The following is a 57,671-nucleotide window of genomic DNA, read 5'->3' as shown; positions in this document are numbered from 1 at the left end:
ACGGACGGGGCGGGCGGGGCGGCCCCCGGCCCGCGCGGCGGGGTGCCGGCGCGCGCCCGGGAGCCTTCGTGATCTGTGCCACGCGAGGCTTCCAGGGCCACGGCCCGGTGCCGCTCGGCCGTACGCTGACCCGAGGAGTCCCAGGGGCCGGCGGCGGTCGCCACTCCCGCGGCCAGCGCCAGACCGGCGGTGGCGGCGGTCGCGGTGTACCACCCGGTTCCGGGCCGCGCGACCCGTGGGGCCTGCGGCGATCCCGGCCGGCGCCCTCTGGTGAACCACGGCCCGGTGGCCGCGGCGACCCGCGCCAGACGCGGTCGTACGGCGTCCGCGATCCGCACGACGTGCGGTACCGCGGCCCGCCAAGGCCTCAGCTCTGGCACGACCACCAGCCCCTTTCGCGATCACACACCTGCGTGAGGGACACTTAACCACCAGAACGATGTGCTGATCATGGAGGAGCGTCCGGTGGAGTTCGACGTCACGATCGAGATCCCGAAGGGTTCGCGGAACAAGTACGAGGTGGACCACGAGACGGGTCGGATCCGCCTGGACCGTCGGCTCTTCACCTCGACCGCCTACCCGACCGACTACGGCTTCGTCGAGAACACCCTCGGCGAGGACGGCGACCCGCTGGACGCGCTGGTCATCCTGGACGAGCCGACGTTCCCGGGCTGCCTGATCCGCTGCCGCGCCATCGGCATGTTCCGCATGACCGACGAGGCCGGCGGCGACGACAAGCTGCTGTGCGTCCCGTCGACGGACCCGCGCGTGGAGCACCTGCGCGACATCCACCACGTGTCGGAGTTCGACCGGCTGGAGATCCAGCACTTCTTCGAGGTCTACAAGGACCTGGAGCCGGGCAAGTCGGTCGAGGGCGCCAACTGGGTCGGCCGGGTCGACGCCGAGGCCGAGATCGAGCGGTCCTACAAGCGGTTCAAGGAGCAGGGCGGCCACTGAGCCCCCTCGCCCCGAGAGGTGACGACGGGCCGCACGCCCAGGCGTGCGGCCCGTCGTCGTGCTGTGCGCCGTTCGCCGTGTGCGCATATCGGCGCGACAACGGGCACACTGAGGGACGGTGTCGTCAGCAGGGAGAGAAAGGCACGTGACGGACGCGGAGGACCGCAAGCCGCAGTCGGACGAGGCGAGGAGCGCCTTCGTACCCCCTTCGCATCTCGCGGCGCAGACCGACAGCGAGTCGTCGACGACCTCCGAGTTCGCGGTGCCCGACGGGCTGGCCGTGCCGAAGCCGGGGGCGTCGGAGTCCGAGACCACCTCGGAGTTCTCCCTTCCGGACGGTCTGGACGTCGCGCCGCCCCCGCCGCACGAGCCGGAGGGCTCGGCGTTCAGCACGCCGAGGACGTACAGCGCCAAGCAGGCCGCCGCCTTCACCCCGCCGACCGGCGTCCCGCTGGTCCGGCTGACCAAGGACGTGCCCTGGCAGGACCGGATGCGCACGATGCTGCGCATGCCGGTGACCGAGCGGCCCGCCCCGGAGCCGGTGCAGCGGCACGACGAGGCCGGCCCGGCCGTGCCGCGCGTGCTGGACCTGAGCCTGCGTATCGGTGAGCTGCTGCTGGCGGGCGGTGAGGGCGCCGAGGACGTGGAGGCGGCGATGTTCGCCGTGTGCCGCTCCTACGGCCTGGACCGGTGCGAGCCCAACGTCACCTTCACCCTGCTCGCCGTCTCCTACCAGCCGTCCCTGGTCGACGACCCGGTGACCGCCTCCCGCACGGTGCGCCGCCGCTCCCCCGACTACACCCGGCTGGCGGCCGTCTACCAGCTGGTGGACGACCTCAGCGACGCCGAGACCCAGGTGACCCTGGAGGAGGCGTACCGGCGGCTGGCGGAGATCCGCCGTAACCGGCACCCCTACCCGGGCTGGGCGCTGACGGCGGCGAGCGGGCTGCTGGCCGGCTCCGCCTCGGTGCTGGTCGGTGGCCAGCTGCTGGTGTTCGTCGCGGCTGCGGTCGGGGCCATGCTCGGCGACCGGCTGGCCTGGCTGTGCGCCGGGCGCGGGCTGCCGGAGTTCTACCAGTTCACGGTGGCCGCGACGCCGCCGGCCGCGATCGGGGTGGCGCTGACCCTGGCGCACGCGGACGTGAAGGCCTCCGCGGTGATCACCGGTGGGCTGTTCGCGCTGCTGCCCGGACGGGCGCTGGTGGCGGGCGTGCAGGACGGTCTCACCGGCTTCTACATCACGGCGTCCGCGCGTCTGCTGGAGGTGCTGTACTTCTTCGTCGGCATCGTGATCGGCGTGCTGACGGTGCTGTACTTCGGCGTGCAGCTGGGCGCCAACCTGGTTCCGGACGCCGCGCTCGGCGGGTCGGACCCGCAGCCGGTGCTGCAGATCGCCGCGTCCCTGGGGCTGTCGCTGGCGTTCGCGGTGCTGCTCCAGCAGGAGCGGGCCACGGTGCTGATGGTGACGCTGAACGGCGGGGTCGCCTGGGTGGTGTACGGGGCGATGCACGACACGGGCGACATCTCGCCGGTGGCGTCGACGGCGGTGGCCGCCGGTGTGGTGGGCCTGTTCGGGCAGCTGCTGGCCCGCTACCGGTTCGCGTCCGCGCTGCCGTACACCACGGCCGCGATCGGGCCGCTGCTGCCCGGTTCGGCCACGTACTTCGGTCTGCTGGGCATCGCACAGAACGAGGTCGACTCGGGTCTGACGTCGCTGACCAAGGCGGTGGCGCTGGCGATGGCCATCGCGATCGGCGTGAACCTCGGTTCGGAGATCTCCCGGCTGTTCCTGCGGATCGGCTCCGCGGAGAAGCGTCGGGCGGCGAAGCGGACGCGAGGCTTCTAGCCCACCGCCGGTCCGCCCGCCGCCCGCCGGGGTGCTCAGTAACCGCCGCCGTTGTACGGCTGGCGCGGGTCGTACTGCTGGTCGTACCGCTGCTGGTCGTACTGCCGCTGGTCGTAGCCCTGGTCGTTCCCGTACGGCTGCCGGTCCGGCTGCTGCTGCGGGTAGCCGTTGCCGCCGCCGTACGGCTGCTGCTGCTGCGGGTAGCCGCCCTGGTCGCCGTGGTGCTGCGGGCGGGGCTGCTGGGGCGCGGCGGCCGGGGGGATGCGGCGCAGCTGGGTGGTGGCGTCGTCCATGACCGGCGGCTGCGCGTGCGGCGCGGCGGCCGGGGCCTCGGCGGCGGCGCGCTTCTTCTTCCCGCGCTCGCGCAGGTACTCGATCAGGATCGGCACCACGGAGACGAAGACGATCAGGACGAGGATCGCCTCGACGTTGTTCTTGATGAGCGAGATCTGGCCCAGCCAGTAGCCGGCGAGGGTGACGCCCGTGCCCCAGGCGACACCGCCGATGACGTTGTACGTGAGGAACGTGCGGTACTTCATCCGGCCGGCGCCGGCCACGATGGGCGCGAAGGTCCGCACGATGGGCACGAAGCGGGCCAGGACGATCGCCTTCGGCCCGTACTTCTCCATGAACTCGTGGGCCTTCTCCAGGTTCTCCTGCTTGAACAGCTTGGAGTTGGGCCGGCTGAACAGCCGGGGCCCGAAGAACTTGCCGATCATGTAGCCGACCTGGTCGCCGATCACGGCGGCGAGCACGATCAGCGTGCACACCAGCCACAGGGGCTGGCTGATGTAGGTGCCCTCGGCCACGAAAAGGCCCGCCGTGAACAGCAGGGAGTCGCCGGGCAGGAACGCGAAGAGTCCGGATTCCGCGAAGACGATCAGCAGGATGCCGGGGAGGCTGAAGGTCTCGATGAGGTAGTCCGGGCTCAGCCACTCGGGGCCGAGCGCAAGGGTGGTCACGGGGATGTGGCTCCTGCAGCTGGGGGTCAAGGGCGGGGCTGGCTGCCCAAATTATGAACGCAGCCGTAGAAGCCCAGGTTCCGCGGGGGTACCCAGGATGCACTGTGCCCCGCCCCGGCGGAAGCCGCGAGCCGGCGCCGTGGGGGAATCACCGCTGGTCGTGGCCCACAGCGCCCGGGCCGCGACCGCTCAGGCGGTGTGCCGTACGGCGTTGGCGAGGATCGCGTCCCGCATGTACGCGGCCAGCCCCTCCTTCGCCTGGTCGATGTTGCGCGTGAAGCGCTCGTCGTTGACGTACATCTCCCCCAGGCAGGTGTGCATCTCGTAGCCGCAGTCGTAGTGGTTGCGGGTGATGCCCTGGCGGTGGTCCTCGGCGACGTCCATCGCCGCCTCCGAGTCCGCCGGCTCGCCCGCGTCCATCAGGGCGACGAAGCGCCGGGTGAGCTCGTCGGACTCGCGCTGGATCCGCTGCCAGTCCTCCTTGGTGTAGGAGGCCGTCCTCTGCTGCGACTGACGGTAGGCGTCGGTGTCGCCCCAGCGCTCCTGGACCTCCTCCTGGTACTGGTCGGGGTCGAAGTCGCCGAAGACCTCGAACTTCTCCTCGGGTGTCAGGTTGATCCCCATCGTGCGTGCCTCCATGGCCTGTTCCACGGCCGCCGCCATCTTCTGGAGCCGTTCGATCCGGGCGGTCAGCAGCTCGTGCTGGCGGCGCAGATGCGCGCGCGGGTCCGCGGCCGGGTCGTCGAGCAGCGCGGCGACCTCCTCGAGCGGAAAGCCGAGCTCGCGGTAGAACAGGATCTGCTGAAGCCGGTCGAGGTCGGCGTCGCTGTAGCGCCGGTGCCCCGCGTGGCTGCGCGCGCTCGGCACGAGCAGGCCGATGGCGTCGTAGTGGTGCAGGGTGCGCACCGTGACCCCGGCGAAACCGGCCACCTGTCCTACGGAGTAGCTCACTTCCGCTCCCTTCCGTTCCGCGCTCCAGGCTGGGTCCTCACGCCACGTGAGGTGCAAGCGGGTTCCCGATTAATCCCTTTCGCCCCCTTATCGTGTGCGCGTGACCCAGGACAGCACGCAGTCGGCGACCGGTACCGCCCCGGCGGTCTCGGCCCGCGCCCTCCTGCCGACCATCGTGCCCGCGCTGCTGGTCGGCGTGGTGACGAGCCTGGTCCTGCTGGGGGTGAGCGCGGCCGCCGAGGAGCTCCAGCACGCGCTCTGGCGGGACCTGCCGGACGCGCTCGGCGTCGGCCGTTACTCCGTGGCGTGGATGTTCGCGGTGCTGGTGGCCACCGGTGTCGCGGTGGGGCTGGTGGTGTGGAAGGTGCCCGGGCACGCGGGCCCCGACCCGGCGACCACGGGGCTCGAGGCGCCGGTGCTGCCGCTCGCGGTGCTGCCCGGGCTGCTGCTGGTGACCGCGCTGGTGCTGGCCGGCGGGCCGAGCCTGGGACCGGAGAACCCGATCATCGCCGTGAACGTCTCGCTGGCGGTGTGGTTCGGCGCCCGCGCGTTCCCGGCGACGGCCGAACGCGGGTGGGTGGCCCTCGCCGAGGCGGGGACCATCGGCGCGCTGTTCGGCACGCCGGTCGCCGCGGCGCTGGTGATCTCCGAGGCGCTGGCCGGGCAGCGCGTCAAGGGACAGCTGTGGGACAGCCTGTTCGCGCCGCTGGCCGCCGCCGGGGCGGGCGCCCTGACCACCACGCTGGTGTCGAGGCCGAGCTTCGACCTGCACCTGCCGCCGTTCGGGCAGCCCGGCTGGGGCGATCTGCTGGCGTCGCTCGTGGTGGCCTCGGCGGGCGCGCTGCTCGGCCTGTGCGCGGTGTACGCCTTCCCGTACACGCACGGGGCGTTCGCGCGGCTGCGCCACCCGATGCTGATGCTCCCGGCCGGCGGCGTGGTCCTGGGCGCGCTCGCGGCGCTGGGCGGGCACCTCACCCTGTTCAAGGGGCTCGACGAGATCGCCGAGCTGGCCGCCGACCCCGACGGCTGGACGGCCGGCGAGTTCGCCGTGATGACGGTGGTGAAACTGGCCGCGCTGCTGGTCGCCGCGTCCTGCGGCTTCCGCGGCGGGCGGATCTTCCCGTCGGTGTTCGTGGGGACCGCGCTCGGCCTGTGCGCGCACGCGCTGGTGCCCGAGGTGCATCCGGCCGTCGGGGTGTCGGCGGGCGTCCTGGGCCTGCTGCTGGCTGTCACCCGGCAGGGCTGGGTGAGCCTGTTCGTCGCGGCCGTCCTGGTCGCCTCCCCCGGCATGCTCGCCCTGCTGTGCCTGGCCTCCCTCCCCGCCTGGCTGCTCGTCACCGGCCGCCCGCACATGCAGCTGCGGCCGGACGGGACGGCCGTCAGCTGACCCCCGCTCCCCCCGGCGGCCCGGCCCGGGCCGCCCGACCCCTTACGGAGGACCCATGCCGCTGCACCCCGGCCGGCCGGCCGGTGAGCGCCCGATGTCCGTCAACCCCTTCCTGGGGCCCGCGAACCCGGTCGGGGACATGACCTCGGCGCCGCCCAAGCACCGGCTGGCGGACGGCCCCATGGCCCCGTCGACGGCGTACCAGCTGGTGCACGACGAGCTGATGCTGGACGGCAACGCGCGGCTGAACCTGGCCACCTTCGTCACCACCTGGATGGAGCCGCAGGCCGGGCTGCTGATGGCGGAGTGCCGCGACAAGAACATGATCGACAAGGACGAGTACCCGCGCACCGCCGAACTGGAGCGCCGCTGCGTGGCGATGCTCGCCGACCTGTGGAACGCGCCCGACCCGGCGAAGGCCGTGGGCTGTTCGACCACCGGGTCCAGCGAGGCGTGCATGCTGGCGGGCCTGGCCCTGAAGCGGCGCTGGTCGCTGCGCAACGCCGGCCGCTACCCCTCGCGGGAGGCCCGCCCCAACCTGGTGATGGGCGTCAACGTCCAGGTCTGCTGGGAGAAGTTCTGCACCTTCTGGGAGGTGGAGCCCCGTCAGGTGCCCATGGAGGGCGACCGGTTCCACCTCGACCCGGCGGCCGCGGTCGAGCTGTGCGACGAGAACACCATCGGGGTCGTCGGCATCCTCGGCTCCACCTTCGACGGGTCCTACGAGCCGGTCGCCGAGCTGTGCGAGGCCCTGGACGGCCTTCAGGAGCGCACCGGCCTGGACATCCCGGTGCACGTCGACGGGGCGTCGGGGGCGATGATCGCGCCGTTCCTCGACGAGGACCTGGTGTGGGACTTCCGCCTGCCGCGCGTGGCGTCGGTCAACACCTCGGGGCACAAGTACGGGCTGGTGTACCCGGGGGTGGGCTGGGTGCTGTGGCGGGACGCGGCGGCGCTGCCCGAGGAGCTGGTCTTCCGGGTGAACTACCTGGGCGGCGACATGCCGACCTTCGCCCTGAACTTCTCCCGGCCCGGCGCCCAGGTCGTGGCGCAGTACTACTCCTTCCTGCGGCTGGGCCGGGACGGCTACCGCGCGGTGCAGCAGGCGGCGCGGGACGTGGCCACGGGACTGTCCGCGCGGATCGAGGCGCTCGGCGACTTCCGGCTGCTCACCCGGGGCGACGAGCTGCCCGTGTTCGCCTTCACCACCGCGCCGGACGTGACGGCGTTCGACGTGTTCGACGTGGCGCGGCGGCTGCGGGAGACCGGCTGGCTGGTGCCGGCGTACACCTTCCCGGCGAACCGTCAGGACCTCGCGGTCCTCAGGGTGGTGTGCCGCAACGGCTTCTCGGAGGACCTCGCCGGCCTCTTCGCGGAGGACCTGACCCGGCTGCTGCCCGAGCTGAGGAGCCAGTCGCACCCGCTCACCCGGGACCGGAACGCGGCGACCGGGTTCCATCACTGAGCACGTGGTCCGGCTCCCGTCCGGACCGCGGACGGGAGCCGGACCGCCCTGTCTCAGCGGCTCAGCCGCGCGAAACGGCGTACCGCCAGCGGGAAGAACACCGCGAGCAGGGCGGGGGGCCAGAGGACCGCGGCCCAGGCGTGGCCCGGTTCGGCGCCGGGGCGCCGAACAGGTCCCGTACGGCCGAGGCCGTGTGGGAGATCGGGTTCCACTCCACGACCGTGGCCAGCCAGCCGGGCATGGACTCGGGAACGGCGAACGCGTTGGGCAGGAAGCCGAACGGCCAGACCGCACGGTATTACCCGCCCCCCTCACTCGTCACACTTGATTACTCGGAGTCTTCCCGGCGCCGGTCCGTCTCCCCCGTCGCGAACGGGTTCTCCTCGCCCTCGGCCAGCACGCCGACGAACGGCTCGCCCTCCCCGGCGAACGTGTACGCGCCGCCCCGGATCCGCGCGATGAGGTCCCGCGTCCACGCGGCCCCGCTGTCGGCCGAGTGGACCCAGAAGTCCATGATCTCGCCGATGTGCCCGAGCCGACCGGGCCCGTCCTCGGGGATGTAGTACTCCGTGACCGCCCTGCGCCACTCCTCGATCGACGCGAGTCGCCGCTCCAGCAGGACCAGGGCCTCCGCGCGCTCCAGGTCGACCATCAGGCCGAGCCCGGCCGAGAGCACGTCCGGCTTTTGGTCGTAGGAGGTCAGCGCCTCGCGCAGCAGCCGGAAGTACTCCTCGGTGCCCTGCTCGGTGACCTCGTACTCGGTGCGCGGCGGGCCGCCGGCCGTGGAGGGGGCGGTCCCGTGCGCGACCAGCAGCCCCTGCTTGGCCATCTGCTTCAGCGCGTGGTAGATCGAGCCGGGCTTGGCGTTGGACCACTCGTGCGCGCCCCAGTACTCCAGGTCGTTGCGCACCTGGTAGCCGTGGGCCCGCCCGTGCTGGCGCACCGCGCCGAGCACGAGGAGACGGATCACTGACATGCCGCCCAGCGTAGGCCGCGCCCGGACGGCGCCGGGAGCGGCCTGCGGGAAGGCGCCGTACGGGTCAGAACGGGAAGCGGCTGCGGCCGTGCTGCACCGAGATCCACTTGGTGGTGGTGAAGGCGTCCAGCCAGGTGTCGCCGTTCAGCCGGCCCACACCCGAGTGCTTCTCACCGCCGAAGGGGACGATCGGCTCGTCGTGCACGGTGCCGTCGTTGACGTGGAACATCCCGGTGTCGATCCGCCGGGCGAACCGCACGCCCCGCTCGACGTCCCCGGTGTGCACGGCGCCGCTGAGCCCGTAGGGGGTGTCGTTCACCAGGCGCACCGCCTCCTCCTCGCCGTCGAACGGGACGAGGAAGGCGACGGGGCCGAAGACCTCCTGGCGCAGCAGGGCGGAGCCGGCCGGCAGCCCGGTGACGACGGACGGCTCGACCAGGTTGCCGGTGCGCGCGCCGTGCACCAGGGCGGTGGCGCCCTCGGCGAGGGCCTGCTCGACGACGCCCGCGAGGTGGTCCGCCTGCCGGGAGTTGATCACCGGGCCGATGACGGTCTCCGGGTCGCGCGGGTCGCCGGCCCTGAGCGTGCGCACCTTGGCGACGAACTTCGCGGTGAACTCGTCGGCCACCGCCCGGTCGACCAGGATGCGGTTGGCGGCCATGCAGACCTGGCCCTGGTGCACGTACCGGCTGAACACGGCCGCGTCCACGGCATAGTCCACGTCGGCGTCGTCCAGCACCACCAGCGCGCTGTTGCCGCCCAGCTCCAGCACCGCGCGCTTGAAGAGGGAGGCGCAGACGGTCGCCACGTGCCGGCCGACCTCGTCGGAGCCGGTGAACGAGACGACCTTCGGCACCGGGTGCTCGATGAAGGCGTCGCCTATCTCCGCGATGTCGGTGATCACGACGTTGAGCACCCCGGGGGGCAGCCCCGCGTCCTCGAAGATCTTGGCGATCAGGGTGCCGCCGACCACCGGCGTGTCCTGGTGCGGCTTGAGGACCACGCCGTTGCCCAGCGCGAGCGCGGGGGCGACGGACTTCAGCGCCAGGAAGAAGGGGAAGTTGAACGGGCCGATCACGCCGACCACGCCGGCCGGCTCGCGGTGGACGCGGTTCTCCTTGCCGTCCACGGGCGAGGGAAGGATGTGCCCCTCGGGGGCCAGTGCCAGGTGCGCCGACTCGCGCAGGAACTCCTTCGCCAGGTGCAGCTCGAAGCCGGCCTTCAGCCGGGTGCCGCCCAGCTCGGCGACGATCGCCTCGGCGATGTGCTCCTCGCGCTCCTCGAGCAGCCGGAGCGCCTTGTCGAGCACCGCGCGGCGGGCGTACCGGTTGACCGCCGCCCATTCCTTCTGCGCGCGGGCGGCCGCCCGGTACGCCTGGTCGACCTCACCGGCCGTGGCGATGGTGACCGACGCGAGCTTCTCGTCGTCGTACGGGTTGAAGTCGATGACGTCCCAGGCGCCGGTGCCCGGACGCCACTCGCCGTCGATGTACTGCTGAGCCAGGTCGGTGAAGTACGACGACATGCGATCCCTCGATCCCTTGCTGCGTCAGCAGAAAACCGGTCGGCACACCGCGGTGTGATGTCACGTCATCGTACGTGTGACGAAAGGGAGTTGAAGGGGGCCTCTGAGCCGGTCCGGGGCGTACTCAGGACAGCTGGAGGAGTCCGCGGAGCAGGTCCCGGCTCTCGGCGGGGCCCGGGCTGTCGTGCTGGAGCTCCTTGAGCGCCTTCTCGTACTGGGCCACGTCCTCGGGCTTGTCCAGGTAGAGCGCGCTGGTGAGCTGCTCCAGGTACACCACGTCCGAGAGGTCGGCGTCGGGGAAGCTGAGGATGGTGAAGGCGCCGGACTCCCCGGAGTGGCCGCCCATGCTGAACGGCACCACCTGGAGCCGGACGTTGGGCCGCTCGGAAACCTCGATCAGATGCTGGAGCTGGCCGCGCATCACCGCGCGGTCCCCGTACGGCCGGCGCAGCGCCGCCTCGTCGAGCACCACGTGGAACTCGGGGGCGTTCTCCGCGACCAGGTACTTCTGCCGCTCCAGGCGCAGCGCCACCCGGCGCTCCACGTCGGCGTCGCTCGCGCTCTTCATGCCGCGCCGGACCACCGCGCGGGCGTACTCCTCGGTCTGGAGCAGACCGTGCACGAACTGCACCTCGTAGGCGCGCAGCAGGGAGGCCGCGCCCTCCAGGCCGACATAGGTGGGGAACCAGCTGGGCAGGACGTCCGAGTAACTGTGCCACCAGCCCGCCACGTTGGCCTCCTTGGCGAGGGAGACCAGCGAGGCCCGCTCCTGCTCGTCCGTGATGCCGTACAGCGTCAGCAGGTCCTCCACGTCCCTGGTCTTGAAGCTCACCCGGCCCAGCTCCATCCGGCTGATCTTCGACTCGGAGGCGCGGATCGCGTACCCCGCGGCCTCGCGCGTGATCCCCCGCGCCTCACGCAGTCGCCTGAGTTGTGATCCGAGCAGCATGCGCCGCACCACCGATCCCGGCTCTCCCGCGCTCACGTTCGACAGCCTCCCCAACGTCTTCAGGGCCCGCAGTCTGCCACTAAAACACTCCGAGCAGTACTCGCCCGGTTACGCAAACGGAATCAGGCCGCTCGATCCGGTCAGGAAGCGGCACGGAAGGGGCACCGTGACGCAACGAGGGGGCAAGAGAACAGCCAGGGAGAAGACACGAGGATGACGGAAAAATTGCCCAACAAACCAGAACGGCAGGGCGGATTTCGGTCAGCTGCACGTGCATCTGCCCTTGCATCCGCTGTGCGCATCCGAAACCATGGTCCCCGCACCACCGCCGCCTCGCCACCACCGCGAATTCCGGGAGTGCCTCGCATGGGGACGAATGGATCGACCATGCTCGAGCCGTTACGGCAGGGCCTTCCGCCGCTGAACCTCGCGGCCGCCTCCGACGCCGCCTTCTGCGCCCTGCACGCCCGCTACGAAGCGGTGCGCGAGGCACGGCAGTTCACCCGCCGCACCCTCGACCAGTGGCATCTCGGCGACCGGTTCGACGACGTCTGCCTGGTCGTCTCCGAACTCGTCACCAACGCCCTGCGCCACGGACTCCCGGCGAACGCCCCGCGCCTGGCCGCCGAGCAGCCCCCGGTGCGGCTGCACCTCCTGCGGTGGACCGAGCGGCTGGTGTGCGCGGTGCGCGACCCCAGCGACGAGAGCCCGGTCACCCGGGACCCGCGGGACCTGCCGGACGACTGCTCCGCCGAGTCGGGGCGCGGGCTGTTGCTGGTGGACTCCTTCAGCGACGGCTGGGGATGGCAGCCGCTGTCGGGCGCGCTCGGCGGCAAGGTGGTGTGGGCGCTCTTCCGGCTCCCGCAACCCTGATCGCGGCGCGGTGTGCGCCCGTGTGGGGTGTCTACGCGCGTTGAGTTCGGGCGCCGCGCCCGTACGCGGTGACGGGGAGCGGGGACCAAGGGAGGGCCAGGGCACCTGCGGATCCCGGGGTCCAGCCGGGTCAGCCGGCGACCAGGTGGTCGAACTCGCCGTCCTTCACGCCCAGCAGCATGGCCTCGATCTCCGCGCGCGTGTAGACGAGCGCGGGGCCGTCGGGGAAGCGGGAGTTGCGCACCGCGACCTCCCCGCCCGGCAGCCGGGCGAACTCCACGCAGGACCCCTGCGAGTTGCTGTGCCTGCTCTTCTGCCAGGCCACACCGTCCAGCCGGGTGGCCGCCATGCCGTTGTACACGCCGGACGCGCCGGCACCGTCGTGCCCGTCACCGTCGTACACGTCGTGGTCCACAGGTCGCTCCCCGCTGGTGCACTGGCTGGTGTGACCATCGATGTAGTGGTCAACTGACCCGGATCATAGCTTCGTTCATGTGCACATGCATGGGCGCATGCACGTGCACGACGGGTGTCGGCGCGATTACAGCCTCACCGGCCGCACGGTGCCCGCTTTGACGGACGCTTTACCGGGCCCCGCTGCCTTAGAGACGCACGCGCGCGCGTTTGTGTTCCCTCCTGTGCCCTTCCGGTGGGCGGGCGGTGAGGTGTTCCGGGCGGCCCGGCGGCGATGGTGCGAGGTCCGTCACCCGCCCCTGGCCGGACGCGGGGCGGTTCCTGTTAGCTGGCAGCGGTCGTCCGGCCGCCCGGGCCGGCGTCAGGGAGGGGACCAGCGGTGACTACGGAGGCTGCGGTGGAGCACTTCGGTCCGGCACGCGCGCGTGGGGGACGTTCCCGGCGGGCCCGGTGGGCGGTCGCGGCCGTGGGGCTGGCCGGCGCGCTGACGCTGACGGCGTGCGGCGGCGACGGCGGCTCGGACGACTCCGCGGGCACACCCACCCCGTCCGTCACGCGGACCGCGGACTCCGGCGGCGGCACCGGGGGGACGGGGGACACGGGCGGCTCCGACGGCGCGCCGGCGGGTGATCTCCAGGGCAGCTGGCTCACCACCGCGGACGGCAAGGCGGTGGTGTTGATGGTCAACGGCGAGGAGGCGGCCCTCTTCGCCACCGGCGGCACGGTGTGCAGCGGCACGGCGAAGGGCGACTCCGAGCCGACGATCACCCTGAAGTGCCCGACCGGCGACGGCGACCGCACGAAGGGAACGGTGACGTCGGTCGACGGAAAGTCCCTCACGGTCACCTGGGACGGCGCGGCGGGCGAGGAAACGTACACGAAGGCGGAGGGCGGCAGCCTGCCCCCGGGCCTGCCGACGGAGGGCCTGGGTTCGTAGGGACGGCCACGGGTGGGCGCGGACGGCGCCCGCAGTCGGCGACGGGCCCGCACCCCGACGTCAGCGGCGCCGCCCCAACCGCCTCCGGGTGGCGGCAACCGCCTCCTCGGCCGCCCGGCTCCCTTCCTCCCACCCCGCCACATCACCGACCCCGCGCAACCGCGTAGTCGTCGTGGACGGGAACAACCGCTCCACCCGCTCCCCCACAGCGACCTCCCGCGACGCCAGCACGGGCAACAGATCGCCCTCCACCGGCACCTCGGCCGCAGCCGCCGCCAACCGCTCCCCCACCCTGTGGGCGTACGCGGCGAGGAAAGCCTGCCGAAACGTCTTCGTCCGCTTCCGCCCGCCCGCCCGCTGCGCCGCCTCCGCCTTGGTCATCGCGGTGGTCGCCTGCACCAGCAGCGAGGTGAACAGCAGCTCGACCGCCTCCAGGTCGGGCGCGAATCCCACGACCGTCGAGAATCCGAACGCCTCGTTCCACACCGCCCGGCAGTGGTTCGCCGAGGCCACCGCGTCCAGCAGCACCGCCTTGGCCTGCTCGTAGGGCGGCTCCACCCCGATCCGCACGGCGTCCGGACCCTCCGCGGCGGGCGTCCGCGCGGCGAGCAGCGCCTCGTCGACGCTGTGCCGCGCCATCAGCTCCTGCGCCTTGGCGCTCAGCGCCTCCGCCTCCTCCGGGAACCCGGTCGCCTCCGCCTTGGCCAGCAGCGCCCGGATGCGCCCGAGCATCCGCGACTCCGGTTTCCGCTCCCGCCCGCCGGACGGCGAGGCCCCCGCCGCCTCGTCGAGGGGCTCCAGCGCGGGCAGCCGCAGCAGCAGCCGGTACAGCTCCAGGACGGCGGTGGCGTACGAGAACCGGTCACCGCGCGGGGCGGGCTCCTCGGCCCGCAGCTCGGCGAGCTGCGCCTCCCACCGCGCCCCGCGCGTCCGCCCGTCCCGTCGCGCCTGGGCCAGGATCAGCGCGCCGGCCAGACGGACATGCGTCTCCTCCAGCTCTCGCCGCACCACCCGCACGACGTCGGCCGGCTGCCACCCCCGCTGCCAGGCGGCCGCGACGAAGTCCTCGCCACGCCGGGCGAGTTCGGCGTCCGCCGTGGGGTCCGCGGCGAGCAGGGAGGCGCCCGTGTCGAGGGTGTCGTCGCCCGTGTCGTAGAGGGCGGAACGGAAGGCGCGGTCGACGACGGAGGACGTACTCACAGGGCCGATCGTGCCACGCCGCGACCCGCCACCCGAAAGTGTCAACCACGGGTTGACACCCTCGCACTGTCAACTTACGGTTGACACATGACCACGAACCCCGCCATCAAGTCATCCGTCCGTCTCGACGACCTCATCGCGGCCATCAAGAAGGTCCACGAAGAACCGCTCGAACAGCTCCAGGACGCGGTGCTCGCCGGTGAGCACCTCGGCGACGTCGCCGACCACCTGATCGGTCACTTCGTCGACCAGGCCCGGCGCTCCGGCGCCTCCTGGACCGACATCGGCCGGAGCATGGGCGTCACCCGGCAGGCCGCCCAGAAGCGCTTCGTCCCCCAGGGCGGCAACGACCTCGACCCGAGCCAGGGCTTCAACCGCTACACGCCCCGCGCCCGCAACACGGTCATGGCCGCGCACAACGAGGCGAAGGCCGCCCGCAACGCCGAAGGGCTCCCCGAGCACCTGGTCCTCGGCCTGCTCGCCGAGCCGCAGGGCCTCGCCGTCAAGGCGATCACCGACCAGGGCGTCACCGTCGACGCGGTCCGCGAGGCCGCGCGCGCGGCGCTGCCGGCCGCCGTCGAGGACGCCCCCGAGCTGGTGCCGTACGGCCCGGCGGCCAAGAAGGTGCTGGAACTGACCTTCCGCGAGGCGCTGCGCCTCGGCCACAACTACATCGGCACCGAGCACATCCTGCTCGCCCTCCTCGAACACGAGAACGGCACCGGCGTGCTCAGCTCCCTCGGCGTCACCAAGGCCGCCGCCGAGGAGTACCTGACGAAGATGCTCGCGCAGTACGTGGAGACGTCCTCCGAGGAGGAACCGACGCGGGAGGGCTGATCCACGGCCCGGCCCGGCACCCCTCCCACCAGGCCGTTGTCACACCCTCCTGCGACACTCGCGTACATGGCCGGCCGGTGGGCGCTCGCTCCGGCCGAGGACGGTGGCGTGGACGTCGCCCCCCTCGGCCCCGACGGGCTGCCCTCCGGCCCGGTGCGGCGCGAGGCGGACCCCGCCGAGGCCGTGCGGAGCCGCCCGGGCGTCGCCCGGTGGGTGTGGCGGTCCACCGCCGAGGTCTACCCGCGCCTGCTCGCCACGGGGGTGCGAGTGGAGCGGGCGTACGACGTGGAGGCCGCCGAGACCCTGCTCCTCGGCCACGAGGGGCGGTACGGGGAGCCACGTTCGGCCGCGGCGGCGCTGGCCCGGCTGCGCGGCGGCCCCGTACCGCCCGACCCGCCCCAGCGGCAGGCGGACCCGGGCGCCCAGTCGTCGCTGTTCGACCCGCAGGCGGCCCCGCTGCCGCTGACCGACCTGCTCGCGGTCTACGCCGAGCAGCAGCGGCGCACCGACGCCACCGCGCACCCGGACCGGATGCGGCTGCTGGTCACCGCCGAGTCGGCGGGCATGCTGATCGCCGCCGAGATGAACCGCGCCGGGCTGCCCTGGCGCGCGGACGTGCACCGCGCGCTGCTGCACGACCTGCTGGGCGAGCGGTACGCGGGCGGGGGCGAGCCGCGCCGGCTGGCCGAGCTGGCCGACGAGGTGTCCGCCGCCTTCGGCCGCCGCGTCCGGCCCGACCTGCCGGCCGACGTGGTCAAGGCGTTCGCGCAGGCCGGGGTCAAGGTGACCTCCACCCGCCGCTGGGAGCTGCGGTCGGTGGACCACCCGGCGGTGAAGCCGCTCCTGGAGTACAAGAAGCTGTACCGGATCTGGGTGGCGCACGGCTGGTCCTGGCTCCAGGACTGGGTGCGCGACGGCCGCTTCCGCCCCGAGTTCCTCGCGGGCGGCACGGTGACAGGGCGCTGGGTCACCCACGGCGGGGGCGCCCTCCAGATCCCCAAGGTGATCCGCCGCGCGGCCGTCGCCGACCCCGGCTGGCGGCTCGTCGTCGCCGACGCCGACCAGATGGAGCCGCGGGTGCTGGCGGCCATCTCCCGCGACCCCGCGCTGATGGAGGTCGCGGGCCGGGAGAGCGACCTCTACCAGGCGGTGTCCGAGCGCGCCTTCTCCGGGGACCGCGACCGCGCCAAGATCGCCGTCCTCGGCGCGGTGTACGGGCAGACCTCGGGCGACGGCCTGAAGAACCTCGCCGCGCTGCGCCGCCGCTTCCCGCGGGCCGTGGCGTACGTCGACGAGGCGGCTCGCGCGGGCGAGGAGGGCCGGCTGGTCCGCACCTGGCTGGGCCGCACCTGCCCGCCCGCCGCGCGGACGACGGACGACGCGGCGGAGGAGGCGGGCATCCCGGTGGCGCAGGACGAGCCGGACCCCGACACGGCCCGCCCATGGACCCCCGGCTACGCCTCGACCGACGCCCGCGCCCGGGGCCGCTTCGCCCGCAACTTCGTGGTGCAGGGCAGCGCGGCCGACTGGGCGCTGCTGCTGCTCGCGGGGCTCCGGCAGGCGCTGACCGGCATGGCGGCGGAGCTGGTGTTCTTCCAGCACGACGAGGTGATCGTGCACTGCCCCGAGGAGGAGACGGCGGCGGTGACGGCGGCGATCCGTGAGGCCGCCGAGCAGGCGGGGCGGATCGCGTTCGGCCAGACACCGGTGCGGTTCCCGTTCACCACGGCGGTGGTGAAGTGCTACGCGGACGCGAAGTGACACCCCGACGGGGCGTCCGCACAGGGCTCGGCCGCCCGTTCCCGGGCGAAGTCCCGCACGAGGTCGTACGGCACGAAGCGCCCGTACGCGGTCTCCTCCAGCAGCGCCACCTCGGCCAGCCGCTCCAGCGCCGCCTCGGCCCGGGCCTCGTCGACGCCGGTGAGCCGGGCCAGCGACGGGACGTCGTAGGAGGGCAGGTCGAGGGCGCCGATGTGGCGCAGGGCGAGGGCCGCGTCGCGGTCGCCGCGGCGTTCGGAGGCGGTGAGCGCGTTGAAGGCGGCGTCCAGTGAGCGGCGGACGCCGAGGTCGTCGTAGTCGAGAAGGTCCAGTCTGCTGTCGGCGGCGGCGAGCTGCGTGGCGAGGGCGTCCGTGGTGAGGGCCCGGCGCGCGGCGAGCCGGGCCGCGACCACGCGCAGCGCCAGCGGGAGCCGCCCGGTGAGGGCGACCAGCGGATGCCCGGCGGTGATCCCGTCCCGCCCGGACGCGGCCCGCAGCAGCGCGGCGCTCTCCTCGTCGCTCAACGGCGCGAGCGGGAAGCGGGCGGCGCCGTCGAGGGCGGTGAGGGGCGACCGGCTGGTGACGACGACACCGCACCCGGGCCCGACGGGCAGCAGCGGCCGCACCTGGGCGGCGCTCACGGCGTCGTCCAGCACGAGCAGGGTGCGGGTGGGGGCGAGCAGGGACCGCAGCAACGCGGAGGCGGCGTCGGGGTGTTCGGGGACGGCCCCGGAGGGGACGCCGAGGTCGCGGAGGAGAGCGGCGAGGGCCTGCCCGGCGGTCAGGGGCGCCGCCGAACCGGGGTCGGCGCCGCGCAGGTTGAGGTACAGCCGGCCATTGCTGAAACGTTCCTCCAGAGTGTGCGCGACATGCAGTGCGAGGGCGCTCTTGCCGACGCCGACGGTGCCGCTGAGGACGACGAGCGGGGTCGTCGTGCCGTCCGTGGTGGAGAGTGCGTGTGCGATGGCCTGACGGGTGTCGGCGCGGCCGACGAAGTGGGCGGGGACAGGGGGGAGTTGGCCGGGTGGCACATGACCGGGCAGTGCCTGGGCGAACGGCGTCCGGGCGATCGGCGTCCGGGCGGGCCGGACCCACTGGGACGCGCCGTCCCATGTCCCGCTCCCCGGCGTCCCGCTCCCCGGCGTCCCGCTCCCCCGCAGCACCTCCACATGGGCGTCGCGCACGGAGGGCCCCGGCTCCACGCCGAGTTCGTCGGCGAGGCGGGCGCGCAGGTCGCGGTGGACGACGAGGGCCTCGGCCTGGCGGCCGGTGCGGTGGAGGGCGAGCATGAGCTGGCGGTGGTAGGCCTCCCGCAGCGGATGCTCCTCGGCGAGGGCGGCCAACTCGGGCACGAGGTCGGCCAGGCGGTCGTCGCCGAGGGCGAGTTCGGCGTCGTACCGCCACTCGTGGAACAGCAGCCGCGCTTCTTGGAGGCGGCGCACGAGGGCGTACCCGCCCACTTCGGGGGCGAGGCCGCCCAGCGGAGTACCCCGCCACAGCCCGAGCGCGGCCCGGCACTCCCCGCGCACCCGCTCCCAGTCCCCGTCGGCGCGGGCGGCACGGGCGGCGGCGACGTGACTGTCGAAGACCTGGACGTCCAGTTCGCCGTCGTCGGCGCGGAGGACGTACCCCGTGGGCACGGTGAGGAGGCGGCCGGGCTCGTCGAGGAGGCGGCGCAGCCGGGCGACGTGGTTGTGCAGCGAGGGCAGCGCGGAGACGGGCGGCGCCCCGCCCCACAGCGCGTCCTTCAGCACCTCGACGGAGACGACCCGCCCGGCGTCGAGCAGCAGGACGGTGAGGAGGGTGCGGAGCTTGGGGCTGGTCACGGGATGGACGGGGAGGCCGCCTCGGGCGCGGGGCGCCTGACCGCGGGCCGGCTCACCGCCGTAGAGGACCGGCGTTCCCAGCAGGCCGAAGCGCAGTCCGCGCCGAGTCACGCCGCACCACTGCCTTCCGGCTGACCGAAACGGAATCCATTGGCCTTATGTTAGCCATCCGTTGGCAAGGTTTGATGTGATCACTACACCGGATCCGGCCCGGGGGTGCGCGCGAGGACGCGCTGCTCGGGGGAGTGTCGCCGCCGGCCGATCCGCGTCACGGGGCTCCCGGTCGCCAGAGGTGAACGACCGGGGCCTCGTTCTTTCGGCCGCCGTACCCGCTCAGCCGGCCCCCACCGGCTGCTCCGTGGTGGCGAGTCCTCTCAGACGCAGGCAGGTGCGGCCTGTGGCGATTCCCCGCCGGCCGATCTGGTCCTGTTCCACCGTATGTCGACCGGACGTCAAGCAGTCAATGCCGGAAAACCCCACTCATGGACGGAATCAGAGACATTATCCGGCTGGAGTTGACTTGAAATAGCCCCACGCCGGACCTCTCATTGGACTCACTCTTGTTCATTACCCCCACCCCCGCATAAAATTGGCCCTCCGACTTCTTCCACCGACGCAGAAGGCACACGCAATCATGCACCGCATCGTCTCCCAGGAAGCCGGGTGACCCTCATGCGTATCGCATCACCGAAACGAACTCTCGCGACAATCGCCTTGACCGTCGCCGCCTTGTCGTCCGCAGCACACTCGGCGGCGGCCGGTCCCGCCCCTTCGACGGCTGCCCCGGTCGAGTGGTCGGCGGCACACGGTTCGGCTGCCGCGTCCGGCATTCGGTGGACCGAACAGGACGGCATCCGGTCGGCCCTCGTCATAGAGGGCGAGCTGCGAAATACCGGCACCGGATGTTTCTCGGTGTGGGTCCGGTGGATCCATGACTTCTTCCCTTCGCCCTACACCAGACATGCCACCCAATGCGGGGATGAAATCGCTCCCGTGAACCTCCGACTGAGTCCTTATCTTCCGACGACCACCGGCCAGCTGAAGGTATGCCGAGGCGCCGAGGACACCACGGACTGCGGGCCGGCCATTTCCCTCACGACCTGGCCGATCAACGGCCCGTCGAGGGCTGCCTCCCACACGCAGTCGTCCTCGCGCTGAAATCTCGGGTGGGACGGCGGACCAGAGATCTGGAATGCTGCGCCCATCTGCGATCCCCCACTGAAAGACCCCCCACATGACACAGAAACTGTGGAAACGCCACGGCCTGGTGCTGGCCGCCGGAGCCGCGTGCATCCTCGTCAACGGCCAGGGCGTCGGGCCGCTCTGGCTCGTCGGGCTCGCCCTGCTGGTGACAGGTCTGCTGATGCGGACGGCGATGACGCGTGCCCAGCGCCCGACGGGTGAGGAAGCCCCGCCCCTGGCACTGGACATCCCCGTGAACGGCCGCTGGATGGCCCGGAACGGGCCCGCCACCAAGGTGCCCAGCCACACGCACAACCTCGCGCAGACGTACGCGATCGACCTGGCCCGCCGCCCGGCGCCCGAGCCCGTGTGGCTGTGGCCGCCGACACGGCGCCCCGAGTCCTACCCGTCCTTCGGTGAACCACTGCTCGCCCCGGCGGACGGCCAGGTGGTCGCCGCCACGGACAGCCAGCGTGACCACCTGACACGTACGTCCCTGGCCGGCCTGCTCTACGTGCTGCCGGAGGGCTTCATACGCTCCCTCGGCCTTCCGCGTCACCTGCTCGGCAACCACGTGATCCTCGACCTGGGCAACGGAGCGTACGCCGTCTTCGCACACCTGCGACGCCACTCTTTGAGGGTCGCCGCCGGTGAGCGGGTGACGGCCGGTCAGCAACTCGCCGAGTGCGGGAACTCGGGCAACTCCTCCGAGCCCCACCTGCACTTCCAGCTCATGGACAGCCCTGACATCACCTCTGCCCGCGGCCTGCGTTTCACCTGGCGGTACCAGGACGACGACGGTCACGAGCGGGAAGGTGTGCCCGCCGACAACACCTGTTTCGCCCCCGTCCGGACCGTCGCCGACCCGTCGGACCCCTACGCCGCGTCATAGCCGGGATCGAGGGCGAAGCGGACCGACCGGACACGGCCGTCCGGGGCGAACTCGCCGAAGGCGAAGACCTCCTGCGGACGCTCCGGGTTCCCGTCCCTGCTGGTGGTGTAACGCGCCGCGAAGCGGTTGCCCTCCCGAAGCGTCTCGTGCACCTCCACCGGATAGGTGTGGCCCAGCTTGCGTCCCTCCTCCAGCGCCTTCAGGACGCCCGAGCGCTGCATCACCTTCCGCCCGACCTGATGCAGCGCGTCAGGGGTGTGGAAACGGTCATGAGCCTCCGCGACCGGGACCGTCACGTCGTACCCGGCCGCATAGTAGGTCCGCAGATAGTGCGCCGGGTCCTGGGCGGGCGTCGGTTCCTCCCCCTCGGCGGGCGGCGACGCGGGCGAGGTACCGGGCGCAGGGCGGGCCGCACTGTCGAACGGCTCGTCCCGCTCCCGTCCCGACCAGCCAGGCCGGGTGACGGAGAAGGCAGTCGTGCGGGCCACCCGGCCGTCCTCGGCCAGTTCGGCGAAGACCGCCGCCTCCGTGGCCGACTGGATCTTCCCCAGCATGGGCGTGCTGATCGTGTACCGGGCGGCGGCGCGGCGTCCTTCCACCGTCACTTCGTGGATGTACAGCTCGTACGGGGCGCCGAGGGAACGCCGGGAGCGAAGGCTGCCCAGGATCTTGTCACGGTCCCACACCCGGCCGTTGACCCGGTGTGTACCGTCGGGCAGGTGATAGCGGTCCCAGACCTCCGCGACCGGGTCGCCGCCGTCGATGGCATCGGCGTGGTAGGCACGCAGATACCCGGCGAAGTCCGCGGCTGCGGTGGGGCGATGACTGACACTCATGACGCTCTCCGGCCTTCCTCTGTGGGGGTCGAACTGTTCTCTGTGGGGGTCGGTCCACCGCCGGGCTCCAGTCGCGGCGCGGCCGTGATGTGGAACTCCCGGCGGAGGGCTGCCAGCGCGGCGAGGTGACCGCACATGCCGTGCACGCTCGGGCCGGGAGGCGTCGACGCCGAGCACAGGTATACGCCGGGCAGCGGTGTGCGGTACGGATTCCAGGCGGGCGTGGGCCGGAACACGGACTGCGTGAGGGTGATGGCTCCGGCGCCGATGTCCCCGCCGGGATAGTTCGGGTTGTGACTCTCGTACGCGGACGCCGGCACGCCGCGCGCCGCGACGACCGTGTCGGTGAAACCGGGGGCGTACCGCTCGATCCGGCGCGTGATCAGCGGCACCGGATCCCGGGTGTCGCCGTTCGGGACATGCGCGTAGGCCCATATCGGGCGGCGCCCTCCGACGGCCCGGCCGGGATCGGTCACGGCCGGGTCCACCAGCAGGACGAAGGGCTCCTCCGTGGCCAGGCCCCGGGCGGCGGCGTTCTCCGCCGCGAGGATGTCGGCACGGGTACCGCCGATGTGCACGGTCCCGGCCCGGCCCACCTCCGGATCGGCCCACGGGACGGGCTCACTGACCAGGAAGTCAGCCTTCGCCGCGCCCGGACCGTAACGGAAGCGTTCCAACGCCCGGCGGTACCGGGGCGGCAACCGTTCGCCGGCCAGGGCCAGCAGGCCGCGCGGCGTGGTGTCCAGCATGATCACCTGAGCGTCCAGCTCCGCCAGGTCGGTGATCCGTCGGCCGGTGTGCACAACGCCCCCGTGTGCCGTCAGGTCGTCGGCCAGGGCCTCGGCGATGCGGTGGCTGCCGCCCTCTGGCAGCGGCCAGCCGGACGCATGAGCGAGATGACCCAGCAACATCGCGATGGCACCGGCCGGCAGACTGGGCAGCCGGCCCACCGCGTGCGCTGCGACTCCCGTCAGCAACGCGCGGGCGGCCTCGGTGCGCAGCCCGTTGCCCCGCAGGAGTTGGCCCAGCACCCGCGGGCCCAGGTGCAGCGGCGCAACGGGGTCGGCCGGCAGGGACCGCTGGCCGGAGAGCAGGAAGTCGGTCACGCCCGAGCTGTGCCTCACCAGCGGCGCCATCAACCGGTACCAGCGCTGCCCGTCCGGGCCCAGGCGGTCACGCGTCTGAGCGAGGTCGCGGTACGCGAACGCGGCGACACCACCGTCCAGCGGGTGTGCGTACGGAATGGGCGGCTGCAGCAGCCGCACGCCCCGGGCCTCCAGGTCGAACGCGCGGAAGAACGCGGAGGCGGCCGCCATCGGGTGGACGGCGGCGCAGAGGTCGTGCCGTACCTCGGAGTCGAACAGGGCTTCGCCGCGCAGGCCGCCGCCCATGGCGGGGGCCTGCTCGTGGATCTCCACGGTCAGCCCGGCGCGTGCCATGGTGACGGCGGCGGCCAGACCGTTGGGGCCACTGCCCACGATCGCCACGTCGACCCGTGTCATGTCAACACGTCCTCGGTCGCGAACTGCCCACTGGCGAGCCGCCGGTAGACCTCGTCCGATTCCATGAGCTCGCGGTGGGTGCCGGTCGCCCGCACCCGTCCTCCCTCCATGACGATGATGCGGTCGGCCTGCACGATGGTGGACAGCCGGTGCGCGATGGCAAGCACAGCGCAGTCACGACTGGCCTCCGTGATCGCGTCACGCAGCGCCGCCTCGGTGTCGCTGTCGAGGTGGGCGGTGACCTCGTCGAGCAGGATCAGCTGCGGACGCTGCAGCAACGTCCGTGCGATGGCGAGCCGCTGCCGCTGGCCGCCCGACAGACCGGCGCCGCGCTCACCCAGCTCGGTGTCGAGGCCGTCGGGCAACGCGGCGACGAAGTCCTCCAGGCTGGCGAGCCGCAACGCGCGAGCGACGTCGGTCTCGTCGGCGTCCGGATTCGCGTACGTCAGGTTCTCGCGAATCGTGCCGCGCAGCAGCGGTGCGTCCTGCTCCACATAGCCGACCAGCGAGCGCAGCTGGGCGAGCGGGAGGGCGTCGATGTCGTGGCCCGTGACCCGGATGGTGCCCGTGTCCGGCCGGTGGAAGCCCTCGATGAGCTGGAACGTCGTCGTCTTGCCCGTCCCGGAGGCACCGACGATCGCGGTGAGGCCGCGACGTGGCACGGTGAACGAGACGTCCCTCAGGACCGGAGCGTTCTCGTGGTAGGCGAAGCCGACGTTCTCGAAGCTGACCGCCGGCGCCGATTCCACGGGCGACACGTGCTTCCGCCGTTCCGGCGGCCGCCCGTCCTCCTCCTGCCCTTCCTGCGGGATCGTCCCCAGCTCCGTCACGCGCTGGATGGCCGCGCGCCCCTGCTGGATCTGGGCGATCGACATGAAGAGCATCACCAGCGGCGCCACCAGGTAGAAGAGGTACATCACGAACGCCGTGAGGTCGGCGGGTGTGAGCGATCCGGTGGCCACCCGGGCCATGCCCCAGGTGATGACGACGGCGAGCGAGAGCTGCGTGCCGACGTTCATCATCGGGGTGAGCAGCGAACTGAATCCGGTGACCCGGATCCCACTGCGCCGGGCACGGTCGGCCAGCCGTGTCAGCTCCTCGGTTTCCCGCCCCTCGGCACGGGACGCCTTGACCGTGGTGATCGCACCGAGCACCCGTTGCAGACCCGAGCCGAACGCACCGATGTTCTGCCGGTTCCGCAGCGCGGCGAGCCGGACCTGGCGGGCCAGCAGCAGCGCCGTGACGCTGGCCAGCCCCAGGCAGCCGAGCGTGGTGAGCAGCAGCTTCCAGTCGAGACCGGCCATCAGCACGATGCCGCCGACCACCATGAACACGGACGTCACCACCTGCGCCAGGGCCTGGGCGATGATCAGGCAGGCGATGGAGGTGTCGGACACCGTGCGCGAGAAGACGTCACCGTGCTCCAAGCGCGAGAAATGCGGTATCTGGCTGCGCAGCAGACGGCCGCCGAGGATGCTCCGGGCCTCGAACACGATGTTCTCGCCCGCCCTGCCGATGGCATAGGCGTGGCCGGCGCTCAGCGCCGCGTCGGCGAGGAAGAACAGCGCGATGAACGTGACGGGCCAGACGATCGGTTCGTCCAGGGCCACGGCCTCGATCAGCCGGCCCAGCATCCAGGGTTGGGCGAGGGTGGCCGCCGCGCCGAGCAGGCCCATGCCGATGCCGGCGATCAGCAGGGCCCGATGGCGGAGGACTATCTCCCGGAGGTTCATGCCGGCTTGGTGTAGGTGGCGACGAACAGTCCGGCCGCGGGGGTGTACGCGGTCCGCCGCCAGTCACTGTAGTGACCCTCGGTCCGCAACCCTGCGTCCTGTGCGTAGCCGTCCACCTCTTCGGGCGTGAGGAGGCGGGCGACCTCGGTGCCGATGCGGTGTGTGCCGTCGGCCTCGAACCACACGGTGGACACCTGCCAGATCCGGTTGTCCATCAGAAGCGTGGCGTGCATCTGGATGCCGGTGTTCGGCTCCGGATAGGGCACGAACATCGTGGTGCGCGTCAGCCCTTCGTGCTGAGCCACGACTCCCGGGCGGTTGTGGGTCTCCACCACCAGCCGGCCGCCGGGCCGGAGGTGTTCGGCCGCGCGGGCGATGGCTTCGCGCTGTCCTGCGGGGTCGATGATCAGGGCGAGTGTGGAGCAGACGCAGTAGACGAGACCGTACTGCCGGTCACCACGATAGGTGCGGATGTCGCCGAGCTCGGCGATCACCTGCCCGTCCTCGGCCCGCTTCTCCAGGGCGCTGAGCATCTCCTGCGAGGAGTCCACGCCGTGGACCGGGCCGACGCGATGCGACAGGGGAAGTGCGACCCGGCCTGTCCCGACGCCGAACTCCAAAGTGCCCTGGGCAGGGTCGGGATGGAGCTCGGCCAGAGCCTCCACGGTCATCCGTGTGGACACGTCGTCCTGGAAGATGCGGTCGTACCAGCCCTCGAACTGTTTGCCGTAGCCAATGTCCGCGACGGTCATCGGTTCTCCGTTTCTTCTGAAGTGAGGACACTCCCGTAACGGGAGCAGTCGGTCTCAGGCGGCCCGCAGAAAGACCGGTGGCGCCGGGTTCATCGCCTGATAGGTGGAAACGTAGAGAACCTCGGGATCCTCATTCTCGTCGTGACCCGCGGCACGGACCACGGCGAACTGGAACCCTCGGACATCAGTCACGTTCGGGGCGTCCCTGATCTGCCTCCTGATGAATTCGGAGAGAACCCGGAAGGGCGGAGTGCCGGTCGGGTCACTTCCCTTGGCGATGTTCTTGATGATGGCGGTGCAGATGTCGAACACCGCCTTTTCCGTCCGGCGCGAAGAGAACCAGAACGCCTGGGACATCTTGCGGTTCTGGATCAGGTCGAGTTCGATCCACGGCGAAGTCGTACGATTTTCGTCGAGGGTGCGGTAAAGATAGTGGTAGTCGTGCGTCGCGGGGTTCGGCGCGAAGAACTTCCAGTTCGGCACGAGGGAGAAGAGGTCCTTCTCCCGTGCGCGCTCGAAAGCCGGATTCGGGTGCTGCGCGGCCAGGGTCGTGACCAGCAAGGCGGCGCCCGCGAGACGCGTCACCGCGCCGGGGCCGGTGAGTGCTTCCCTGAGGTGTGCGGTGATGTTCACTTCTCCTCCCCGGCCTTGTCCGTGAGCTCCTCGGCGGGGGCCGCCGCGTTCCGCGCGCAGTGCTGGTCCACGAAGGCCGCGATCAGGTCCGCCGCGGTCCGGGCGTGACGGGCGTCGGTCAGGATGGTGTCGTGACCGGCACGCTCCACGACGGTGACGTCACCGTGCCGGCCCGCGGCCTGGTGGGTGCGGACGAGGTCGTTGTACATCAGCAGCTGTTCGGGGTCCATGTCCACGGTCACCTGCGCGGCGACGACCAGGCCCGGTGCCGGTACCGGGGTCAGGCTTTCGTCGAAGGAGTGGAACTCCTCCCTGACCACCTCCCACTCCCGCGCTGCCGCACTCCACAGCCGTGCGTCGGTGTAGAGGGCGAAGACCTTCTGGCGATAGGCGTACGGCAGGTCGTCCACCCAACGGGGGCGCGACATCAGCGCACCGCTGCCCAGCTTGGTCCAGCGCGCCATCTCCGTCAGGGAGTAAGTGAACATCTCACTGCCCTTCCGCTGCTTCTCCGACCGCACGAGCTGCCCTGGGTGAGTGGGGTCGAGGTAGACGACGCCCGCCACCCGCTCACCGAGCTGCGCCACCGCTCGCCGGTTGAGGTCCGCGCCCAGGGAGTGCCCGACCAGGACCACCTTGCGGTCCTCGGGAAGTGCCTGACGGATCAGGTCCTCCAGGTCGTCCACGGACTCCTGGATGGTGTACGGAGCCTGCTTCATCCGGCGGCTCGGCCCGTAGCCCGCGCGGGCGTACGTCACCACGGGGTGTCCCAGGTCGAACGCCAGCCGCTCGACCATCCACGCGAAGTGTTCAGGAGTCGAGGCGAGGCCGTGGTTGAACACGAGGACCGGGCGGTGATGGACGCCCTGGCCTCCGGTGTCGTAGAAGAGGACGTTGCCGTGACGGGTGGTGACGGTCCGCGAGTTCGGCCAGCCCGCCACAGCCCGTGCGCGCCGCTGGGTCGCCAGCACACCCGCGCCGGCGACACCGCCGGCCAGCAGCACCAGAGCGGTCTTGACCATTCGGTCGTCCCGCCCGGCGACCTCGGGAAACGTCCGAGGCGCTGTCGTGTAGGCGATCATCGGATGCATGGCGGGAAACGCGGTCATGAACCGGCCCAGCCCCATGACGAACGCGTTGGCGACATGGAAACCGGCGGCGGATCCGATGAACGGTCGCGTCAGCTTCCCGCCTGCCAGATAGACGACGGGGAAAAGGCACTCCATCGCCAGCACGGCATGCTGCGTCACCTTGCTGGCCCGCGGATAACGCTGCGTCAGCCTGTACGCGCGCTCGAAACCGTAGGTGCGCGTCCGCATCACGCCGGGGAGCGCCGAACCGTCACGCCACTTCGTTCCCGCCAGCTTCGCCCACCCGGAGGCCGCGTAGGACATGTTGGCCTGAAGCGCCAGGTACCACATCAAGGCATCGCTGACCTGCGGACTCTTCGAGAGACGAGCGAGCCCGGTGACCGTCTGCACCTGCGTGGCGACCTGGTCCGAACCGTCGGTGCCGTAGCGGTGGCGTGCCTGCAGAAGGGTGGTCGTGGCGGCGAGGTAGAGATTGCCCGCCGCCCGCCATTTGCTGTTGCCGGGCAGCAGCATTCCCAGGCTGCAGGCGACGCGTGTGCCGTGCAGAGCCAGTGTGGTCCGCCTGCCGCTCACCGCGTTGGTGAGTTTCTGAATCGCCGGGATCTTGCTCTCCGGCGTCTGCTTCATGATCTCCCAGTCGTTGAGACCGCCCGGCGCCAGGTTCCGATGCTGGTGCAGGTACTCGAGGGAGGAAGAAAGACTGGAGAGGGCCGCGAGGCGTTCGGATATCCCTATCGCGCGGTCGCGGGAGATCGGAATGGGCGAGAAAAGCGAAGATGTAAGTCTCTTGATTCGCATCATGCCGAATTTTTCCTCTGGGTTGAACCTGTCGAGGGTAGGCTTGACAAACTGTCGGGCCGCGATTCCGCCGCGGCCCGACAGCCTGTCGTTTCCCGGAAGCTGGGTCCGGGCCGGCCCTCTCAGAAGCCCGCCGGGCTCCTCAGCAGGTGATGCTCGGTCGGGTTGGCCCGATCAGTCGTTGGCGCCTGCCTCGTACGCCTGCACCGTGACCCAGGCAGCACCGGCGCCGCCGGCGAAGCCCACGCCGAACGCGACCAGCGTCGGGGTGGCCTGGACGGGCGCCATCGCGCCGAACTCGCCCTGGCTGTCGTCCGTCAGATCCGTCGGGGTGACGGCGACGACACTGTCTACGATCCTGCTCATGCTTTCTCCTTCGTGATTGATCGTGGTGAGGAGGTCAGCCGACGACGCGGCCGGTGACGTAGGCGCCCACGACGGCGGCCGCACCGGCGGCCGCACCGCCGACGTACCAGCAGGTGGCGACGGCGGCAGCGGGGGTGGCCAGGACCGGCATCGGGGCGTCGTCCCGGTAGCCCTGCTCCAGCGAACCGAGGTCCTGCTCGTTCATGAACGCGGCGATCTTCTGTTCCATCGCTTTGTCTCCCGTCTCTCCAGTGCGTTTCAACGCATTCCGATTCTGCGGGTGGTACTGCCGGCCCGGAAAACACGGACCGACCATGCCTGACGCGAAACGTCAGACAAGTCTGTGAGTGGGATTGCACGGGCGCGCGCTTGCGCGTCTCGACCTGTCCGGTCGAGCGCTACGCGCGTCACACCGGACGTCGATGAAGCACCCCGGGGGTGCCCGGCATGTGTATGGGTGACCTCTCGGCCGGCAGGTCTAGAAGAGAAGACACGCCAGATGGCCGGACGACGCGATTCCGCACGCGTTTCCCTTGTCAAGGGAACCGCTGGACGCATCACGGAAACAGATACCCGTACTCCGAATCGACCTCACGGTCATTTCCCCCATTGTGGTCACGTGTCTCACACGACTTCCGGCCGCATCGGCGACCGACGGGCCCGTGATGGTCAACCACCAGCCCTTGTCGACTCTTGAGCAGTACGACAGACCGAACACCCAGGGATGCGGCGATCAAGCGCCCACCTGCGACTTCCGGCAGGAAAGCCGCTGCACTTCCCGAAGGCAACGCCACAGTAGCGACTACCGGTCATAGACAACAGGTATGTAGCCGTCCTGGCCGAAAATCGAGCCCTGGCGGATGGCGGCTGGTGTGGTGCGGGCACGGTGATCGACCTGCGATTTGCTTTACGACACCTACGCGGCACGAGTAATGGCCAGGCAACGGAGTGGCCGATTCCGCCCCATGGGCAACCCATGGAACCCCCTATTCCGTTTGTGTCGGCACCCCCGCCGAGCTGCTGTTGCCCTCCCCGGATCCACCATCGGTCCGCCCACGCGGAGGGGAGCCACACAGGTTCGACGCGAACACCACAGGAATCACCCGAGCATCACCAAAGATTCACGAACAGGAATGCCGCCGGACTCGCCGGCAGGGAGCCGAGCCGACACGACTCCAGGACGCCGACCGAGAGGAGCGGGGAGAGGGCCGAGGCAGAGGCGCCCGCCGGCCGCAGGGGGCTCGGACGGTGTGTCGCGTCGTGCCTCGAACAGCAGAAAACCCCAGGGGCAGAATGATCTGGCCTGGGGTTCCAGTGGAGCCGCCTTCGGGATTCGAACCCGAGACCTACGCATTACGAGTGCGTTGCTCTGGCCATCTGAGCTAAGGCGGCGCGCTGTGTGCACCATGGTGCGATCAGCGACGTCGGTAAGTCTACACAGTTTCCGGGGGTGCTTCGTACCGCCCCCGGAGGCGGGGCGGGGCCGTCGCCTCCGGGGGCGGCCGTACCCGCTACGAGCAGCGCTTTCCGTCCGCCGGCGGGGTGCCCTTCAGCAGGTACGTGTTGATCGCCGCGTCGACGCAGGCGCTGCCGCGGCCGTACGCGGTGTGGCCGTCGCCGTCGTAGGTGAGGAGGCGGGCCGAGGAGAGCTGGGCGGCCAGGCCCTTCGCCCAGCGGTACGGGGTCGCCGGGTCCCGGGTGGTGCCGACGACCACGATCGGCGCCGCGCCCTTCGCCTCGATGCGCTGCGCCTCGCCCGTGGCCCGCACCGGCCAGTACGCGCAGTTCAGCGCGGCCCAGGCGAGGCCCTCGCCGAACACCGGGGAGGCCTTCTCGAAGTCGGGGAGCGCCGCGCGCACATCGTCCGGGGACTCGAAGGCGGGCGGCAGGTCGAGGCAGTTGACGGCCGCGTTGGCCGACATCAGGTTGCTGTACGCGCCGCCCGCGTCCCGCTCGTAGTAGCTGTCGGAGAGGACGAGCAGCCCCGCGCCGTCGCTCTCCTTCATCGCCGACGTCAGCGCCTCGCGCAGCCGCTGCCAGGCCGCCTCGTCGTACATCGCGGCGATCACGCCCATCGTCGCCAGCGACTCGGTCAGCTCACGGCCGTCGGCGTCGCCCGCGGACATCGGGCGCGCGTCGAGCTTCTCGAAGAACGCCGTCAGGTTCTCGCCGGCCTTCTCCGGGCTCGTGCCCTTGCCGCCCAGGGGGCAGTCGCCGCGCCGCACGCAGTCCTCCGCGAACGCCGTGAACGCCGTGGCGAAGCCCTCCGTCTGCTCCAGGTTGAGCCGCCGCGCGCTCAGCGACGGATCCATCGCGCCGTCCAGCACCAGCCGCCCGGTCCGCTCCGGGAACAACCCCGCGTACGTCGCGCCCAGCAGCGTGCCGTACGAGGCGCCGACGTACGTCAGCTTCTCGTCGCCGAGCACCGCGCGCACGATGTCCATGTCCCGGGCCGTCTCCACGGTCGACACATGGCGCAGCAGCTCCGGCTTCTTCGCCCCGCACGCCTCGGCGAACGTCCGGTACGCCGAGACCAGCGCCTCGGTCTCCTTCTCGTCGTCCGGCGTGATGTCGGTGCGGGTGTACGCGTCCATCGCGGGCCCGTTCAGGCACTCGACGGGCTCGCTGCGGGCGACGCCGCGCGGGTCGACGGCCACCATGTCGTAGCGGGCGCGCACCTCGGCCGGGTAGCCGATGCCCGCGTACATCTGGAGGTAGCCGACCGCCGAGCCGCCCGGGCCGCCGGGGTTGACCAGCAGGGAACCCAGCCGCTTGCCGGGACCGGTGGCCTTCTTGCGGGCGACGGCGAGGCGGACGTCCCCGGCGGACGGTTCGGCGTAGTCGAGCGGGGCCTTGACCGTGGCGCACTGGAAGCCGGGGACGCCGCAGTCGCGCCACGCCGGTTCCTGTGCGTAGTACGGGGCGAGGGCCGCGGGGGTCGAGCCGGGCAGCGGGGCGAGCGCGGCGGCCGCTCCCGCCACCGGCGAACCGGCCCTGCTGGTGGTCGGGGTCCCGGAGGAGCAGCCCGCCAGCAGCAGCGCGGCCGAGGCGATCAGGGCGGCTGCGGTACGGGTCCTGCGTGGGGTGCGCCGTGTGTGCATACCGCGAGCGTAACGCTGAGCGACCATGCGGACGCTCTGCGCACACGCCGTGCCCCGGACGAGTGACGAGCACTTCTCCGGTGCGGCCCGTTCAGCCCGCTCTGAGCGCCATCGTCATCGCCTCCACCGCCAGCAACGGCGCCACGTTGCGGTCCAGGGCCTCGCCGCAGGCCGCGATCGCCTCGATCCGGCGCAGCGTGGACTCGGGGGTGCTGCCGCGGGCCAGGCGCTCCAGCGCGTCCTCGGCGTCGGTGTTGGCGAGGGCGATGCGGGAGCCGAGCTGGAGGGCGAGGACGTCGCGGTAGAAGCTGGTGAGGTCGGCCAGGGCGACGTCGAGACTGTCGCGCTGGGTGCGCGTCCTGCGCCGCTTCTGCATGTCCTCCAGGTCTTTGACCGCGCCCGCCGTGCCGCGCGGGAGACGGCCGCCCTGGGCCGCGCCCAGCGCCGCCTTCAGGTCCTCGGTCTCCTTGCCGTCCATCTCCTCGGCGAGCTGCTTGGCGTCCTCGGCGGCCGCGTCGACCAGTTCCTGGGCGGCTCTCAGCGCCCCGCCGACGTCCTCGACGCGCAGCGGCAGCTTGAGCACGGCGGCGCGGCGGGCGCGCGCTGCCGGGTCGGTGGCCAGACGGCGGGCCCGGTCGACGTGGCCCTGGGTGGCGCGGGCGACGGCGGCGGCGACGTCCGGTTCGATGCCCTCGCGGCGGACGAGCATGTCGGCGACAGCCTCCACCGACGGCGTGCTCAGGACGAGGTGACGGCAGCGGGAGCGGATCGTCGGCAGGACGTCCTCGACGGACGGGGCGCACAGCAGCCAGACCGTGCGGGGGGCGGGCTCCTCGACGGCCTTGAGGACGGCGTTGGCGGACTTCTCGTTGAGCCGCTCGGCGTCCTCGACGAGGATCACCTGCCAGCGGCCGTTCGCCGGGGCGGTGAACGACTTGCGGACCGTGTCGCGCATGTCCTTGACCAGGATCTCCGCGCCGACCGCGGCCACCGTGGAGACGTCGGCGTGGGTGCCGACGAGCGCGGTGTGGCAGCCGTCGCAGAAGCCGCAGCCGGGGACGCCGCCCAGGGCCCGGTCGGGGCTGACGCACTGGAGCGCGGCGGCGAAGGCGCGCGCCGCCTGGTTGCGGCCCGCGCCGGGCGGGCCCGTGAACAGCCACGCGTGCGTCATGCGCGACGCCTCGGGCGGGGGCGCGTCGCTCGCCGCGGCGGTGACGAACGCGTCGGCGTCCCGGGCGGCGGCGGCGAGCTGCTCGCTCACCCGCTCCTGCCCGACCAGGTCGTCCCACACGGTCATGGGTCAGCCCGCCCTTCCGTCGTATCCGTCGGTCGCGTCCGTCGCGTCAGTTGTATCCGTCGCATCCGTGCCGCGCCGGATCCATTGTGCGGGTCCGCACCGACACGCCTGTCCCCGCACCCCGAACACAGCGGTGCCGGGCGTACCCGCGGGCACGCCCGGCACCGTACAGCCGCGTCTCAGCGCCGGCGCCACCGTCCGCCGCCGCGGCCCTCGTCGTCGCCGTGGTCGCCGTGGTCGCCGTGGTCGCCGTGCGGGCCGAGCAGTTCGTCGGCCAGCGACGGCAGGTCGTCCAGCGGGGTCTCCTCCGCCCAGTCGGGGCGCTCCCGGCGGCGCGGGGCGCTCTCGGGGTCGACCTGCGGCAGCTCACGCGTACGGTCGTCGGGCCCTTCCGGGCCGCCCGCGGGACCGGGCTCGCCCCCGCGCACCGGCGGCAGCACCGCCGTCTCGTCGGCCGCGCCCGGCACGACGGGCGGCAGGACCGCCGTCTCGTCCGCCGCGCCCGGCACCTGCGGCCGGGGCAGCTCGGTCGTCACCTCGGCGTCGGCGGGCGCCGGCCGGCCGGAGTCCCGCGCGCCGTCCTCGTCGCGCACGCGCTCATCCCGTACGCGCGGCAGGACGGCCGTCTCGTCCACCGGGCCGCCCGTCGCGTTCGTCGGCGTCACCACCGGCGTCGGCACGGTCACCGCCTCGTCGGCGTCCTGGCGCGCGGCGGGCGGGGCCGGGGGGTCGGACGGGGTCGTCGTGGTGCGCGGTCCCGCCTCCGCCGCGGCCGCCGCGCGCTCGGCGAGCTGCCGGGCCTGCTCCGCACGCAGCAGGGCCTCCTCCGCCTGGCGCTGCTTCTCCAGGCGCTGCGCCTCGGCCTCGGCGCGCAGCCGCGCCTCCTCCTCCGCCTGCTTGCGGCGGCGCTCCTCCTCGGCCTTGCGGCGCGCCTCCTCCTCGGCGCGCGCCTTCTCCTCGGCGAGCAGCCGCTGACGCTCCTCCTCGGCGCGGCGGCGGGCCTCCTCGGCGCGCAGCCGGGCCTCCTCCGCCTGGCGCTCGGCCTCGCGGCGCTGCGCCTCCTCCAGTTCGCGCCGCTTGCGCTCCTCCTCCTCGGCGCGCAGCTTGGCGAGCTGCTCCTGGCGCTCCCGCTCCAGGCGCTCCTCCTCGGCCTTGCGGGCCGCCTCCTCCTCCGCCTTGCGGCGGGCCTCCTCCTCGGCCTTGCGGCGCGCCTCCTCGCGGGCGGCGATCTCGGCCTCGGACAGCGGCAGGACGCGGTCGAGCCGGTGCCGGATCACCGTGGTGACGGCCTCCGGCTCCTGGCCGGCGTCGACCACCAGGTAGCGGCCGGGGTCGGCGGCGGCCAGGGTGAGGAAACCGGAGCGCACGCGCGCGTGGAACTCCGCGGGCTCGGACTCCAGCCGGTCCGGCGCCTCGGTGAACCGCTCGCGCGCCGTCTCCGGCGCCACGTCGAGCAGCACCGTCAGGTTGGGCACGAGTCCGGCGGTGGCCCAGCGGTTGATCCGGGCGATCTCGGTCGGCGACAGGTCCCGTCCGGCGCCCTGGTAGGCGACGGAGGAGTCGATGTACCGGTCGCTGATGACCACCGCGCCGCGCTCCAGCGCCGGGCGCACCACGGTGTCCACGTGCTCGGCGCGGTCCGCCGCGTACAGCAGGGCCTCGGCGCGGTGCGACAGGCCGGCGCTGGAGACGTCGAGCAGGATCGAGCGCAGCCGCTTGCCGACCGGGGTCGCCCCCGGCTCGCGGGTGAGGACGACCTCGTGGCCCTTGGCGCGGATCCAGTCGGCGAGGGCCTCGGCCTGGGTGGACTTCCCCGCGCCGTCGCCGCCCTCCAGCGCGATGAAGAAGCCGGTGCCGGCGGGCGCGGGGGCGGGGTCGTCGCCGCCGAGCAGCGCGTCCCGCAGGTCCTGCCGCAGCGGCACGCCGGAGCGGTCGTCGACCTTGGCCAGCACCAGCGCGGCGACCGGCAGCAGCAGCGCGCCGACCAGCATGAGCGTGAAGGCGGCGCCACCGTGCGCGAAGACGAACTTGCCGTTCTCCAGGCGGTGCGGGCCGATCGCCGCCGCGACGACGGGGGCGACGACCGCGCCGAGCCCCACGTACACGCGCACCACGGCGTGCAGGTGGCCGGTGACCCGGGACCGGCGCTGCTCCTCGGTCTCCTGGTCGAGCAGGGCGTGCGCGATGTTGGCGGCCATGCCCGCGCCGGCGCCGGCCAGCGCGAGGATCAGCAGCACGCTGGTGACGTCCGGGACGAGTCCGGCGGCGAGCAGCGCGAGGCCCGTGAAGGCGAGGGTGAGGGCGAGCATCCGCCGCCGGGAGAGCGACGGCAGCAGGGCGGGCGCCGTGCGGATGCCGACGACCACGCCTCCGGTGAGCGCGCCCACCATCAGGCCGAACAGGACGGGCCCGCCGCCCAGGTCCTTGGCGTGCAGCACGGACACGGCGACGGCGGCCGCCACCGCGCCGGCCACGGACGCGCCCGCGAGCACCAGCAGCGGCAGCGCGCCGGTGCGGCCCTTGTCGGGTCCGGCGGCGTGCCGAGGGCGGCGCAGGCCCTCCAGCGGGGAGCGCGGACGCGGCGTGCGGGCGCCGGGCAGTTCGAGGAAGGTGACGACGGACAGCGACGCGGCGAACAGTCCGGCCGCGACGTACGAGGCGAGGGCGGCCTGGTGCTCGCCGAACCACTCGATGCCCGTGCCCAGCAGGTTGTTGCACAGGGCGGCGGCGACGAGCGTCAGGGCGGCGAGCGGTATCGCCACGAAGCCGGTGCGCAGCGACAGGCGGCGCAGGGCGTCCAGGTGGTCGGGCAGCGGCCGGATGCTGGCGCCCTCGGGCGGCGGCGCGGGCAGCAGTGCGGGCGCGGCACCTTCGCGGGACACCGTCCAGAAACGCTCGGCGACCCCGGCCACGAACGCGGTGACGAGGAGGAGCGCCAGGGCGTTGTCGGGCGTCCAGTCGATCCACAGCGGCGCGACGATCAGCAGGGCGGCGCGCAGTCCGTCCGCGCCGACCATGGTCCAGCGGCGGTCCAGCGGTCCGTCCTGCGAGGTGAGCGACGTGAGCGGGCCGAGGAGCACGGCGCCGAACAGCAGCGTCGCGAGGATCCGTACGCCGAAAACGGTCGCCACTGCGAACGCCGCCCCGCGGTACCCGCCGCCGAACGCCTGCTCGACGACCGAGGCCTGGAGGGCGAGGAGCACCAGCACGAGGAGGGCGAGGACGTCGCCGACCCCGCCCACGAGCTGTGCGCTCCACAACCGTTTCACCTGCGGTCGGCGCAGCAGGGCGCGGACGGCACGCTCGCGGGAGTCCGCGACAAGGGCGTCGTCGGGGGCCGGTGGGGAGGCCGTGGGCTGCTCGGCTCGCGTCATGCGTTCAGCCTATCGGCCCGCGGCGACACCCCGGGGCCGACGCGCCTGACATGCACACGTCCCGGCACAGAACCGTGCCGGGACGTTCGCATTCCGAACGCCGGCCGGTGCAGCCCGGCGTTCGCGGACGAGGGTCAGGGGACGAGGGTCAGGGGGACGAAGGTCACCGGACCGGTCAGTCCTCCGCGCCGTTCGCCGCGGCCGTCTTCTTGGCGGCGGTCTTCTTCGCCGTCGTCTTCTTGGCGGCCGTGGTCTTCTTCGCCGCGGCCGTCTTGGCCGCCGCCGTCTTCTTCGCCGGCGCCTTCTTGGCCGTCGCCTTCTTGGCGGTCTTCTTCGCCGTCTTCTTGGCGGGACCCTTGGCGCGCTTCTCCGCCAGCAGCTCGAATCCGCGCTCCGGCGTGATCGTCTCCACGCTGTCGCCCGAGCGCAGCGTCGCGTTGGTCTCGCCGTCGGTGACGTACGGGCCGAAGCGGCCGTCCTTCACCACGACCGGCTTCTCGCTCACCGGGTCGGTGCCCAGCTCCTTCAGCGGCGGCTTGGCCGCGGCCCGGCCGCGCTGCTTGGGCTGGGCATAGATCGCCAGCGCCTCCTCCAGCGTGATCGTGAAGAGCTGCTCCTCGGACTGCAGCGACCGCGAGTCCGTGCCCTTCTTCAGGTACGGGCCGTAGCGGCCGTTCTGCGCGGTGATCTCCTGGCCGTCGGCGTCCACGCCGACCACGCGCGGCAGCGACATCAGCTTCAGCGCGTCGTCGAGCGTCACCGTGTCCAGGGACATCGACTTGAAGAGCGAGGCGGTGCGCGGCTTGACCGCGTTCTTGCCGGTCTTCGGCGTGCCCTCGGGCAGGACCTCCGTGACGTAGGGGCCGTAGCGGCCGTCCTTGGCGACGATCGTGTGCCCGGTCGCCGGGTCGGTGCCCAGCTCGAAGTCGCCGCTCGGCTTGGCGAGCAGCTCCTCGGCCAGCTCGACGGTCAGCTCGTCGGGCGCCAGGTCGGCCGGGATGTCGGCGCGCTGGTGCTCCTCGGTGTCCTTCTCGCCGCGCTCGATGTACGGGCCGTAGCGCCCGACCCGCAGCACGATGCCGTTGCCCACCGGGAACGACGACACCTCGCGCGCGTCGATCGCGCCCAGGTCGGTCACCAGCTCCTTGAGGCCGCCGAGGTGGTCCCCGTCGCCGTTGCCCGCGTCGGCCGCGCCGCCGTTTCCGGCGCCCTCGCCCTCACCGAAGTAGAAGCGCTTCAGCCACGGCACGGCGCGGGCCTCGCCGCGCGCGATGCGGTCGAGGTCGTCCTCCATCTTCGCCGTGAAGTCGTAGTCGACGAGCCGGCCGAAGTGCTTCTCCAGCAGGTTGACCACGGCGAAGGAGAGGAACGACGGCACCAGGGCCGTGCCCTTCTTGAACACGTAGCCGCGGTCGAGGATCGTGCCGATGATCGACGCGTACGTCGACGGGCGGCCGATCTCCCGCTCCTCCAGCTCCTTGACCAGCGACGCCTCGGTGTAGCGGGCCGGGGGCTTGGTGGCGTGCCCGTCGACCGAGATCTCCTCGGCGCTCAGCGCGTCGCCCTCCGCGACCTGCGGCAGCCGGCGCTCGCGGTCGTCCAGCTCGGCGTTGGGGTCGTCGGCGCCCTCGACGTAGGCCTTGAGGAAGCCGTGGAAGGTGATCGTCTTGCCGGACGCGCTGAACTCGACGTCCCGGCCGTCGGCGGCCGTCCCGCCGATCTTCACCGTCACGCTGTTGCCGGTCGCGTCCTTCATCTGCGAGGCGACGGTCCGCTTCCAGATCAGCTCGTAGAGCTTGAACTGGTCGCCGGTGAGACCCGTCTCGGCGGGCGTGCGGAAACGGTCCCCCGAAGGACGGATCGCCTCGTGCGCCTCCTGCGCGTTCTTCACCTTGCCCGCGTAGGTGCGCGGCTGCGGCGGCAGGTAGTCCGCTCCGTACAGCTGCGTGACCTGGGCGCGGGCGGCGGCGACCGCCGTCTCGCTCAGGGTCGTCGAGTCCGTACGCATGTAAGTGATGTAGCCGTTCTCGTACAGCTTCTGCGCGACCTGCATCGTGGCCTTCGCGCCGAAGCCGAGCTTGCGGCTCGCCTCCTGCTGCAGCGTCGTCGTACGGAACGGCGCGTACGGCGAGCGGCGGTACGGCTTGGACTCGACCGAGCGGACCGCGAACCGCGCGTCCTCGAGGGCGGCGGCGAGCGCGCGGGCGTTCGCCTCGTCGAGGTGGAGGGTGTTGGCGCCCTTCAGCTGCCCCAGCGAGTCGAAGTCGCGGCCCTGCGCGACCCGGCGTCCGTCGACCGTCTGCAACCGCGCGACCAGTGTCGACGGGTCGCTCGGGTCACCGGCGCGGCCGGTGGAGAAGGTGCCGGTCAGGTCCCAGTACTCGGCGGAGCGGAACGCCATGCGCTCGCGCTCCCGCTCGACCACGAGCCGGGTCGCCACGGACTGGACGCGGCCGGCCGACAGCTTCGGCATGACCTTCTTCCACAGGACCGGCGAGACCTCGTAGCCGTAGAGGCGGTCGAGGATGCGGCGGGTCTCCTGGGCGTCCACCAGCTTCTGGTTGAGCTCGCGCGGGTTGGCCACGGCCTCCCGGATCGCGTCCTTGGTGATCTCGTGGAACACCATGCGCTTGACCGGGATCTTCGGCTTGAGCACTTCCTGGAGGTGCCACGCGATGGCCTCGCCCTCGCGGTCCTCATCGGTGGCGAGGAAGAGTTCGTCGGACTCCTTCAGCAGGTCCTTGAGCTTCTTGACCTGCGCCTTCTTGTCCGCGTTGACCACATAGATCGGCTGGAAGTCATGGTCGACGTCCACACCGAGGCGGCGCACCTCGCCGGTGTACTTCTCCGGAACCTCGGCGGCGCCGCTGGGAAGGTCGCGAATGTGCCCGACGCTCGCCTCGACGATGTAGCCGGGGCCGAGATAGCCCTTGATCGTCTTCGCCTTGGCAGGCGACTCGACGATGACGAGTCGGCGGCCGCCGTTCGCGGTCTCGCTGGTCGGGGACAACTTCGCTCTTCTCTCCGTCGACGCTCGGGCCTCCCCAGGCGCTTCTCCCCGGGGTCGGGTCATGGTGACGCTGCGGAGTGTGACGGTACATCCCGCCCCCGTGTCAAACGGGAAAAGCCCGCAACGGCCACTCGAACGGTAACCCGACTACCGCCGTTCCTGCCGCCCGGAGTGTCCAGACTCCGCCCGGCCTTATGCGGAGCGCGATCCTTCGCTTACCGGGGGCGTCCGGAACCCGACGGGTCTCAGAGGCGGGTGAAGCACCAGGCGCCGAGCGCCAGGGACATGGTCGCGACGGTCCCGGCGACCGTGGTCGATGCGACGCGGTTCACACCGAGGGCGACCGGGCGGTGCTGCCGCGCGCGGGTCACCGTCCAGGCCAGCAAAGCGGCACCGAACAGGCAGAACACCGTCCCCGCGTAGATCGCCGGCCCGCTCTCCATGACGCCCGCGCCCCCTCTCGTCCGTCCCAGCGCCGACTCCTGGGGACGCTGCCACGCCCGGGCGGCGAGAGAACGAACCAGAGGTGAACGAAGGGGCTCGGAAGGACGGCGAGGGGACACAAACGGGCCCGCCCGAGCCACGTACAAAAATCTTCGCGACTTGGGCGGGCGGCCCGCTGACTGCGGGCAATCGTGCCTCCCCCAGTGCCTTAAGGGCCTGGGAGGTACCCCCTCCGGGGGAGGCACTCGCAGGCGCCGAGCAACGCACCCACCCCCGGCCCAGCGCGGACGCCTCAGTCCACCGGATTCAGAAACCCCTGCTCCACCAACAACCGAATCTGAGCCGGCGTACGGTCACGCAACAGCACCGGATCCTCCCCCAGCAACTGCGCAATGGCATCCAGAATCCGCCCCGCGCTCATGCTCCCGTCGCACACCCCGGCGAACCCCGCCCCGATGGTGTCCACCTTGGTCGCCCGCCGCATCCCCCGGTTCTGCCGCAGCACGACATGCTCAGGATCCTCCGCCCCCGGCAGCCCGACCTGCTCCTGCACCACCTCGTCGGCCAGCGCGAAGCACGTCTCGAGCAGCGCCGCATCGTCATGCGCCCGCAGATGGTCCAGCCGCTCGAAGTGCGCCCGCACCGTGTCGCCGAGCGGCTGCTCCACCGGGTGCGGCCACTCCTCCACCGTGACCGACGGCACCGCCGCGTCCGACCGCCGCAGGTTGATCCACCCGAAGCCGACCGCCCTGACCTTCCGCGCCTCGAACTCGTCCAGCCACGCGTCGTACCGCGCCCGGTACTCCGCCTCGTCCCCGCGGTGGTCGCCCGCGTCCCGCAGCCACAGCTCGGCGTACTGCGTCACGTCCTGCACCTCGCGCTGCACGATCCACGCGTCGCAGCCGCGCGGCACCCAGGAGCGGAGCCGGTCCTGCCAGTCCTCCCCCGCCACGTGCTGCCAGTTGGCGAGGAACTGCGCGTAGCCGCCCGGGTTGAGCCGCGCCCCCGCCTGCTGGACGAGCGTGCGGCACAGGTCGTCCCCGCCCATCCCGCCGTCGCGGTAGGTGAGCCGCGCCCCGGGCGAGATGACGAACGGCGGGTTGGACACGATGAGGTCGTACGTCTCGTCGTCCCGCAGCGGGGTGAACAGCGACCCCTCGCGCACATCGGCGGCCGGGACCCCGGACAGCGCCAGGGTGAGCGCCGTGATGTGCAGGGCGCGCGGGTTGACGTCGGTGGCGGTCACGCGCGTGGCGTGCCGGGCGGCGTGCAGCGCCTGGATGCCGGACCCGGTGCCGACGTCGAGCGCCGACCCCACGGGCGTACGGACGGTGATGCCGGCCAGGGTGGTGGACGCGCCGCCGACGCCGAGCACCACGCCCGGGTCGCGGCTGCCGATGCCCCCGGCGCCGCCGACCGCGCACCCGAGGTCCGACACCACGAACCAGTCCTCGCCGTCGGACCCGCCGTACGGCCGCACGTCCACGGTCGCCGCGAGCGCGTCGCCGCCCGCACTCCGCAGCCACCCGCTCTCCAGGCACACGTCGACGGGCAGGACGGCGTCCAGGCCGGCGCGCGGGACCGGCTGCTGGAGCAGGAACAGCCGCACGAGCAGCTCCAGCGGGCTGTCCCCGCGGGTGGCGCGGAGCGCGGGGACGGTCTCGCTGCGGGCCAGCGCCGCGTACGCGGGGGCGCCGAGCAGGTCGAGCAGCCCGTCGGCGGTGAAGGAGGCGCCGAGCAGCGCCTCCCGCAGCCGGGCGGCGGCGTCGGTGCGGTCGGACGAGGGCAGGGGCGGCAGGCTGGCGTCACTCACGCCCTCCATTGTGGCCGCCACCCCCACCCGACGCGCACCCGCGCCCGCTGAGCCGCCGTCAGCAGCCGCGTGGGCGGCTTCACGCGCCGCCGTCAGCAGCCGCGCCGGGCGCCTCCGTGCGCCGCCGTCAGCTCTTGGTCGCGCCCGCCGACGCCGTGGCCGTCTGGCAGCTGGCCTGACGGGACATGGCCTCGCCGACCTCGCCCTCCTCCAGCGTGCTGAGGGCGTCGCTGCCGCTCTTGCTCAGCTTGTCCAGCTCGGCCGCGATGTCCTTCAGACCGTCGGCGAAGTCCGCCTGGTCCTTGGTGTTGAGGCCGTCGACCTGCTTCTTCAGGCTGGCGTAGGACGCGGAGATGCTGTTGAGCTCCTTCACGGCGTCCTGCTGCTTCTGCTCGCCGTTCTCGACGTCGGGCGCGCCGGCCTTGTTCACGGCCGCGCCGATCGCCCTGTAGGCGTCGGACATGTCCTGGAAGGCCTTCGAGTCGGCCTGCTGCACGGCCTGGGGCGTGCTGTTGTCCGAGGTCTCCTTCTGGATGGCGGTGTTGGCCGCCTTGATCTTGGCGGCCTGCGGCTGCACGGCGTCGCAGACCTCCTTCGCCCAGGCGTCCAGCTTCTCGTCGCTGTCGTCGCCGCCGCATCCCGTCAGCGCCAGTACCAGTACCGCACCGCCGGACAGTGCGGCCGCGAGCTTCTTGTTCACCGGATTGGTCCCTTCCATGGCCTTCGGCCCCGGAACATACACGCCGGATGGCCTACACCCACTTGTCGGGCGTCCGGTACAAGCGTTTTTGTAACCATTTGCACCAGGCGAGACAAGGGTCACGGGACGAAAACCGTGCGGGCGGGCGGCGCGTCAATCCGCGCCGCCCGCCCGCACCTTGGTCCGGCGTCCGGCGGGCCCTACCGGGAAAGCACCGCCGGGTCCGGGGAGTTGGACTCGGGCTTCGCGTCGCCTTCGTCGTCGTCCACCGCGATCCCGCGCCGCTTGGACACGTACACCGCGGCGACGATGACCAGCGCCGAGACGACCGCGATGAGCACCCGCATCCCGACGCTTCTGTCCTCGCCGTAGGAGAAGTTGATGACCGCGGGCGCGATGAGCAGCGCCACCAGGTTCATCACCTTCAGCAGGGGGTTGATCGCCGGGCCCGCCGTGTCCTTGAACGGGTCGCCGACCGTGTCGCCGATGACGGTGGCCGCGTGGGCCTCGCTGCCCTTGCCGCCGTGGTTGCCGTCCTCGACGAGCTTCTTGGCGTTGTCCCACGCGCCGCCGGAGTTGGCGAGGAACACCGCCATCAGCGTGCCCGCGCCGATCGCGCCGGCCAGGAAGGCGCCCAGCGCGCCCACACCGAGCGTGAACCCGATGAAGATGGGCGCCATCACGGCGAGCAGACCGGGCGTGGCGAGCTCCCGCAGGGCGTCCTTGGTGCAGATGTCGACGACCTTGCCGTACTCCGGTTTCTCGCTGTAGTCCATGATCCCGGGCTTCTCGCGGAACTGCCGCCGCACCTCGTAGACCACCGAACCCGCCGACCGCGACACCGCGTTGATCGCCAGCCCCGAGAAGAGGAAGACGACCGCCGCGCCCGCGATCAGCCCGACGAGGTTGTTGGGCTGCGAGATGTCCATCATCAGCGTCAGCGGCGCGCCCTCGCCGCTGAGCCGCTCGCCCACGTCCCGCGCGCCGGTGGTGATGGCGTCCCGGTACGAGCCGAACAGCGCCGCCGCCGCGAGGACGGCCGTGGCGATGGCGATGCCCTTGGTGATGGCCTTCGTCGTGTTGCCGACCGCGTCCAGGTTGGTGAGCACCTGCGCGCCCGCGCCCTCGACCTCGCCGGACATCTCGGCGATGCCCTGCGCGTTGTCGGAGACCGGGCCGAAGGTGTCCATCGCGACGATCACCCCGACCGTGGTGAGCAGACCGGTGCCGGCCAGCGCCACCGCGAACAGCGCCAGCATGATCGACGTGCCGCCGAGCAGGAACGCCCCGTACACCCCCAGGCCGATCAACAGCGCGGTGTAGACGGCCGATTCCAGCCCCACGGAGATACCGGCGAGGACCACCGTGGCCGGCCCCGTCAGCGAGGTCTTCCCGATGTCCCGCACGGGGCGCCGGGTGGTCTCGGTGAAGTAGCCGGTGAGCTGCTGGATCAGCGCGGCGAGCACGATGCCGATGGCCACCGCGACCAGCGCGAGGACCCGCGGGTCGCCGCTCTTGCCCAGGACCGCCGTGTCGGTCACCCCGTCGAGGTCGGCGTACGACGACGGCAGGTAGACGAACGTGGCGATCGCGACCAGGACGAGCGAGATCACCGCGGAGATGAAGAAGCCGCGGTTGATGGCGCTCATGCCGCTGCGGTCGGCGCGCCGGGGCGCCACCGCGAAGATGCCGATCATCGCGGTGATCACACCGATCGCGGGGACCAGCAGCGGGAACGCCAGCCCCGCGTCGCCGAACGCCGCGGACCCGAGGATCAGCGCGGCCACCAGCGTCACCGCGTACGACTCGAAGAGGTCGGCCGCCATGCCCGCGCAGTCGCCGACGTTGTCGCCCACGTTGTCGGCGATGGTCGCGGCATTGCGCGGATCGTCCTCCGGAATGCCCTGCTCGACCTTGCCGACCAGGTCGGCGCCGACGTCGGCGGCCTTGGTGAAGATGCCGCCGCCGACACGCATGAACATGGCGATCAGCGCGGCCCCGAGGCCGAAGCCCTCGAGCACCTTCGGCGCGTCGGCCGCGTACACCAGCACGACACAGGCGGCGCCGAGCAGACCCAGCCCCACCGTGAACATGCCGACCACACCGCCCGTACGGAAAGCGATCTTCATCGCCTTGTGCGAAACGGTGGTGAGATCCTTTTCCGGCTCGCCCTCCGCCGGAGTGGCTTCCCGGGCCGCGGCGGCGACCCGGACATTGCTGCGGACGGCGAGCCACATGCCGATATAGCCGGTGGCCGCCGAGAACGCCGCTCCGATCAAGAAGAACACCGATCGCCCGGCACGCTGATTCCAGTCGTCCGCGGGCAGCAGCATGAGCAGGAAGAAAACGATCACGGCGAATACGCCGAGCGTGCGCAGCTGGCGGGCCAGATAGGCGTTGGCGCCTTCCTGGACCGCGGCCGCGATCTTCTTCATGCCGTCGGTGCCCTCGCCGGCCGCGAGCACCTGGCGCACCAGGACCGCCGCGACGGCCAGCGCCGCCAGGGCCACGATGCCGATGGTCACCACGAGCACGCGGTTCTCGTCGGTCAGCACGGCGGCTGCGAGGGATGTGGGTTGGCCCGACTCGTATGAGATGGAAAGCCCCGCCATTCGTCCTCCTTGACGCTTGGGCTGAGCTCAAGATGTGGACGGGATTGTAGGTACCGGAACCTGATCTAAACAGACCGCGAGAAATGTAAATGGCGTGCAGTCGTCCTTCACGATTGATCTCCGGCGACCGGCGGACGATCCGCCGGACGGAAATCGGTAATGCCTTTGAGGCATTCTCGTGATCGCATTTTCCGGGGCACGGAGGATCGTGAACGAATTCACGCGATCAACCGCTGGCAACCACTGTAAGCGCGGTCTCCACCACTCGCACATGCCGAAGGGCCCCCACGCAGGGGGCCCTTCGGAAAACGGTCGGCGTACGGGTGAACCGGTCAGGTGAACAGCGCGGCCGGCGGTGTGGTGGGCCACCTCATGCGGATCGATCCGCCGCTCTCCCCGGCACTGACCTCGACGTCGTCGACAAGGCCGCTGATGACCGCGAGGCCCATCTCGTCCTCCTCGGTCTCCGTCTCGGCGTCGCCGAGCACCTCACCGGCCGGGCGGGCACGGACGGGAGCGTGCGGGGCCTCGTCGCCGACCTCGATGGAGAACTGCTTCTCCTCCTCGATCAGCAGCACCCGCACGGGCGCCGAGATGCCGCCGTGCTGATGCAGTCCGACGGCCCGGGTGCAGGCCTCGCCCACGGCGAGCCTCACCTCGTCGAGGACGGCCTCGTCCACTCCGGCCCTGCGCGCCACCGCCGCCGCCACGAGCCGGGCGGTCCGGACGTGCTCGGGCAGCGCGCTGAAGCGGAGTTCGACGGTGGCCATGCATCCCCCTCGCGACTACGGGCGTGCGGTGAAGGGGCCGGGCCGCCGAACGCCCGGCCCCCTTCGGTGTCTCTCGTGCTGCCCGGGCACGACCGCCCGGGGAGCGGGTGGTCAGTCGGTCGCCGCCACCGCTTCCTCGACCGAGGTGTGGATCGGGAACACCTTGGTGAGGCCGGTGATGCGGAAGATCTTCAGAATGCGCTCCTGGTTGCAGACCAGGCGCAGCGAGCCCTCGTGGGCTCGAACCCGCTTCAGGCCGCCGACCAGCACGCCGAGTCCGGTGGAGTCGAGGAAGTCCACACCTTCCATGTCGACGACAAGGTGGAAACTGCCGTCGTTCACCAGCTCGACCAGCTGCTCGCGCAGCTTGGGCGCGGTATATACGTCGATTTCGCCACCGACCCTGACGATCGTGCGATCGCCCACGGTCTCGGTCGACAGGGACAGGTCCACGGATCCTCCAGCACCTAGCTATCGAGCGGTCGCCCTTGGGACATCTCGGCTCAGCCCCCGGGACGGTTCGCCAGCCGCCATGGCATTCAATCACTTACCGGCAGGCGTGCACGACGCCTTGGCTCCATTGTCCGTCACGTCGGTGACACACTCGGTGCCGATGGCCAAGAATCACCGATCCGATCGACCCCCGACGGACACGCGATCCGGGACCGCTGCGCCGGGCGACGTCCTGGACCGGCTCGCGTCCGGACCGAGCAGGGCTTCGCGCATTACTCATACGGAGCACTTGCCCCCGCGTGCGGGTCGGCATGCCGTCTGGCCGCACCGGATCCGCGCGGAGGTGATCGCCGCGGTGCGGGCCGCGGGAATCGAACACCCCTGGGCCCACCAGGCGCGGGCCGCCGAGCACGCGCTGGACGGCGAGTCGGTGGTGGTCGCCACCGGCACGGCCTCCGGCAAGTCCCTGTCGTACCTCGTGCCCGTGCTGTCCACGCTGCTGGACGGCTCCGAGGCACCGAACGGCCGGGGCGCCACCGCCCTCTACCTCGCCCCCACCAAGGCCCTCGCCGCGGACCAGTGCCGATCCGTGAAGGAACTTTCACAGCCACTGGGCCATTCGGTGCGCGCGGCGGTCCACGACGGCGACACTCCGTTCGAAGAACGCGAATGGATCCGCCAGTACGCCAACTACGTCCTGACCAACCCCGACATGCTGCACCGCGGCATCCTGCCCTCCCACCCCCGCTGGTCCTCCTTCCTGAAGGCGCTCAAGTACGTCGTGATCGACGAGTGCCACACCTACCGGGGCGTGTTCGGCTCGCACGTCGCCCAGGTGCTGCGCCGGCTGCGGCGGCTGTGCGCCCGCTACGGCGCGTCGCCCGTGTTCCTCCTCGCCTCGGCGACCGCCGCCGAGCCGGCCGTCGCCGCCCGCCGTCTCACCGGCCTGCCCGTGGTCGAGGTGGCGGACGACGCCTCACCCCGCGGTGAACTGGTGTTCGCGCTCTGGGAGCCGCCGCTGACCGAGCTGCACGGCGAGAAGGGCGCACCGGTCCGCCGCACCGCCACCGCCGAGGCCGCCGACCTGCTCACCGACCTCGCCGTGCAGGGCGTCCGCTCGGTCGCCTTCGTCCGCTCCCGGCGCGGCGCCGAGCTGATCTCCGTGATCGCCCAGGAGCGCCTCGCCGAGGTCGACCGGTCCCTGGCCCGGCGGGTCGCCGCCTACCGGGGCGGCTACCTCCCCGAGGAACGCCGCGCCCTCGAACGCGCCCTGCACTCCGGCGAACTCCTCGGCCTCGCCGCCACCAACGCCCTCGAACTCGGCATGGACGTCTCCGGCCTGGACGCCGTGGTCATCGCCGGCTACCCGGGCACCCGCGCCTCCCTGTGGCAGCAGGCCGGGCGCGCGGGACGCTCCGGGCAGGGCGCGCTCGCGGTGCTGGTGGCCCGCGACGATCCGCTGGACACCTTCCTCGTGCACCATCCCGAGGCGCTCTTCGACCGCCCCGTGGAGTCCACCGTCCTCGACCCCGACAACCCGTACGTCCTCGCCCCCCACCTGTGCGCCGCCGCCGAGGAACTGCCCCTCACCGACGACGACCTCGCCCTCTTCGGCCCCACCGCCGAGGAGCTGCTGCCGCAGCTGGAGGCCGCGAAGCTGCTGCGCCGCCGGACGCGGGCCTGGCACTGGACCCGCCGCGAGCGCGCCGCCGACCTCACCGACATCCGCGGGCAGGGCGGCCGCCCCGTCCAGGTCGTCGAGGAGGGGACGGGCCGGCTGCTGGGCACGGTCGACGAGGGCGCGGCGCACACCAGCGTCCACGAGGGCGCGGTCCACCTGCACCAGGGCCGCACCTACGTCGTCCGCTCCCTCGACCTGGACGACTCCGTCGCCCTGGTCGAGCAGGCGTCCCCGTCCTACACGACCGTGGCCCGGGACACGACGTCCATCTCCGTCCTGGAGACGGACACCGAGATCCCCTGGGGCGACGGACGCCTGTGCTTCGGCTCCGTCGAGGTCACCAACCAGGTCGTCTCCTTCCTGCGGCGGCGGGTCATCACCGGCGAAGTGCTCGGCGAGACGAAACTCGACCTCCCTCCTCGTACGCTGCGCACCCGGGCCGTGTGGTGGACGGTCACCGAGGACCAGCTGGACCGGGCCCGGATCAACCCGGAGATCCTCGGCGGCGCCCTCCACGCGGCCGAACACGCGTCGATCGGCATGCTGCCGCTGTTCGCCACCTGCGACCGCTGGGACATCGGAGGCGTCTCGGTCCCGCTGCACCCCGACACCCTGCTGCCCACGGTCTTCGTCTACGACGGCCACCCGGGCGGCGCGGGCTTCGCGGAACGCGCCTTCCACACCGCCCGCTCCTGGCTCACCGCCACCCGCCAGGCCGTCGCCTCCTGCGAGTGCGAGGCCGGCTGCCCTTCCTGCGTCCAGTCCCCCAAGTGCGGCAACGGCAACGACCCCTTGCACAAGCGGGGCGCCGTGCGGCTCCTGGACGTACTGCTGGAGGGGGCGCCCGAGGAGAAGACGGACGGGGCGGAGGAGGCCGGGCCCGCCGGGGCCGGGGCTCCCGAGGGGGACGGCGACCGGATCAGCGCGCCGGCCGGACGGCCGGCGGACGAGCCGGCGGACGGCCCTCAGCAGGCGGCACCGGACCCGCAGGTCCCGCCCGTGCCCTGACCTCCGCGGTGAACGGCCCCGCGCCGGACGCCACCGACACGTCCGACACCTCGCCGGTCATCACGCACCGCACCAGCCGCGCTTCCTGGGCGCGGGCCACGCGGTCCGCCCGCGCACACGCCTGAGCCGCACCCCGCGCCCAGTGGTCGGCGGCGGCGAGCGCGGCGAGGTCCGCGCCTCCCGCCGCCCGGTGCCGGACCACCACGGCGTGCCCCAGGGCGAGCACCACCCCGAACACCAGGCACAGCACGGCGACCGCACCGACACACCAGACGGAGGCGGAGCCGCGGTCCGCCGGCCTCCGGGAGGCGTCCCTCACGTCCCCCTCCCCACGCCCACGGCGACCACCGCCTCCTCGGCCGCCGCGACGGCCTCCTCCCTCAGCTCGAAGGGCAGCGCCCTCAGCATCGGCACCCTCGCCACGACGGTCACCCGGACCTGCCCGGCGTCCCGGCGGACCGTGATCCGCGCACCGGCCGGCGCGGCCTCCCGGGTCACCTCGACCACCGCGTCCGGCGGATCCTGCCGTGCCGCCGCCCGAGCCCCTGCCCGGGCGGCGTCCACACACTTGATCTGCGCGGCCACCGCCATCAGCCCCCACACCAGCGCCGCCATGACCAGCACCAGCACGGGCAGCACCATCGCCGACTCCGCCGTCACGAACCCGCGGTCGCGCCGCCCGTCGCGCCGTCCGCGGCCCCGCCGGTCGTGCCATCCGCCACGCCATCTGCCGCGCCACCTGTCACATCCGGCCATCGAGGGCCTGCTGCACGATGTTCCGCAGGGCCGTGCTGACCGGGCCGCTGTTGACCACCCGGTAGAGCACCACGGCGAACGCCACCGCCGCCACGATGCCCATCGCGTACTCCGAGGTCACCATCCCGGCGTCCCTCCGCGCCCCGCGCACTCTCGCCGTCAGGGCACGCAGCCGCGCCCGCACCACCTGATACATCCGAACCTCCTCGTGTGACATGCCTGTTGTCGTCGTCCGCTGTCGTCCTTCGCCGTCCGCCGTCCCTTCTCACCCACCTCCCCCCAGCACCCCGCCCGCGAGGCCGATCACCACGGGCAGGACGCCGACGGCGATGAAGGCGGGCAGGAAGCACAGCCCCACCGGTGCGCTGATCAGGACCGCCGCCCGCCGGGCCCGAGCGGTCGCCGCGCGGGACCACTCGGCCCGCGCCTCGGCGGCGAGCCGGCCCACCGGGGCGGCCAGTGGGAGGCCGGACACATCGGCCCGCTCCAGCAGCCGGGCCAGCGGAACCGCTCCGGGCAGGGCGGCCAGCCGGCCCCAGGCCTCCCCCGGCTCACCGCCGAGTCGCACCTCCGCGGCGCCCCGCGCCAAGGCGTCCCCGACCGGGCCGCCCAGGGTCTCCCCGACGGCCTGCGCGGCCGGTACCGGTCCGGCGCCCGCCGCGATGCACGCGGACAGCAAGTCGGCGGCGAGTGGGAGCCGGCGTGCCGCCTGTGCGGTGTCCGGCGCCCGAGTCTGGGCGTCCACCCGCGTACCGCGCCGGTGCCACCGCCACAGTCCCGCCGCCAGGACCAGCCCGAGCCCCACGCCGCCGAGCCCGCCCACCGTGACCCACCCGGCGCCCACGACCGCCACGTACGGCAGCCGGCCGCGCGCGGCCCTGAGCAGTGCGACATGAGCGCCCGGCCCGCTCCGCTCCCGGGCGGAGAGCGCGTCGAGCCGCCGCCGTGTCCTCCGCCCGCACCGCAGGCGCTGCCACCAGGCCCACGCGCCGACGAGCACGGCCGCGATCCCCACGACCGTCCCCAGCCTGTGGACGACGTCGCCGCTCATGCCGCCGCCTCCTCGGCACCGCGCATGATCCGCAGCGCCCACCACAGGCCCAGCCCCTCCAGCACCCCGCCGGCCGCCAGACAGACCGCCCCCTGCGGCGTGTGCAGCAGGACGTGCAGCGGGTCGGCGCCCAGGGCCGCGCCCAGCGCCAGCCCCACCACCGGGAGCCCCGCGAGCATCACGGCCGTGGTCCGCGCGCCGGACAACTGGGCGCGCAGGTCGGCACGCTGGTCCCGCTCGGCGCGCAGTGCCGCTTCCAGCCGGTCGAGCCCGTCCGCGAGACCCGCGCCCTGGTCCACCGCCACGCGCCAGCACGCGGCCAGACCGCGCAGTCCCTCGGCGCCGGGCTGCCGGGCCGCCGCCGTGAGCGCGTCCGGCACATCCCCGCCGAACCGCGCCGCCGCCAGCACGGCCGCCTGCGTGTCGCCGAGCCCTCCGGAGTCCCGGGCGGCCGGCCACAGCGCCTCGCCCGGCTGCCGTCCTGCCCGCAGCTCCCCCGCGAGCGCCCCGCACAGCGCGATCACCGCGTCCGCGCGGCCGTCCCGCTCCTTGCGCGCGGCCGCGGCCCGCCGAACCCTCCGCAGCAGCGGCACCCCGGCCGCCCCCGCGACGACCGGCAGCAGCGACGCCCCGAGCACCGCCAGCACCGCGCCGACGGCCAAGGACGCCCACTCGACGCGCGGTCGCCGCCGCAGCCGTTCGCCGGCCCGTGCCAGGGCTCCTGACCATCCCGCCGGACCCGGGTCGTCACCGGTGAGCGCCCGCACCCGCCTGGCCTCCGTGTGTCCGCCACCGCCCAGCAGCCAGGCCGCGGTCCCCAGGCACGCCGCCGCCGCGCCCATCGACGTCCCGGTCGTCCCGCTCATGCGCCGACCGCCTCTCGGCCTGCCCGGGTCTCCTCCGCGTGCGCGGCGCGCAGCAGGTGCCGCAGGCGCGGCCAGCCCGGTTCGGCGACGAAGGTCTCCGGTCCCCATCGCAGCGCCGGTGCCGTCCGCACCAGCCCGGAGGCGTCCCGCTCCAGCACGTGCACCTCGGCGATCCGCCGTCTGCCGCTCCGGTCCCGCACCAGGTGCAGCACCACCGACAAGGCAGCCGCGAGCTGACTGTGGAGGGCGAACCGGTCCAGCCCCGCCGCCGTGCCGAGCGCCTCCAGACGGGCGGGCACGTCACTCGCCGCGTTGGCGTGCACCGTCCCCGAGCCGCCCTCGTGGCCCGTGTTGAGGGCGGCGAGCAGATGCACCACCTCGGGGCCGCGCACCTCGCCCACGACCAACCGGTCCGGCCTCATCCGCAGGGCCTGGCGGACCAGGTCCTCCAGGGTCACCAGTCCCGCTCCCTCCTGGTTGGCGGGCCGGGTTTCCAGGCGCACGACATGGGGGTGGTCGGGCCGCAGTTCGGCCGAGTCCTCCGCCAGCACGATCCGCTCGTCCGGCCCGACCAGCCCCAGCAGGGCGCTGAGCAGGGTCGTCTTGCCCGTCCCGGTGCCGCCGCTGACCAGGAAGGACAGCCGCGCGTCCATCAGGGCGCGCAGCACCCGGTCGCCGCCCGGCGGAACCGTCCCGGCCGCCACCAGTTCGTCGAGGGTGAAGGCGCGCGGCCGCACCACCCGCAGGGACAGGCAGGTGCCGCCGACCGCGACCGGCGGCAGCACCGCGTGCAGCCGGGTGCCGTCGGGAAGCCGGGCGTCGGCCCAGGGCCGCGCGTCGTCCAGGCGCCGCCCGGCCACCGCGGCGAGCCGCTGCGCCAGGCGCCGCACGGACGGCTCGTCCGGGAAGGACACCGAGGTGAGCGTCAGGCCACCGCCGCGGTCCACCCAGACCCGGTCCGGCGCCGACACCAGCACGTCGGTCACGGTCGGGTCGGACAGCAGCCGCTCCAGCGGCCCGCTGCCGACCAGCTCCGACCGCAACTGCTCGGCCGCGCCGAGCACCTCCGCGTCACCGAGCACCCGCCCCTGTTCGCGCAGTGCCTGCGCCACCCGCGCGGGCGTCGGCTCGGCCCCGCTCTCGGCCAGCCGTCGCCGCACCCCGTCGAGCAGGCCGGGCGGCATCCCCGCCCCGGTCGTCTCCATGCCGCTCATGCCGCCCTCGCCTCCGTCAGCGCACGCTCCCAGAACTCCCGGCAGAAGCGGGCCAGCGGGCCCCGGCCGGTCACCCCGGGCGCCCGGCCCGTGCCGTACGGGCGCTGGAGGGCGGGATCGACGGGCACGTCCCCGACGAGGGGGAAGCCGAGCAGCCGGGCCACCTCGCGGTCGTCCAGGCCGGGTGCGTACGGCCCGCGGACGGCGACGCGCAGGTCGCGCAGGACCATGCCCACGGCGGAGGCGACGCGGCCGGCCGCCGCGACGGCGCGCAGCTCCGCGGGGACCACGAGCAGCGCCAGGTCGAGCTGGGCGAGGACCTCGGCGACGCCTTCGTCGACGCGTCGCGGCAGGTCGACCACGACGGCTCCGCCGCCGCGCCGGGCGGCGGCGAGGACCGCGCGCACGGCCCGGGGCGGCACCGAGAGACAGTCGCCCCGGTCCCAGCTCAGCACCCGCAACGCGTGCAGTTCGGGCAGGGACTCCTCGAGCGCCCCGCCGCCGACCCGGCCGTGCGAGGAGGCGAAGGCGGGCCAGCGCAGCCCTTCGGCCGTCTCGCCGCCGAGCGCCACGTCCAGTCCGCCGCCCAGCGGGTCGGCGTCCACCAGCAGCGTGCGCCGCCCTTCGCGGGCGGAGGTGACGGCGAGCGCGCAGGCGAGGGTGGACGCCCCCGCGCCGCCGCGTCCGCCGATGACGCCGACGGTCAGGGCGGGCCGTCCGACGCCTTCGGCCACGTCGGCGATGCGGTCGACGAGCCACTGCTCGCCGTCGGGCAGCATCAGCACGTGGTCGGCGCCGATCTCGACGGCCCGCCGCCAGACGCCGGGGTCGTCCTGGTCGCGGCCGACGAGCACCACCCCCTGTCTGCGGGGCGCGCCGCGGGCCCGCCGGGCGGCGTCGTCGCCGACCAGGACCAGCGGCGCGGCCTCCCAGCTTCCGCGCGGCCCGGGCAGTGCGTGGTGGACCTCCGGGGTGGCGCCGGCGGCCGCGCACAGGCGCAGCAGGTCGTCGAGGAGTGCCGTGTCCTCGGTGACGATCAGCGGTGCGCCCGGCCGGTGGCCTCCGGGCGGCGGGTCGTGTGTGACGGTTCCGGTCATGTCGTCCCCAGTGCTCCCTACCTCGCGAGGCCTCAGGGCCCCGCCGATTCCAGGTGGGGGAGGACCGCGCTGCGGCCTCCCGCGGACCGGCCGGCGAAAACCGGCCGTACGCTTCCCGGCGCATCGGAAGCGGGTGGGAACTCGCTCCGAGCGGGATGCGTGGGAATGACAGTGCAGCGGTCCCGGAAATCGTGGGGATCTTGACGGAAAACTGTGGACGGGGCGGTGCCTGTGAATATCGCGGTCACCCATACCGGTGAGACCGTCACGGCTTCTGTGCGACAACCGCAGAGCAGTCCGACCGCTACTCTGCGTCACCAATCACGCACATGACAATCAATTCCCGGCGCGAGCCAGCGGGGCGGAAAGAAGGGGAGCCGACGGCGGAAAACGCGTCCGGACATGCGACGACCCCCGCCGGGGGGGAGAGCGGGGGTCGTCCCCACGGCCGACTCGGGGGGGGAGGAGTCGGACCGGGTTAGCACGGTCGCGAACGATCCGTGACTTCCATGGTGTACCCGAGGGCCCTCTCAGGCAAACCCACGCGCCACACCTTACGCCGAATGGGCTGCGCCTATGCTCAGGAACGTGGAAAACCACTTGTTGCCCCGCACAGCCGCCTTCTTCGACCTGGACAAGACGGTCATTGCGAAGTCGAGCACACTCACCTTCAGCAAGTCCTTCTACCAAGGCGGCCTGATCAACCGCAGGGCCGTCCTGCGGACCGCGTACTCCCAGTTCGTGTTCCTCGCCGGCGGCGCGGATCACGACCAGATGGAACGGATGCGGAAGTACCTGTCCGCGCTGTGCCGCGGGTGGAACGTCCAGCAGGTCAAGGAGATCGTCGCGGAGACCCTGCACGACCTGATCGACCCGATCATCTACGACGAGGCGGCCACGCTCATCGAGGAGCACCACGCCGCCGGCCGCGACGTGGTGATCGTGTCCACCTCGGGCGCCGAGGTGGTCGAGCCGATCGGCGAGCTGCTGGGCGCCGACCGGGTCGTGGCCACCCGCATGGTGGTGGGCGACGACGGCTGCTTCACCGGCGAGGTGGAGTACTACGCGTACGGCCCGACCAAGGCCGAGGCGGTCCGGGAGCTGGCCGCCTCCGAGGGCTACGACCTGGCCCGCTGCTACGCCTACAGCGACTCGGTGACCGACATCCCGATGCTGGAGGCCGTCGGCCGTCCGCACGCCGTGAACCCGGACCGCGCGCTGCGCCGGGAAGCGCTGACACGCGAGTGGCCGATCCTCGATTTCCACCGTCCGGTACGGCTGAAGCAGCGTTTCCCGGCGTTCTCCGTTCCGCCGCGTCCCGCCCTTGTCGCGGCGGCCGCGATAGGCGCGGCGGCGGCCACCGCGGGCCTTGTCTGGTACGCGAGCCGGCGCCGCTCGACGGTTGCCTGAACGTACTTTTTCCTCACCGCGCGTCCCGCCCCGGGACGCGTTCGCCATTTCGGCGTCCGTTTACTACTCGTTTGAACGGGAAAGTAAAGGAACGCGGCCGGGACTTCCCCTCTCCGGCAAGCCGGAGTACAAAGGAGTTGTCGGCCCGCGAGACCAAGGACGTCCGAGAGGACGACCTCCAGAACGCTTGAGGCCCCACGGACCGCGCATGGAAACCGCGCACCCACGCGACGTCGACCCGTCGATTACGGGCCAGCCGCACCAGGCCGGGCAAAGTTCCCCGGCCTGATGGGCACATATCGAGGACGCTTGGTAACGCGGTGGACGTGCCAGCGGCGGTACGAGTATTCGTACCGCCGCATTTCTCGCGCGGGGCCCCTCCGCCCCGGCCCGCGTGACCGTCCGGCCGCTCAGGCGGCTCCGCGCTGCAACGCCTCGCACACCGCCATGGACTCGCGCGCGCCCAGCCCGACCGCGCGCCCGCAGTGGGCGATCCAGGCCGCCATCCCCTCCGGCGTGCCGGACAGGTACCCCCTCAGCGCCTCGAGGTAGGCGTCCTGCCCCAGCTCGGCGTGGCCGACCTCGGCCGGGCACACCGACTTCGGGTCGAGGCCGCTGCCGACCAGGACGATCCGCTCGGCCGTGCGCGCGACCAGACCGTTGTGGGACGTGAAGGGACGCAGCGCGAGCAGCTCGCCGTGCACCACGGCGGCCGTCACCAGCGCCGGCGCCGAACCGCCCGCGATGACGATCTCGGCCAGCCCTTCCAGCCGGCCGTGCATCTCGGCGGCGCCCGGCAGGGGCAGGTCGATCAGGGGCTCGTCGACCGGCTCGTCCGCCTGCCGGGGCCGGCCCACGTGCTCGGCCTTGTCGGCCGCGGCGACCAGGTGCAGCCGCGCCAGCACCCGCAGCGGCGACTGCCGCCAGATCGACAGCAGCTGGCCCGCCTCGGCCGTCAGCCGCAGCGCCGCGCCCAGGGTGCGCGCCTCGTCGTCGCCGCTGAAGTCGCTGCGCCGCCGCACCTCCTCCAGGGCCCAGTCCGCGCCGGACAGCGCCGCCGAACCCCGGGCGCCGCGCAGGGCCGCCTCGGAGGTGATCTCGTTGCTGCGCCGCCGCATGACCCGGTGCCCGTAGACCCGGTCCACGGCCTTGCGCACGGACTCCACGGAGTCGGCCACTCCGGGCAGGTTGCCCAGGGCCGCGAGGGGATCGGCGGTCGCGCCCGTCGTACTCATGAGTACGACCCTACGCACCCCGGAGGCCCGCCCCACGATGGAGTGGTCTTCTTCACGCCCGCCTGTGACGTACAGCCACTAACCTACTACGCTTGGTGAACATGAAAATTGCTTTCGTTGGGAAGGGCGGGAGCGGAAAGACGACCCTGTCCTCCCTGTTCATCCGTCACCTCGCGGCCGAGGGCGCGCCGGTCGTCGCCGTGGACGCCGACATCAACCAGCACCTCGGGGCCGCGCTGGGCCTGGACGAGACCGAGGCCGCCGCCCTCCCCGCGATGGGCGAGCACCTCCGGCTGATCAAGGACCACCTGCGCGGCGCCAACCCGCGCATCGCGTCCGCGGACACGATGATCAAGACGACCCCGCCCGGCGAGGGCTCCCGGCTGCTGCGGGTCCAGGAGGACAACCCCGTCTACGACGCCTGCGCGCGTCCCGTCGAGCTGGACGGCGGCGCGGTCCGCCTGATGGTCACCGGCCCCTTCACCGACGCCGACCTGGGGGTCGCCTGCTACCACTCCAAGACCGGGGCGGTGGAGCTCTGCCTGAATCACCTGGTGGACGGGCCCGGCGAGTACGTCGTGGTCGACATGACGGCCGGTTCGGACTCGTTCGCCTCCGGCATGTTCACCCGCTTCGACATGACGTTCCTCGTCGCCGAACCGACCCGGAAGGGCGTCTCCGTCTACCGCCAGTACAAGGAGTACGCCCGCGACTTCGGCGTGGCGCTGAAGGTCGTCGGCAACAAGGTGCAGGGCCCGGACGACCTCGACTTCCTCCGCGCGGAGGCGGGGGACGACCTGCTGGTGACCGTGGGCCACTCGGACTGGGTGCGGGCCATGGAGAAGGGCCGCCCGCCCCGGTTCGCCGCCCTGGAGGACTCCAACCGGCTCGCCCTGCGCACGCTGCGCGAGGCCGCCGACGCGACGTACGAGCGGCGGGACTGGGAGCGGTACACGCGCCAGATGGTGCAGTTCCACCTCAAGAACGCCCAGTCGTGGGGGAACGAGCGCACCGGGGCCGACCTGGCGGCGCAGGTCGACCCCGGTTTCGTGCTCGGCGAGAGCGTCACCGCCGGCGCCTGAGCCTCACTCCTTGGCGGCGGGGGAACCCGGCGCGCCCTTGGGGGCCGGG

Annotated in this window: 47 protein-coding genes, 1 tRNA gene and 1 pseudogene (1 of these 49 running past the window's edge); 12 read left to right on the top strand and 37 right to left on the bottom strand. The window is 72.4% G+C overall.

All coding sequences use genetic code 11. The features are described 5' to 3' along the window. Window positions 1-386 carry the 5' end (the start) of a D-alanyl-D-alanine carboxypeptidase/D-alanyl-D-alanine endopeptidase gene (gene dacB / locus CCN29_RS10275; RefSeq protein ID WP_031020096.1) on the bottom strand. It extends 1,210 nt beyond the left edge of the window, so only the first 386 of its 1,596 coding nucleotides appear in the window; it begins with the start codon at window positions 384-386; its stop codon lies off the left edge, out of view. 79 nt (window positions 387-465) lie between these two features. Between dacB and CCN29_RS10270 the strand changes: the two genes are divergently transcribed. Further along, window positions 466-957: an inorganic diphosphatase gene (locus CCN29_RS10270; RefSeq protein WP_006132604.1), complete on the top strand. Its 492-nt coding sequence runs from the start codon at window positions 466-468 to the stop codon at window positions 955-957. Window positions 958-1,102: 145 nt separating this feature from the next. Further along, on the top strand, window positions 1,103-2,803 hold the full coding sequence (locus CCN29_RS10265; RefSeq protein ID WP_031020094.1) for a threonine/serine exporter family protein: 1,701 nt from the start codon (window positions 1,103-1,105) through the stop codon (window positions 2,801-2,803). 35 nt (window positions 2,804-2,838) lie between these two features. Here CCN29_RS10265 and CCN29_RS10260 read toward each other — a convergent pair whose 3' ends face one another. Both CCN29_RS10260 and CCN29_RS10255 read right to left on the bottom strand, forming a co-directional pair. Beyond that, window positions 2,839-3,765 carry a DedA family protein gene (locus CCN29_RS10260; RefSeq protein WP_006132602.1) on the bottom strand — a complete coding sequence of 309 codons (927 nt, stop codon included), beginning with the start codon at window positions 3,763-3,765 and terminating at the stop codon, window positions 2,839-2,841. Window positions 3,766-3,954: 189 nt separating this feature from the next. Beyond that, complete coding sequence (locus CCN29_RS10255; RefSeq protein ID WP_086681162.1) at window positions 3,955-4,716, bottom strand: MerR family transcriptional regulator; 762 nt, start codon at window positions 4,714-4,716, stop codon at window positions 3,955-3,957. Window positions 4,717-4,816: 100 nt separating this feature from the next. Between CCN29_RS10255 and CCN29_RS10250 the strand changes: the two genes are divergently transcribed. Both CCN29_RS10250 and gad read left to right on the top strand, forming a co-directional pair. Continuing rightward, the gene (locus CCN29_RS10250; RefSeq protein WP_006132600.1) at window positions 4,817-6,103 is read left to right on the top strand and encodes an ion channel protein; all 1,287 of its coding nucleotides are present in this window, start codon (window positions 4,817-4,819) and stop codon (window positions 6,101-6,103) included. Window positions 6,104-6,158: 55 nt separating this feature from the next. Beyond that, window positions 6,159-7,568, top strand: a complete 1,410-nt coding sequence (gene gad / locus CCN29_RS10245; protein WP_006132599.1) for a glutamate decarboxylase — start codon at window positions 6,159-6,161, stop codon at window positions 7,566-7,568. 53 nt (window positions 7,569-7,621) lie between these two features. On the opposite strand, the pseudogene CCN29_RS10240 reads toward gad, so the two are convergent. The 4 genes and pseudogenes from CCN29_RS10240 to CCN29_RS10225 form a co-directional block, all read right to left on the bottom strand. Next, window positions 7,622-7,857 (bottom strand): annotated as a pseudogene (locus CCN29_RS10240) (ABC transporter permease); the annotation flags it as partial. 39 nt (window positions 7,858-7,896) lie between these two features. Continuing rightward, on the bottom strand, window positions 7,897-8,544 hold the full coding sequence (locus CCN29_RS10235; RefSeq protein WP_086681159.1) for a PadR family transcriptional regulator: 648 nt from the start codon (window positions 8,542-8,544) through the stop codon (window positions 7,897-7,899). A gap of 64 nt (window positions 8,545-8,608) precedes the next feature. Further along, entirely contained in the window at window positions 8,609-10,069 is a 1,461-nt protein-coding gene (locus tag CCN29_RS10230; RefSeq protein WP_086681157.1) for an aldehyde dehydrogenase family protein, read from the bottom strand. Window positions 10,070-10,193: 124 nt separating this feature from the next. Further along, window positions 10,194-11,030 carry a Sco1979 family transcriptional regulator gene (locus CCN29_RS10225; protein WP_503167717.1) on the bottom strand — a complete coding sequence of 279 codons (837 nt, stop codon included), beginning with the start codon at window positions 11,028-11,030 and terminating at the stop codon, window positions 10,194-10,196. A gap of 375 nt (window positions 11,031-11,405) precedes the next feature. Between CCN29_RS10225 and CCN29_RS10220 the strand changes: the two genes are divergently transcribed. Next, on the top strand, window positions 11,406-11,891 hold the full coding sequence (locus CCN29_RS10220) for an ATP-binding protein (protein WP_031062693.1): 486 nt from the start codon (window positions 11,406-11,408) through the stop codon (window positions 11,889-11,891). A 130-nt stretch (window positions 11,892-12,021) separates the two neighbouring features. Here the strand turns inward: CCN29_RS10220 and CCN29_RS10215 are convergent, their stop codons facing one another. After that, window positions 12,022-12,306, bottom strand: coding sequence for a DUF397 domain-containing protein (locus CCN29_RS10215; RefSeq protein ID WP_006132594.1), 285 nt, complete (start codon window positions 12,304-12,306; stop codon window positions 12,022-12,024). A 396-nt stretch (window positions 12,307-12,702) separates the two neighbouring features. On the opposite strand from CCN29_RS10215, the gene CCN29_RS10210 reads away from it, so the two are divergent. Continuing rightward, window positions 12,703-13,242: a hypothetical protein gene (locus CCN29_RS10210; protein WP_031062695.1), complete on the top strand. Its 540-nt coding sequence runs from the start codon at window positions 12,703-12,705 to the stop codon at window positions 13,240-13,242. Window positions 13,243-13,302: 60 nt separating this feature from the next. Here CCN29_RS10210 and CCN29_RS10205 read toward each other — a convergent pair whose 3' ends face one another. Then, window positions 13,303-14,442 carry a DUF2786 domain-containing protein gene (locus CCN29_RS10205; protein WP_086681156.1) on the bottom strand — a complete coding sequence of 380 codons (1,140 nt, stop codon included), beginning with the start codon at window positions 14,440-14,442 and terminating at the stop codon, window positions 13,303-13,305. 87 nt (window positions 14,443-14,529) lie between these two features. Here CCN29_RS10205 and CCN29_RS10200 point away from each other — a divergent pair, with 87 nt between their 5' ends. After that, entirely contained in the window at window positions 14,530-15,279 is a 750-nt protein-coding gene (locus CCN29_RS10200) for a Clp protease N-terminal domain-containing protein (RefSeq protein ID WP_006132591.1), read from the top strand. A gap of 66 nt (window positions 15,280-15,345) precedes the next feature. Next, complete coding sequence (locus CCN29_RS10195) at window positions 15,346-17,040, top strand: bifunctional 3'-5' exonuclease/DNA polymerase (protein WP_086681154.1); 1,695 nt, start codon at window positions 15,346-15,348, stop codon at window positions 17,038-17,040. On the opposite strand, the gene CCN29_RS10190 is transcribed toward CCN29_RS10195, so the two are convergent. After that, window positions 17,022-18,974, bottom strand: coding sequence for an AfsR/SARP family transcriptional regulator (locus tag CCN29_RS10190; RefSeq protein ID WP_086681152.1), 1,953 nt, complete (start codon window positions 18,972-18,974; stop codon window positions 17,022-17,024). The two genes, CCN29_RS10195 and CCN29_RS10190, sit on opposite strands and share 19 nt — an antisense overlap. Before the next feature lie 1,123 nt (window positions 18,975-20,097). Between CCN29_RS10190 and CCN29_RS10180 the strand changes: the two genes are divergently transcribed. Next, entirely contained in the window at window positions 20,098-20,937 is an 840-nt protein-coding gene (locus CCN29_RS10180; RefSeq protein ID WP_086681150.1) for a M23 family metallopeptidase, read from the top strand. Here CCN29_RS10180 and CCN29_RS10175 read toward each other — a convergent pair. The 19 genes from CCN29_RS10175 to bldG form a co-directional block, all read right to left on the bottom strand. Next, window positions 20,922-21,773: a nuclear transport factor 2 family protein gene (locus CCN29_RS10175; protein ID WP_006132586.1), complete on the bottom strand. Its 852-nt coding sequence runs from the start codon at window positions 21,771-21,773 to the stop codon at window positions 20,922-20,924. The genes CCN29_RS10180 and CCN29_RS10175 overlap by 16 nt on opposite strands. Next, window positions 21,770-23,275 carry a phytoene desaturase family protein gene (locus CCN29_RS10170; protein WP_086681148.1) on the bottom strand — a complete coding sequence of 502 codons (1,506 nt, stop codon included), beginning with the start codon at window positions 23,273-23,275 and terminating at the stop codon, window positions 21,770-21,772. The genes CCN29_RS10175 and CCN29_RS10170 overlap by 4 nt, the downstream gene beginning before the upstream one ends. After that, window positions 23,272-25,008, bottom strand: a complete 1,737-nt coding sequence (locus CCN29_RS10165; protein ID WP_086681146.1) for an ABC transporter ATP-binding protein — start codon at window positions 25,006-25,008, stop codon at window positions 23,272-23,274. The genes CCN29_RS10170 and CCN29_RS10165 overlap by 4 nt, the downstream gene beginning before the upstream one ends. After that, the gene (locus CCN29_RS10160; RefSeq protein WP_006132583.1) at window positions 25,005-25,760 is read right to left on the bottom strand and encodes a class I SAM-dependent methyltransferase; all 756 of its coding nucleotides are present in this window, start codon (window positions 25,758-25,760) and stop codon (window positions 25,005-25,007) included. The genes CCN29_RS10165 and CCN29_RS10160 overlap by 4 nt, the downstream gene beginning before the upstream one ends. Window positions 25,761-25,814: 54 nt before the next feature. After that, window positions 25,815-26,393 carry a hypothetical protein gene (locus CCN29_RS10155; protein WP_086681144.1) on the bottom strand — a complete coding sequence of 193 codons (579 nt, stop codon included), beginning with the start codon at window positions 26,391-26,393 and terminating at the stop codon, window positions 25,815-25,817. Further along, a complete protein-coding gene (locus CCN29_RS10150) occupies window positions 26,390-28,285 on the bottom strand; it encodes an alpha/beta fold hydrolase (RefSeq protein WP_442538304.1) in 1,896 nt (631 codons plus the stop codon). Before CCN29_RS10150 ends, CCN29_RS10155 begins: the two co-directional genes overlap by 4 nt. A 171-nt stretch (window positions 28,286-28,456) precedes the next feature. After that, window positions 28,457-28,648 (bottom strand): hypothetical protein, encoded by a 192-nt coding sequence (locus tag CCN29_RS10145; RefSeq protein ID WP_006132580.1) that lies wholly within the window; start codon window positions 28,646-28,648, stop codon window positions 28,457-28,459. 34 nt (window positions 28,649-28,682) lie between these two features. Further along, window positions 28,683-28,877 (bottom strand): hypothetical protein, encoded by a 195-nt coding sequence (locus CCN29_RS10140; RefSeq protein WP_006132579.1) that lies wholly within the window; start codon window positions 28,875-28,877, stop codon window positions 28,683-28,685. A gap of 1,086 nt (window positions 28,878-29,963) precedes the next feature. Then, a tRNA-Thr gene (locus CCN29_RS10135) sits at window positions 29,964-30,040 on the bottom strand. 119 nt (window positions 30,041-30,159) lie between these two features. Then, window positions 30,160-31,749: an alpha/beta hydrolase gene (locus tag CCN29_RS10130; RefSeq protein WP_086681142.1), complete on the bottom strand. Its 1,590-nt coding sequence runs from the start codon at window positions 31,747-31,749 to the stop codon at window positions 30,160-30,162. A gap of 91 nt (window positions 31,750-31,840) precedes the next feature. Further along, on the bottom strand, window positions 31,841-33,046 hold the full coding sequence (locus tag CCN29_RS10125; RefSeq protein ID WP_006132577.1) for a DNA polymerase III subunit delta': 1,206 nt from the start codon (window positions 33,044-33,046) through the stop codon (window positions 31,841-31,843). 179 nt (window positions 33,047-33,225) lie between these two features. After that, window positions 33,226-36,420: a dTMP kinase gene (gene tmk, locus CCN29_RS10120; RefSeq protein ID WP_031020071.1), complete on the bottom strand. Its 3,195-nt coding sequence runs from the start codon at window positions 36,418-36,420 to the stop codon at window positions 33,226-33,228. Between the two features lie 175 nt (window positions 36,421-36,595). Further along, the gene (gene topA, locus CCN29_RS10115; protein WP_006132575.1) at window positions 36,596-39,430 is read right to left on the bottom strand and encodes a type I DNA topoisomerase; all 2,835 of its coding nucleotides are present in this window, start codon (window positions 39,428-39,430) and stop codon (window positions 36,596-36,598) included. 245 nt (window positions 39,431-39,675) lie between these two features. Continuing rightward, entirely contained in the window at window positions 39,676-39,873 is a 198-nt protein-coding gene (locus tag CCN29_RS10110) for a hypothetical protein (RefSeq protein ID WP_086681140.1), read from the bottom strand. A gap of 293 nt (window positions 39,874-40,166) precedes the next feature. Further along, on the bottom strand, window positions 40,167-41,696 hold the full coding sequence (locus CCN29_RS10105) for a DUF7059 domain-containing protein (protein ID WP_442538303.1): 1,530 nt from the start codon (window positions 41,694-41,696) through the stop codon (window positions 40,167-40,169). Between the two features lie 118 nt (window positions 41,697-41,814). Beyond that, entirely contained in the window at window positions 41,815-42,405 is a 591-nt protein-coding gene (locus CCN29_RS10100; RefSeq protein WP_031020062.1) for a hypothetical protein, read from the bottom strand. Window positions 42,406-42,587: 182 nt separating this feature from the next. Next, entirely contained in the window at window positions 42,588-44,999 is a 2,412-nt protein-coding gene (locus tag CCN29_RS10095) for a sodium-translocating pyrophosphatase (RefSeq protein WP_086681139.1), read from the bottom strand. Window positions 45,000-45,331: 332 nt separating this feature from the next. After that, complete coding sequence (locus tag CCN29_RS10090; protein WP_086681137.1) at window positions 45,332-45,769, bottom strand: ATP-binding protein; 438 nt, start codon at window positions 45,767-45,769, stop codon at window positions 45,332-45,334. 111 nt (window positions 45,770-45,880) lie between these two features. Then, complete coding sequence (gene bldG, locus CCN29_RS10085; RefSeq protein WP_006132569.1) at window positions 45,881-46,222, bottom strand: anti-sigma factor antagonist BldG; 342 nt, start codon at window positions 46,220-46,222, stop codon at window positions 45,881-45,883. 79 nt (window positions 46,223-46,301) lie between these two features. On the opposite strand from bldG, the gene CCN29_RS10080 reads away from it, so the two are divergent. Then, on the top strand, window positions 46,302-48,911 hold the full coding sequence (locus tag CCN29_RS10080; protein ID WP_228730901.1) for a DEAD/DEAH box helicase: 2,610 nt from the start codon (window positions 46,302-46,304) through the stop codon (window positions 48,909-48,911). Here the strand turns inward: CCN29_RS10080 and CCN29_RS10075 are convergent. From CCN29_RS10075 to ssd, 7 genes are all read right to left on the bottom strand, one after another. Continuing rightward, window positions 48,823-49,230 carry an Rv3654c family TadE-like protein gene (locus CCN29_RS10075; RefSeq protein WP_086681135.1) on the bottom strand — a complete coding sequence of 136 codons (408 nt, stop codon included), beginning with the start codon at window positions 49,228-49,230 and terminating at the stop codon, window positions 48,823-48,825. The two genes, CCN29_RS10080 and CCN29_RS10075, sit on opposite strands and share 89 nt — an antisense overlap. Next, window positions 49,227-49,667: a TadE family type IV pilus minor pilin gene (locus CCN29_RS10070; protein WP_086681133.1), complete on the bottom strand. Its 441-nt coding sequence runs from the start codon at window positions 49,665-49,667 to the stop codon at window positions 49,227-49,229. Before CCN29_RS10070 ends, CCN29_RS10075 begins: the two co-directional genes overlap by 4 nt. Beyond that, window positions 49,654-49,863: a DUF4244 domain-containing protein gene (locus CCN29_RS10065; protein ID WP_033274961.1), complete on the bottom strand. Its 210-nt coding sequence runs from the start codon at window positions 49,861-49,863 to the stop codon at window positions 49,654-49,656. The genes CCN29_RS10070 and CCN29_RS10065 overlap by 14 nt, the downstream gene beginning before the upstream one ends. A 69-nt stretch (window positions 49,864-49,932) precedes the next feature. Further along, window positions 49,933-50,718, bottom strand: coding sequence for a type II secretion system F family protein (locus tag CCN29_RS10060; protein ID WP_086681131.1), 786 nt, complete (start codon window positions 50,716-50,718; stop codon window positions 49,933-49,935). Continuing rightward, a complete protein-coding gene (locus CCN29_RS10055) occupies window positions 50,715-51,584 on the bottom strand; it encodes a type II secretion system F family protein (protein ID WP_086681129.1) in 870 nt (289 codons plus the stop codon). The genes CCN29_RS10060 and CCN29_RS10055 overlap by 4 nt, the downstream gene beginning before the upstream one ends. Then, window positions 51,581-52,798, bottom strand: coding sequence for a TadA family conjugal transfer-associated ATPase (locus CCN29_RS10050; protein WP_086681127.1), 1,218 nt, complete (start codon window positions 52,796-52,798; stop codon window positions 51,581-51,583). Before CCN29_RS10050 ends, CCN29_RS10055 begins: the two co-directional genes overlap by 4 nt. Then, window positions 52,795-53,895 (bottom strand): septum site-determining protein Ssd, encoded by a 1,101-nt coding sequence (gene ssd / locus CCN29_RS10045; protein ID WP_086681125.1) that lies wholly within the window; start codon window positions 53,893-53,895, stop codon window positions 52,795-52,797. Before ssd ends, CCN29_RS10050 begins: the two co-directional genes overlap by 4 nt. 576 nt (window positions 53,896-54,471) lie before the next feature. On the opposite strand from ssd, the gene CCN29_RS10040 reads away from it, so the two are divergent. Then, a complete protein-coding gene (locus CCN29_RS10040) occupies window positions 54,472-55,305 on the top strand; it encodes an HAD family hydrolase (protein WP_031020047.1) in 834 nt (277 codons plus the stop codon). A gap of 410 nt (window positions 55,306-55,715) precedes the next feature. Here the strand turns inward: CCN29_RS10040 and CCN29_RS10035 are convergent, their stop codons facing one another. After that, window positions 55,716-56,540, bottom strand: a complete 825-nt coding sequence (locus tag CCN29_RS10035; RefSeq protein ID WP_086681123.1) for a Fic family protein — start codon at window positions 56,538-56,540, stop codon at window positions 55,716-55,718. A gap of 101 nt (window positions 56,541-56,641) precedes the next feature. On the opposite strand from CCN29_RS10035, the gene CCN29_RS10030 reads away from it, so the two are divergent. Further along, window positions 56,642-57,622, top strand: a complete 981-nt coding sequence (locus tag CCN29_RS10030) for an ATP-binding protein (protein ID WP_031020044.1) — start codon at window positions 56,642-56,644, stop codon at window positions 57,620-57,622. The last annotated feature ends 49 nt before the right edge of the window (window positions 57,623-57,671 follow it).

The organism is Streptomyces pseudogriseolus (assembly GCA_002154585.1).
Lineage (GTDB): Bacteria > Actinomycetota > Actinomycetes > Streptomycetales > Streptomycetaceae > Streptomyces > Streptomyces pseudogriseolus.
Note: the sequence above shows the minus strand (reverse complement) of the source record. Positions and strands in the feature narration are given on the sequence as shown.

What these genes read in the sequence shown, in the direction of transcription:
- gad (WP_006132599.1), top strand. Translation starts at nt 6,159, where the DNA reads ATGCCGCTGCACCCCGGCCGGCCGGCCGGTGAGCGCCCGATGTCCGTC.
- CCN29_RS10235 (WP_086681159.1), bottom strand. Translation starts at nt 8,544, where the DNA reads ATGTCAGTGATCCGTCTCCTCGTGCTCGGCGCGGTGCGCCAGCACGGG.
- CCN29_RS10230 (WP_086681157.1), bottom strand. Translation starts at nt 10,069, where the DNA reads ATGTCGTCGTACTTCACCGACCTGGCTCAGCAGTACATCGACGGCGAG.
- CCN29_RS10220 (WP_031062693.1), top strand. Translation starts at nt 11,406, where the DNA reads ATGCTCGAGCCGTTACGGCAGGGCCTTCCGCCGCTGAACCTCGCGGCC.
- CCN29_RS10200 (WP_006132591.1), top strand. Translation starts at nt 14,530, where the DNA reads ATGACCACGAACCCCGCCATCAAGTCATCCGTCCGTCTCGACGACCTC.
- CCN29_RS10195 (WP_086681154.1), top strand. Translation starts at nt 15,346, where the DNA reads ATGGCCGGCCGGTGGGCGCTCGCTCCGGCCGAGGACGGTGGCGTGGAC.
- CCN29_RS10180 (WP_086681150.1), top strand. Translation starts at nt 20,098, where the DNA reads ATGACACAGAAACTGTGGAAACGCCACGGCCTGGTGCTGGCCGCCGGA.
- CCN29_RS10175 (WP_006132586.1), bottom strand. Translation starts at nt 21,773, where the DNA reads ATGAGTGTCAGTCATCGCCCCACCGCAGCCGCGGACTTCGCCGGGTAT.
- CCN29_RS10170 (WP_086681148.1), bottom strand. Translation starts at nt 23,275, where the DNA reads ATGACACGGGTCGACGTGGCGATCGTGGGCAGTGGCCCCAACGGTCTG.
- CCN29_RS10165 (WP_086681146.1), bottom strand. Translation starts at nt 25,008, where the DNA reads ATGAACCTCCGGGAGATAGTCCTCCGCCATCGGGCCCTGCTGATCGCC.
- CCN29_RS10160 (WP_006132583.1), bottom strand. Translation starts at nt 25,760, where the DNA reads ATGACCGTCGCGGACATTGGCTACGGCAAACAGTTCGAGGGCTGGTAC.
- CCN29_RS10150 (WP_442538304.1), bottom strand. Translation starts at nt 28,285, where the DNA reads ATGATGCGAATCAAGAGACTTACATCTTCGCTTTTCTCGCCCATTCCG.
- CCN29_RS10145 (WP_006132580.1), bottom strand. Translation starts at nt 28,648, where the DNA reads ATGAGCAGGATCGTAGACAGTGTCGTCGCCGTCACCCCGACGGATCTG.
- CCN29_RS10140 (WP_006132579.1), bottom strand. Translation starts at nt 28,877, where the DNA reads ATGGAACAGAAGATCGCCGCGTTCATGAACGAGCAGGACCTCGGTTCG.
- CCN29_RS10130 (WP_086681142.1), bottom strand. Translation starts at nt 31,749, where the DNA reads ATGCACACACGGCGCACCCCACGCAGGACCCGTACCGCAGCCGCCCTG.
- CCN29_RS10125 (WP_006132577.1), bottom strand. Translation starts at nt 33,046, where the DNA reads ATGACCGTGTGGGACGACCTGGTCGGGCAGGAGCGGGTGAGCGAGCAG.
- tmk (WP_031020071.1), bottom strand. Translation starts at nt 36,420, where the DNA reads ATGACGCGAGCCGAGCAGCCCACGGCCTCCCCACCGGCCCCCGACGAC.
- CCN29_RS10110 (WP_086681140.1), bottom strand. Translation starts at nt 39,873, where the DNA reads ATGGAGAGCGGGCCGGCGATCTACGCGGGGACGGTGTTCTGCCTGTTC.
- CCN29_RS10105 (WP_442538303.1), bottom strand. Translation starts at nt 41,696, where the DNA reads ATGGAGGGCGTGAGTGACGCCAGCCTGCCGCCCCTGCCCTCGTCCGAC.
- CCN29_RS10100 (WP_031020062.1), bottom strand. Translation starts at nt 42,405, where the DNA reads ATGGAAGGGACCAATCCGGTGAACAAGAAGCTCGCGGCCGCACTGTCC.
- CCN29_RS10095 (WP_086681139.1), bottom strand. Translation starts at nt 44,999, where the DNA reads ATGGCGGGGCTTTCCATCTCATACGAGTCGGGCCAACCCACATCCCTC.
- CCN29_RS10090 (WP_086681137.1), bottom strand. Translation starts at nt 45,769, where the DNA reads ATGGCCACCGTCGAACTCCGCTTCAGCGCGCTGCCCGAGCACGTCCGG.
- CCN29_RS10080 (WP_228730901.1), top strand. Translation starts at nt 46,302, where the DNA reads ATGGCATTCAATCACTTACCGGCAGGCGTGCACGACGCCTTGGCTCCA.
- CCN29_RS10070 (WP_086681133.1), bottom strand. Translation starts at nt 49,667, where the DNA reads ATGGCCGGATGTGACAGGTGGCGCGGCAGATGGCGTGGCGGATGGCAC.
- CCN29_RS10065 (WP_033274961.1), bottom strand. Translation starts at nt 49,863, where the DNA reads ATGTATCAGGTGGTGCGGGCGCGGCTGCGTGCCCTGACGGCGAGAGTG.
- CCN29_RS10060 (WP_086681131.1), bottom strand. Translation starts at nt 50,718, where the DNA reads ATGAGCGGCGACGTCGTCCACAGGCTGGGGACGGTCGTGGGGATCGCG.
- CCN29_RS10055 (WP_086681129.1), bottom strand. Translation starts at nt 51,584, where the DNA reads ATGAGCGGGACGACCGGGACGTCGATGGGCGCGGCGGCGGCGTGCCTG.
- CCN29_RS10050 (WP_086681127.1), bottom strand. Translation starts at nt 52,798, where the DNA reads ATGAGCGGCATGGAGACGACCGGGGCGGGGATGCCGCCCGGCCTGCTC.
- ssd (WP_086681125.1), bottom strand. Translation starts at nt 53,895, where the DNA reads ATGACCGGAACCGTCACACACGACCCGCCGCCCGGAGGCCACCGGCCG.
- CCN29_RS10040 (WP_031020047.1), top strand. Translation starts at nt 54,472, where the DNA reads ATGCTCAGGAACGTGGAAAACCACTTGTTGCCCCGCACAGCCGCCTTC.
- CCN29_RS10035 (WP_086681123.1), bottom strand. Translation starts at nt 56,540, where the DNA reads ATGAGTACGACGGGCGCGACCGCCGATCCCCTCGCGGCCCTGGGCAAC.
- CCN29_RS10030 (WP_031020044.1), top strand. Translation starts at nt 56,642, where the DNA reads ATGAAAATTGCTTTCGTTGGGAAGGGCGGGAGCGGAAAGACGACCCTG.